This is a genomic window from Streptomyces sp. NPDC058008 (genome assembly GCF_042886395.1).
Lineage (GTDB): Bacteria > Actinomycetota > Actinomycetes > Streptomycetales > Streptomycetaceae > Streptomyces.
Map to the genome: position 1 here is coordinate 1 of NZ_JBHVQX010000021.1, position 57252 is coordinate 57252.

At 72.2% G+C, this 57252-nt stretch carries 46 protein-coding genes (1 of these 46 only partly in view); 16 read left to right on the forward strand and 30 right to left on the reverse strand.

Annotation, left to right across the window (positions count from 1 at the left end; all coding sequences use genetic code 11):
• Positions 1 to 472 precede the first annotated feature (472 nt).
• The gene (locus tag ACFVS9_RS21675) at positions 473 to 1480 is read right to left on the reverse strand and encodes a stage II sporulation protein M (RefSeq protein WP_383118336.1); all 1008 of its coding nucleotides are present in this window, start codon (positions 1478 to 1480) and stop codon (positions 473 to 475) included.
• A gap of 118 nt (positions 1481 to 1598) precedes the next feature.
• On the opposite strand from ACFVS9_RS21675, the gene ACFVS9_RS21680 reads away from it, so the two are divergent.
• Positions 1599 to 2561 carry an RDD family protein gene (locus tag ACFVS9_RS21680; protein ID WP_389934593.1) on the forward strand — a complete coding sequence of 321 codons (963 nt, stop codon included), beginning with the start codon at positions 1599 to 1601 and terminating at the stop codon, positions 2559 to 2561.
• Between the two features lie 102 nt (positions 2562 to 2663).
• On the opposite strand, the gene ACFVS9_RS21685 is transcribed toward ACFVS9_RS21680, so the two are convergent.
• The 9 genes from ACFVS9_RS21685 to ACFVS9_RS21725 form a co-directional block, all read right to left on the reverse strand.
• Positions 2664 to 3299: a hypothetical protein gene (locus ACFVS9_RS21685; RefSeq protein WP_389934597.1), complete on the reverse strand. Its 636-nt coding sequence runs from the start codon at positions 3297 to 3299 to the stop codon at positions 2664 to 2666.
• A 125-nt stretch (positions 3300 to 3424) separates the two neighbouring features.
• Entirely contained in the window at positions 3425 to 4882 is a 1458-nt protein-coding gene (gene ahcY, locus ACFVS9_RS21690; RefSeq protein ID WP_383118333.1) for an adenosylhomocysteinase, read from the reverse strand.
• 261 nt (positions 4883 to 5143) lie between these two features.
• Positions 5144 to 6133 (reverse strand): cation diffusion facilitator family transporter, encoded by a 990-nt coding sequence (locus ACFVS9_RS21695; RefSeq protein ID WP_383118332.1) that lies wholly within the window; start codon positions 6131 to 6133, stop codon positions 5144 to 5146.
• Between the two features lie 87 nt (positions 6134 to 6220).
• Positions 6221 to 7444: a mannose-6-phosphate isomerase, class I gene (gene manA / locus ACFVS9_RS21700; protein ID WP_389934601.1), complete on the reverse strand. Its 1224-nt coding sequence runs from the start codon at positions 7442 to 7444 to the stop codon at positions 6221 to 6223.
• 58 nt (positions 7445 to 7502) lie between these two features.
• Complete coding sequence (locus ACFVS9_RS21705) at positions 7503 to 8639, reverse strand: SIS domain-containing protein (RefSeq protein ID WP_389934604.1); 1137 nt, start codon at positions 8637 to 8639, stop codon at positions 7503 to 7505.
• A 40-nt stretch (positions 8640 to 8679) separates the two neighbouring features.
• Complete coding sequence (locus tag ACFVS9_RS21710) at positions 8680 to 8862, reverse strand: Trm112 family protein (protein ID WP_383118329.1); 183 nt, start codon at positions 8860 to 8862, stop codon at positions 8680 to 8682.
• A gap of 426 nt (positions 8863 to 9288) precedes the next feature.
• Positions 9289 to 10656, reverse strand: a complete 1368-nt coding sequence (locus ACFVS9_RS21715; RefSeq protein ID WP_383118328.1) for a phosphomannomutase/phosphoglucomutase — start codon at positions 10654 to 10656, stop codon at positions 9289 to 9291.
• A gap of 61 nt (positions 10657 to 10717) precedes the next feature.
• Positions 10718 to 12334, reverse strand: a complete 1617-nt coding sequence (locus ACFVS9_RS21720; protein ID WP_389934609.1) for an L-lactate permease — start codon at positions 12332 to 12334, stop codon at positions 10718 to 10720.
• Between the two features lie 507 nt (positions 12335 to 12841).
• Positions 12842 to 13213: a DUF3499 domain-containing protein gene (locus ACFVS9_RS21725; protein ID WP_053929176.1), complete on the reverse strand. Its 372-nt coding sequence runs from the start codon at positions 13211 to 13213 to the stop codon at positions 12842 to 12844.
• 322 nt (positions 13214 to 13535) lie between these two features.
• Here ACFVS9_RS21725 and ACFVS9_RS21730 point away from each other — a divergent pair, with 322 nt between their 5' ends.
• Positions 13536 to 13964 (forward strand): metallopeptidase family protein, encoded by a 429-nt coding sequence (locus tag ACFVS9_RS21730; RefSeq protein ID WP_383118326.1) that lies wholly within the window; start codon positions 13536 to 13538, stop codon positions 13962 to 13964.
• Between the two features lie 21 nt (positions 13965 to 13985).
• Here ACFVS9_RS21730 and ACFVS9_RS21735 read toward each other — a convergent pair whose 3' ends face one another.
• The 3 genes from ACFVS9_RS21735 to ACFVS9_RS21745 form a co-directional block, all read right to left on the reverse strand.
• Positions 13986 to 15527 carry a DUF5719 family protein gene (locus ACFVS9_RS21735; RefSeq protein ID WP_389934612.1) on the reverse strand — a complete coding sequence of 514 codons (1542 nt, stop codon included), beginning with the start codon at positions 15525 to 15527 and terminating at the stop codon, positions 13986 to 13988.
• A complete protein-coding gene (locus ACFVS9_RS21740; protein ID WP_389934615.1) occupies positions 15524 to 19441 on the reverse strand; it encodes a glycosyltransferase in 3918 nt (1305 codons plus the stop codon). The genes ACFVS9_RS21735 and ACFVS9_RS21740 overlap by 4 nt, the downstream gene beginning before the upstream one ends.
• Positions 19442 to 19715: 274 nt before the next feature.
• A complete protein-coding gene (locus ACFVS9_RS21745) occupies positions 19716 to 19979 on the reverse strand; it encodes a WhiB family transcriptional regulator (protein WP_031093859.1) in 264 nt (87 codons plus the stop codon).
• A gap of 656 nt (positions 19980 to 20635) precedes the next feature.
• Here ACFVS9_RS21745 and ACFVS9_RS21750 point away from each other — a divergent pair.
• The 3 genes from ACFVS9_RS21750 (at position 20636) to ACFVS9_RS21760 (ending at position 23512) form a co-directional block, all read left to right on the forward strand.
• A complete protein-coding gene (locus ACFVS9_RS21750) occupies positions 20636 to 21127 on the forward strand; it encodes a cysteine dioxygenase (protein WP_383118629.1) in 492 nt (163 codons plus the stop codon).
• Positions 21128 to 21230: 103 nt separating this feature from the next.
• Positions 21231 to 22187, forward strand: a complete 957-nt coding sequence (gene cofD / locus ACFVS9_RS21755; RefSeq protein WP_383118630.1) for a 2-phospho-L-lactate transferase — start codon at positions 21231 to 21233, stop codon at positions 22185 to 22187.
• A complete protein-coding gene (locus ACFVS9_RS21760; RefSeq protein ID WP_389934618.1) occupies positions 22184 to 23512 on the forward strand; it encodes a coenzyme F420-0:L-glutamate ligase in 1329 nt (442 codons plus the stop codon). The genes cofD and ACFVS9_RS21760 overlap by 4 nt, the downstream gene beginning before the upstream one ends.
• Before the next feature lie 48 nt (positions 23513 to 23560).
• Here the strand turns inward: ACFVS9_RS21760 and ACFVS9_RS21765 are convergent, their stop codons facing one another.
• The 3 genes from ACFVS9_RS21765 to ACFVS9_RS21775 form a co-directional block, all read right to left on the reverse strand.
• Positions 23561 to 24559 carry a DNA-3-methyladenine glycosylase family protein gene (locus ACFVS9_RS21765; RefSeq protein ID WP_383118632.1) on the reverse strand — a complete coding sequence of 333 codons (999 nt, stop codon included), beginning with the start codon at positions 24557 to 24559 and terminating at the stop codon, positions 23561 to 23563.
• Between the two features lie 76 nt (positions 24560 to 24635).
• Positions 24636 to 25727: a sugar phosphate nucleotidyltransferase gene (locus ACFVS9_RS21770; protein ID WP_389934622.1), complete on the reverse strand. Its 1092-nt coding sequence runs from the start codon at positions 25725 to 25727 to the stop codon at positions 24636 to 24638.
• Between the two features lie 78 nt (positions 25728 to 25805).
• A complete protein-coding gene (locus tag ACFVS9_RS21775; RefSeq protein WP_389934625.1) occupies positions 25806 to 27371 on the reverse strand; it encodes a peptidoglycan recognition protein in 1566 nt (521 codons plus the stop codon).
• Positions 27372 to 27510: 139 nt separating this feature from the next.
• Between ACFVS9_RS21775 and ACFVS9_RS21780 the strand changes: the two genes are divergently transcribed.
• The 4 genes from ACFVS9_RS21780 to ACFVS9_RS21795 all read left to right on the forward strand — a co-directional run bounded on the left by ACFVS9_RS21780 (position 27511) and on the right by ACFVS9_RS21795 (position 33479).
• Positions 27511 to 28263, forward strand: coding sequence for a TIGR03089 family protein (locus tag ACFVS9_RS21780; RefSeq protein ID WP_389934628.1), 753 nt, complete (start codon positions 27511 to 27513; stop codon positions 28261 to 28263).
• Between the two features lie 186 nt (positions 28264 to 28449).
• Complete coding sequence (locus ACFVS9_RS21785; RefSeq protein WP_383118636.1) at positions 28450 to 29823, forward strand: LCP family protein; 1374 nt, start codon at positions 28450 to 28452, stop codon at positions 29821 to 29823.
• A gap of 223 nt (positions 29824 to 30046) precedes the next feature.
• Positions 30047 to 31744: an LCP family protein gene (locus ACFVS9_RS21790; RefSeq protein WP_389934631.1), complete on the forward strand. Its 1698-nt coding sequence runs from the start codon at positions 30047 to 30049 to the stop codon at positions 31742 to 31744.
• A gap of 58 nt (positions 31745 to 31802) precedes the next feature.
• On the forward strand, positions 31803 to 33479 hold the full coding sequence (locus ACFVS9_RS21795; protein WP_389934634.1) for an LCP family protein: 1677 nt from the start codon (positions 31803 to 31805) through the stop codon (positions 33477 to 33479).
• A gap of 65 nt (positions 33480 to 33544) precedes the next feature.
• Here ACFVS9_RS21795 and ACFVS9_RS21800 read toward each other — a convergent pair whose 3' ends face one another.
• The gene (locus tag ACFVS9_RS21800; RefSeq protein WP_389934636.1) at positions 33545 to 34567 is read right to left on the reverse strand and encodes a glycosyltransferase family 2 protein; all 1023 of its coding nucleotides are present in this window, start codon (positions 34565 to 34567) and stop codon (positions 33545 to 33547) included.
• A gap of 333 nt (positions 34568 to 34900) precedes the next feature.
• On the opposite strand from ACFVS9_RS21800, the gene ACFVS9_RS21805 reads away from it, so the two are divergent.
• On the forward strand, positions 34901 to 36265 hold the full coding sequence (locus tag ACFVS9_RS21805; protein ID WP_389934754.1) for an LCP family protein: 1365 nt from the start codon (positions 34901 to 34903) through the stop codon (positions 36263 to 36265).
• A gap of 280 nt (positions 36266 to 36545) precedes the next feature.
• Here the strand turns inward: ACFVS9_RS21805 and ACFVS9_RS21810 are convergent, their stop codons facing one another.
• Positions 36546 to 37094 carry an acyl-CoA thioesterase gene (locus ACFVS9_RS21810; protein ID WP_383119034.1) on the reverse strand — a complete coding sequence of 183 codons (549 nt, stop codon included), beginning with the start codon at positions 37092 to 37094 and terminating at the stop codon, positions 36546 to 36548.
• A 119-nt stretch (positions 37095 to 37213) separates the two neighbouring features.
• Here ACFVS9_RS21810 and ACFVS9_RS21815 point away from each other — a divergent pair, with 119 nt between their 5' ends.
• Together ACFVS9_RS21815 and ACFVS9_RS21820 are read left to right on the forward strand one after the other, a co-directional pair.
• Entirely contained in the window at positions 37214 to 38497 is a 1284-nt protein-coding gene (locus ACFVS9_RS21815; RefSeq protein ID WP_383119035.1) for an LCP family protein, read from the forward strand.
• A gap of 761 nt (positions 38498 to 39258) precedes the next feature.
• On the forward strand, positions 39259 to 39618 hold the full coding sequence (locus ACFVS9_RS21820) for an SH3 domain-containing protein (RefSeq protein ID WP_383119036.1): 360 nt from the start codon (positions 39259 to 39261) through the stop codon (positions 39616 to 39618).
• Between the two features lie 114 nt (positions 39619 to 39732).
• Here the strand turns inward: ACFVS9_RS21820 and ACFVS9_RS21825 are convergent, their stop codons facing one another.
• Complete coding sequence (locus ACFVS9_RS21825; RefSeq protein WP_389934757.1) at positions 39733 to 40890, reverse strand: acyl-CoA dehydrogenase family protein; 1158 nt, start codon at positions 40888 to 40890, stop codon at positions 39733 to 39735.
• A gap of 184 nt (positions 40891 to 41074) precedes the next feature.
• On the opposite strand from ACFVS9_RS21825, the gene ACFVS9_RS21830 reads away from it, so the two are divergent.
• Positions 41075 to 42418 carry a UDP-glucose dehydrogenase family protein gene (locus ACFVS9_RS21830; RefSeq protein ID WP_383119041.1) on the forward strand — a complete coding sequence of 448 codons (1344 nt, stop codon included), beginning with the start codon at positions 41075 to 41077 and terminating at the stop codon, positions 42416 to 42418.
• 157 nt (positions 42419 to 42575) lie between these two features.
• On the opposite strand, the gene ACFVS9_RS21835 is transcribed toward ACFVS9_RS21830, so the two are convergent.
• From ACFVS9_RS21835 to ACFVS9_RS21845, 3 genes are read right to left on the reverse strand one after another with little or no spacing between them, the layout of a single operon-like run.
• Positions 42576 to 43778 (reverse strand): dipeptidase, encoded by a 1203-nt coding sequence (locus tag ACFVS9_RS21835; RefSeq protein WP_389934640.1) that lies wholly within the window; start codon positions 43776 to 43778, stop codon positions 42576 to 42578.
• The gene (gene purE / locus ACFVS9_RS21840) at positions 43775 to 44320 is read right to left on the reverse strand and encodes a 5-(carboxyamino)imidazole ribonucleotide mutase (RefSeq protein WP_383116086.1); all 546 of its coding nucleotides are present in this window, start codon (positions 44318 to 44320) and stop codon (positions 43775 to 43777) included. The genes ACFVS9_RS21835 and purE overlap by 4 nt, the downstream gene beginning before the upstream one ends.
• Positions 44317 to 45468, reverse strand: coding sequence for a 5-(carboxyamino)imidazole ribonucleotide synthase (locus ACFVS9_RS21845; protein ID WP_383116087.1), 1152 nt, complete (start codon positions 45466 to 45468; stop codon positions 44317 to 44319). Before ACFVS9_RS21845 ends, purE begins: the two co-directional genes overlap by 4 nt.
• Before the next feature lie 174 nt (positions 45469 to 45642).
• Here ACFVS9_RS21845 and ACFVS9_RS21850 point away from each other — a divergent pair, with 174 nt between their 5' ends.
• Positions 45643 to 46167 carry a GtrA family protein gene (locus ACFVS9_RS21850; RefSeq protein WP_383116088.1) on the forward strand — a complete coding sequence of 175 codons (525 nt, stop codon included), beginning with the start codon at positions 45643 to 45645 and terminating at the stop codon, positions 46165 to 46167.
• Between the two features lie 36 nt (positions 46168 to 46203).
• On the opposite strand, the gene ACFVS9_RS21855 is transcribed toward ACFVS9_RS21850, so the two are convergent.
• On the reverse strand, positions 46204 to 47472 hold the full coding sequence (locus tag ACFVS9_RS21855) for an ATP-binding protein (RefSeq protein ID WP_383116089.1): 1269 nt from the start codon (positions 47470 to 47472) through the stop codon (positions 46204 to 46206).
• Positions 47473 to 47486: 14 nt separating this feature from the next.
• The gene (locus ACFVS9_RS21860; protein WP_031098784.1) at positions 47487 to 48164 is read right to left on the reverse strand and encodes a response regulator transcription factor; all 678 of its coding nucleotides are present in this window, start codon (positions 48162 to 48164) and stop codon (positions 47487 to 47489) included.
• Between the two features lie 492 nt (positions 48165 to 48656).
• Between ACFVS9_RS21860 and ACFVS9_RS21865 the strand changes: the two genes are divergently transcribed.
• Positions 48657 to 50147 carry an oligopeptide:H+ symporter gene (locus ACFVS9_RS21865; protein WP_383116090.1) on the forward strand — a complete coding sequence of 497 codons (1491 nt, stop codon included), beginning with the start codon at positions 48657 to 48659 and terminating at the stop codon, positions 50145 to 50147.
• 99 nt (positions 50148 to 50246) lie between these two features.
• Here ACFVS9_RS21865 and ACFVS9_RS21870 read toward each other — a convergent pair whose 3' ends face one another.
• Positions 50247 to 50738 carry an ATP-binding protein gene (locus ACFVS9_RS21870; protein WP_383116091.1) on the reverse strand — a complete coding sequence of 164 codons (492 nt, stop codon included), beginning with the start codon at positions 50736 to 50738 and terminating at the stop codon, positions 50247 to 50249.
• A 202-nt stretch (positions 50739 to 50940) separates the two neighbouring features.
• Positions 50941 to 51309 carry an STAS domain-containing protein gene (locus ACFVS9_RS21875; RefSeq protein ID WP_383116092.1) on the reverse strand — a complete coding sequence of 123 codons (369 nt, stop codon included), beginning with the start codon at positions 51307 to 51309 and terminating at the stop codon, positions 50941 to 50943.
• Between the two features lie 291 nt (positions 51310 to 51600).
• Between ACFVS9_RS21875 and ACFVS9_RS21880 the strand changes: the two genes are divergently transcribed.
• A complete protein-coding gene (locus ACFVS9_RS21880; protein WP_383116093.1) occupies positions 51601 to 52581 on the forward strand; it encodes an RNA polymerase sigma factor SigF in 981 nt (326 codons plus the stop codon).
• A gap of 92 nt (positions 52582 to 52673) precedes the next feature.
• Here ACFVS9_RS21880 and hutI read toward each other — a convergent pair whose 3' ends face one another.
• From hutI to hutU, 4 genes are all read right to left on the reverse strand, one after another.
• Positions 52674 to 53855, reverse strand: a complete 1182-nt coding sequence (gene hutI / locus ACFVS9_RS21885; RefSeq protein WP_389934646.1) for an imidazolonepropionase — start codon at positions 53853 to 53855, stop codon at positions 52674 to 52676.
• 295 nt (positions 53856 to 54150) lie between these two features.
• The gene (locus ACFVS9_RS21890) at positions 54151 to 55521 is read right to left on the reverse strand and encodes a formimidoylglutamate deiminase (RefSeq protein WP_389934649.1); all 1371 of its coding nucleotides are present in this window, start codon (positions 55519 to 55521) and stop codon (positions 54151 to 54153) included.
• Positions 55512 to 56774: an allantoate amidohydrolase gene (locus tag ACFVS9_RS21895; RefSeq protein ID WP_389934651.1), complete on the reverse strand. Its 1263-nt coding sequence runs from the start codon at positions 56772 to 56774 to the stop codon at positions 55512 to 55514. The genes ACFVS9_RS21890 and ACFVS9_RS21895 overlap by 10 nt, the downstream gene beginning before the upstream one ends.
• Before the next feature lie 62 nt (positions 56775 to 56836).
• Positions 56837 to 57252 carry the final stretch of a urocanate hydratase gene (hutU, locus tag ACFVS9_RS21900; protein ID WP_383116097.1) on the reverse strand. The gene runs 1249 nt beyond the window's last position, so the window shows 416 of its 1665 coding nt (coding positions 1250-1665); its start codon lies beyond the right edge, outside the window; its stop codon occupies positions 56837 to 56839.

Sequence of the window (57252 nt, forward strand, 5' to 3'; positions counted from 1 at the left end):
TCACCGGGGCCCTCCGGGCGCTTCCCTTCGTTCTTGCGTTTCCGACTCTATCAGACTCTTTCGTGTCCGATTCCCGGCCGAAGCGGGTTCGTGCTTGTTTCGCTTTCCAGTTCTTCGCTTTCGCGTTTCCCTTTCCGGCGAGTCCGACTTTACCAGACTCTTTTCCGTTCCGTTTCCGGTCCGAATTCGATTCCAGCGGCCTGCGGAGTGGCCTTTGCCTTTCGGCTGACTCGACTTTATCAGAAGCAATTCGGCCGAAGCGAATCCGGCTGTCTGCTTGAAAGAGAAGAATCGATCGGCTCTGCGAAGACGATGTCCTCTGCACGAGCGAGATGAACTTTAGACGTTCATGCCCGGGCTGTCCAGCCCGTTGCAACCGTTAAAATCTACCTCCCCACGCGAACCGTGTCAACAGTTTTTTGTGGGCGACCAGGAGACTAGCAGGTCAGCGGCCGTGCATGCACATCGGCTCTCAGGCTGCGGTGGGAAGCTCCGCGCTGCGTTCCCCGGCATCGACGTCCCCCGTGTCCCCGGCACGGGCGGCCCGGCCTCCGAGGATGTAGACGTAGGCGAGAAAGGCCAGCTCAGCCGCGACACCGATGGTGATGCGGGCCCAGGTGGGAAGGCCCGACGGGGTGACGAAGCCTTCGATGACGCCTGACACGAACAGGACCAGCGCCAGACCGATGGCCATGCCCAGGGCGGCCCGGCCCTGCTGGGCCAGGGCCGCGCGCCGGGTGCGGGGGCCCGGGTCGATGACCGTCCAGCCGAGGCGGAGGCCCGTGCCCGCCGCGACGAAGACCGCGGTCAGTTCGAGCAGACCGTGCGGGAGGACGAGTCCCAGGAAGGTGTCCAGCCGGCCGACGGAGGACATCAGCCCGATCCCGACGGCGAGGTTGAGGACGTTGACGAAGAGGATCCAGACGACCGGCAGGCAGAGGAAGGCTCCCAGCACCAGGCACATGGCCGCCGCCTGGGCGTTGTTCGTCCAGACCTGGGCGGCGAACGACGCTGCCGGGTGGCTGGAGTAGTACGTCTCGTACTCGCCGCCGGGCCGGGTCAGCGCGCGCAGGTCCTCCGGAGCGGCGATGGACGCCTGCACCTCGGGGTGCGTGCCGATCCACCAGCCGATGACGGCCGCCAGCAGTACGGAGAGCACCGCCGTGGGTATCCACCAGTGGCGCGAGCGGTAGACGGCCGCGGGAAAGCCGGCGGTCAGGAAGCGTGCGGCGTCGCGCCACGACGCGCGCCTCGTCCCGGTCACCGTGGAACGCGCCCGGGCCACGAGCTGGGTGAGGCGAGCGGTCAGCACGGGGTCGGGGGCGGTGGACCGGATCAACGACAGGTGGGTGGCCGTGCGCTGGTAGAGGGCGACGAGTTCGTCCGCCTCCTCACCTGTCAGGCCGCGCCCCCGGCGCAGAAGATGGTCCAGGCGGTCCCACTCGGTGCGGTGGGCGGTGACGAAGACGTCGAGATCCATGGTCGGCTGCTGCTCCAGGCATGGTGCGTACGGGTCCGTACAACGGCGGTGCGCTGCGGGTCAGCTTGGCAGACTGGGATACCGACGGGCAGAGAAGGGCGGCGAGGGGTGGGTGGCGATGGATGAGCTCGTGACCGGAGACGCGGTCGTACTGGGGTTGCGGCCCGCGAGGCTGCCGAGCCGGGCGTTGGCGATCGCCATCGACCTCGCGGTGCTCCTGGCAGTGTTCGTCCTGCTGTCGGTCGGTCTGGCCGTGGCGACCGTGACGCTCGACGACGCGGCGGCGGCCGCTGTCGCCGTCGCCACGTTCCTTCTCGTGCTGGTGGGCGGGCCCGTGTCGGTCGAGACCCTCAGCCAGGGCCGTTCGCTCGGGAAGCTCGCCTGCGGACTTCGTGTGGTGCGGGACGACGGCGGCCCGATCCGGTTCCGGCACGCGCTCGTGCGGGGAGCGATGGGGGTGGTCGAGATCATGGGGACGTTCGGAGTGGTGGGCTGTATCGCCTCGCTGGTGTCCGCCCGTGGCCGTCGGCTGGGTGACGTGTTCGCGGGAACGCTCGTCGTGCGCGAGCGGGTACCGGCCGGCCGGGGCGTCGCCGTGCCGCCTCCCCCGCCCTGGCTCGTGGGGCGCTTCGCGCAGCTGGACCTCTCGGGCGTACCCGACGGCCTCTGGCTGGCCGTACGGCAGTACCTGACGCGGATGAACCAGCTCGACGCGACGGTGCGCGGGTCCCTGGCCGAACGGCTCTCCGAGGACCTCGTCGCGCGGACGGGCGTTCCTGTTCCGCCGGGGGTGCCCGCGGCCGCTTACCTGGCGGCGGTGGTGAACGAGCGGCAGGCGCGGGACGTCCGGCGGATGTCCGCCCCGGCGGCCGGACGCGGGGACCGGGTACCGGAGCCCTCCGCCCCGGCCGTACCCGTGCCCCGGGAGCCCGCCGGTGACCGCCCCGTGGGCGGCCCACCGTCGGGGGACGGTGCCGGTACGACGGCCCCACCCGTCCTGTACGAGAAGTCCGGGGCGGGCGGAGCGAGGAAGGACGGGGACGGGGCGCGGGCCTCGACCGGGTTCGCCCCGCCCGCCTGAGCGCCCCGCCGCCTCAGGGCCGCCGCCCGCCCCGGCGCACTCGCCCGGGCTCCGGCGCGGGTGCCCGGAGTTCCGGCCCCGCCCGGGTACCCGACTCCGCCTTCAGGCCGCCCCGCCGGCCGGGCCCGGCATGGCCGAGGGCGGGGATTCGAGGTGTTCCAGCTCCATGCCCGGCGCGGCCAGCACCACGTCACCGGCGAGGTGGACGGTGTGCTGATCACCGGTGTCCAGTGCGTTGACCTGGTACTCGTCCACGATCAGGGGCCCGTTGTCAGTGGCGTGCGCTTCACTGTTCAGCAGAGACCAGGACTGGTCCACGGTGAGGGGGGCGAGAACCGGGTCCGTGAAGGTGACCAGACGGACACGGGTCGCGGGGGAATCGGGGGTGAGGCGCAGGAGCCGGGCCGTGGCGATGAGGAAAGCGGGGGATGCGCCGGAGAAGGTGTGGGCGCGGACATTGCCTTCGGTGGCATGGGTGCCGGTGGGATCCGTCCGTACCCAGGTGACCCCGTCGAGGGCGGCGCCGCGGATCTGCCAGCTCGCGGCGTGCAGTTCGAGACGGATGGGACGGCCGAGTTCGTCCAGGGCCAGATCGACGGAACCCAGGTGGGCGCCCGAGGGGGCCGTGGTCTGGGAGACGTAGCGCCAGCCTGACGGGCCGGGCGCGCAGTGGAAGTGTTCTTCGCCGAGGGGGGAGTGGTCGTGGACATCGTGGAGCGAATAACGGCCGCGGGGCATGGGGTCCTTCGGGTTCCTCGGGCTGTGCGGGTGCGGTAACGGGGCAGGCCCCCGGCACGGGGGTGCGGGGGCCTGCGCTCGGACCTGCTGCTGAGAGCCGCGCCGGCCGGTGGCCGACGGGCCGCTCAGTAGCGGTAGAGGTCCGACTTGTACGGGCCCTCGACCGGGACGCCGATGTAGTCGGCCTGCTCCTGACGCAGGGTCGTCAGCTTCACACCCAGCGCGTCGAGGTGGAGGCGGGCGACCTTCTCGTCCAGGTGCTTCGGCAGCACGTAGACGTCGGTCGGGTACGCCTCGGGCTTGGTGAACAGCTCGATCTGGGCCAGGGTCTGGTCCGCGAACGAGTTGGACATGACGAACGACGGGTGACCGGTGGCGTTGCCGAGGTTCAGCAGGCGGCCCTCGGACAGCACGATGAGGACCTTGCCGTCCGCGAACGTCCAGGTGTGGACCTGCGGCTTGACCTCGTCCTTGACGACGCCGTCGATCTTGGCCAGGCCGGCCATGTCGATCTCGTTGTCGAAGTGGCCGATGTTGCCGACGATGGCCTGGTGCTTCATCCGGGCCATGTCGGAGGCCATGATGATGTCCTTGTTGCCCGTCGTCGTGACGAAGATGTCCGCGGTCTCCACCACGTCGTCCAGCGTCGCGACCTGGTAGCCGTCCATCGCGGCCTGCAGGGCGCAGATGGGGTCGATCTCCGTGATGATCACCCGGGCGCCCTGGCCGCGGAGGGACTCGGCGCAGCCCTTGCCCACGTCGCCGTAGCCGCAGACGACGGCGGTCTTGCCGCCGATCAGGACGTCGGTGGCGCGGTTGATGCCGTCGATCAGCGAGTGGCGGCAACCGTACTTGTTGTCGAACTTCGACTTGGTGACGGCGTCGTTGACGTTGATCGCCGGGAAGAGGAGGGTGCCGTCGCGGTGCATCTCGTACAGCCGGTGCACACCGGTCGTGGTCTCCTCGGTCACACCGCGGATCTCGGACGCCAGCTGGGTCCACTTCTGCGGGGACTCTCCGAGCGTGCGGTTCAGCAGGGTGAGGATGTGGGCGTACTCCTCGCTGTCCGCGGTCGACGGGTCCGGTGCCTCGCCGGCCTTCTCGAACTCGACGCCCTTGTGGACGAGGAGGGTGGCGTCACCACCGTCGTCGAGGATCATGTTCGGACCGCCGGTGGGCGTGTTCGGCCAGGTCAGGGCCTGCTCCGTGCACCACCAGTACTCCTCCAGGCTTTCGCCCTTCCAGGCGAAGACCGGGACGCCGGCGGGGGCGTCCGGGGTGCCGTTCGGGCCGACCGCGATGGCGGCCGCGGCGTGGTCCTGGGTGGAGAAGATGTTGCAGGAGGCCCAGCGGACGTCGGCGCCCAGGGCGACGAGGGTCTCGATGAGCACGGCGGTCTGCACGGTCATGTGCAGCGAGCCGGTGATCCGGGCGCCGGCCAGCGGCTGCGTGGCGGCGTACTCCTTGCGGATCGACATCAGGCCGGGCATCTCGTGCTCGGCGAGGGTGATCTCCTTGCGCCCGAAGGGGGCGAGGGAGAGGTCGGCGACCTTGAAGTCCTGGCGATTGGCGGCCGTCGTCATAACGGGCTGCTCCTCGTGGTGGGTCGAGGGTGGGATGGCTGGCTCTGCGGCGGCCACGGGCACACGAATGCCCGGGCGATCCGCAGTGCAGTCCGTCGGAGGCCCTCTCTCCCTCGGCCGGCCCGCGCGGCGGACCGATCGACCGCCATCAGCAGCGACGTCTGGTACTGCCCCGAATCTACACCGAACGGCCCAGCGAGCCCCAGCCCGCCCGGGCGGCGGGGTGGTTCGCTGGGCCGTTCGGGGCTGATCCTCGGCGGGTCAGTGGCCGGATCCGGACGGGTCGTCGTCGGGGGACGCGGCGTCGGTCTTGCCCGGGTTGGTGCCGGCCGCGGCGGCCGCCTCGTTGTAGAGGTCGGGCTCGAGGTAGATGACCCGGGCGATCGGGACGGCTTCGCGGATCCGGTTCTCGGCGGCGTTGATCGCCTCCGCGACCTCGGCGGCGGACTCCTCGGCCCGTACCGCGATCTTGGCGGCCACCAGCAGTTCCTCGGGGCCGAGGTGGAGCGTGCGCATGTGGATGATGCGGGTGACGGTGTCGCCGTCGACCACCGAGGCGCGGATCTTCTCGACGTCCTCGATGCCGGCCGCCTCGCCGAGCAGCAGCGACTTCGTCTCCGCGGCGAGGACGATCGCGATCACGATCAGCAGGATGCCGATGCAGAGGGTGCCGATGCCGTCCCACACCCCGTTCCCGGTGCCCACCGCGAGGCCGACGCCTCCGAGGGCCAGGACCAGGCCGACGAGCGCGCCGAAGTCCTCCAGGAGCACGACGGGGAGCTCGGGGGCCTTGGCGCGCCGGATGAACTGCGTCCAGGACAGCTTGCCGCGGGTCTGGTTGGACTCCGCGATGGCCGTACGGAAGGAGAAGCCCTCGGCGATGATCGCGAAGACCAGCACCCCGACCGGCCAGTACCAGGCCTCCAGCTCGTGCGGGTGCTTGATCTTCTCGTAGCCCTCGTAGATCGCGAACATGCCGCCGACCGAGAACAGCACGATGGACACGAGGAAGGCGTAGATGTACCGCTCGCGCCCGTAGCCGAAGGGGTGCTGGGGGGTCGCCTCCCGCTGGGCCTTCTTGCCGCCGAGCAGCAGGAGCCCCTGGTTGCCCGAGTCCGCCAGTGAGTGGACGCTCTCCGCCAGCATCGATGACGAACCGCTGAAGAGGAACGCCACGAATTTGGCCACTGCGATCGCGAGGTTGGCGGCGAGAGCCGCCACGATCGCCTTGGTTCCGCCTGACGCGCTCATGGGTGCCTGGTGTCCCTTCATCGGTGCCGCGGCACTCGCGCCGCGTTACGGCGGGACATTGTTGCAGCCGTCGGTGCGGCCCGTACGTCAGACCACCACGGTCGCCCGGAAGACCGTTCCCGTACCGGTGACTTGGACCGTTTCGTCCGCGGGTACGAACACCGATTCGCCGGGCGCGAGGGCGATCTCCCCTGCCCGGGGCGCGCCCGCGGTGCAGAGCAGGATCTGCGGGGTGCCCGCCGTCAGGTCGACGGGGGCTCCGCCGGGCGGCAGGACGTAGCGCGACAGACGGAACTCGTCGACCGGCGTCTCGTACAGCTCCTCGCCGCCGGGCGAGGCCTCCGGGCGCAGGATCGCGGGCTCGCCGGCCTCGAACCGGACGATGCGCAGCAGTTCGGGGACGTCGATGTGCTTGGGGGTCAGGCCGCAGCGCAGCACGTTGTCGGAGTTGGCCATGATCTCGACCCCCAGGCCGCCGAGATAGGCGTGCGGGACACCGGCGCCGAGGAACATGGCCTCGCCGGGCTGGAGTTGTACGTGGTTCAGCAGCATGGCCGCGATGACACCGGCGTCGCCGGGGTAGTGGCGGGCGATCTGGGCGTACGGGGCGTGCGCGCCGCCGAGCCGTTCCGCGGCCTCGGCCGCCTCGGCGACGGTGTGCTCCATCTCCTGCGGATCCGCGCCGAGGATCGCCGTGAGGACCTCCCGCAGGGCGCCTTCCTCGGGGCGGGCGCGGAGCAGGTCCACGTACGGCTTGAGGGAGTCGACGCCGAGGGCGGCCATCAGGTCGGCGGCCTCGGCGGGCCTGCGGAAGCCGCACAGTCCGTCGAACGGCGTGAGCGCGCAGATCAGTTCGGGTTTGTGGTTGGCGTCCTTGTAGGTGCGGTGCGGCGCGTCGACGGGAACGCCGCGGCGCTCCTCGTCGGCGTAGCCCCGCTGTGCCTGTGCGAGGTCGGGGTGGACCTGGAGGGACAGCGGTGCGCCGGCCGCGAGGAGTTTCAGGAGGAAGGGGAGGCGGGGGCCGAAGGCGTGGACGGCCGCGGAGCCGAGTTCGCGCTCGGGGTCGGCGGCGATGACCTCCGTGAGGGAGAGCTCACCGGTCCGGGAGCCCGTGCCGGATCCCGCTGCGTCCGTCTCGGTGTGCGCGGCGCCCGGTGCGGCGGGGCGGGTGAGGCGCGAAGGGGCTCCCGGGTGGGCTCCCATCCACATCTCGGCCTGCGGTTCGCCGGTGGGGGTCGTGCCGAGCAGCTCGGGGATGGCCGTGGTGGACCCCCAGGCGTAGGGGCGCACGGTGTTGGAGAGCCGGTCCATGGAGATGTGTCCTCGTGTCGTGCGCGGGGGCGTGGGGGTCCGGGGGATGCGCGGGCGGTCAGGCCCGGTTGTCGGATGCCAGGGAGGCGTAGACGGCGGCGAAGTCGGTGACCGCGAGGAGTTCGGCGAGGGTTTCGAGCTCGCTGCCCTCCTCCGGTTCGAGTTCGCTGATGGCCGTGTCGTGGCTCAGGGCCAGTTCGCGGGCGGCGGGGCCCGCGGTCAGGCCGCCCGCCGGACGGTCGCGGAGCAGGACGACCCGGGCGCGCATGGCCTCCGGCTCGTCCACCCGGTCCCGGAAGAAGTCGTCGGGGTCGCCCCCGGCCGCGAACGCTCCGGCGAGCAGCCCGCCGTGGGAGGGCAGGGCCTGCGGCAGCTCGGCCACGAGGGCGGGGCGGCCGGCGAGCTCGGCCAGGACGGCGGCGAAGCGGCGGCCCACGGGGCCGGCGGCCTCTCCTTCCGTCCAGACGAGGGGCAGGCTGTCGGCGAGTTCCGAGGCGAGGGTCTTGGCCGGGTTGCTGTACGTGGCGATGGCCGGTCCGCAGCGCTCGGCGGTGCGGTCGAGGCGGTCGGCGACCTTCTGCAGCGTCTCGGGGGTCGCGTCGATCAGGCCCACCCGGTCGAGGAGGGCGAGCAGCGGGGTGAGCAGGGCCCAGAGCGTGCCGGGGCCCGCCGCCGAGGTCTCGGCGTCGTACTCGCCGTGCGGGGCGGCCGCCATGGGCACGACGAGTCCGTGGATCCCGTCGACGGCCTCGCGCAGCGGGGACCGGACGGGTGCGACGGCGACGACCGTGCAGCCGCGGCGGTACGCCTGCTCGGCGAGCCGTGCGAGGCCCGGTTCCGAACCGTCGGCCGTGGCGATGAGCAGCAGGTCCACGGATCCTGCCCACCCGGGCAGCGCCCAGCGCAGCGCTCCGGCCGCCGCGGCGACCCCGGTGGGACGGATCGCGGTGACGGGCGCGGAGGCACCCGCGAGGGCGCCGATCAGGTCGGCGACACCGGACGCCGCGGTACCGGGGCCCGCGACGAGGACGGCGCGCGGCCGTCCTTCGGGGGCCAGCGCGCCGACGCCGGCCTCGGCCGCGTGCCGGGCGGCGGTGCGGACGCGGGCTCCGGCCTCGGCGGCACCGCGCAGCAGACCTCGCCGGTCCGCTCGGGCCAGGGCTTCCGGTGCGTCGAGCAACGACTCGTCGAGCATGGTGGTGGGCCTCCGATCACCGTGCTGATCAGGGTGCGGGTTACGCGGGGCGGCGGGCCTCGTCGACGAGGAGCACCGGAATGCCGTCCCGGACCGGGTAGGCGAGACCGCAGTCCGCTCCGGTGCAGACCAGCTCGGGGCTTTCGTCCGCCGACCTGTCGTCGAGCCCGGCGTGGCAGGCCGGGCAGGCGAGGATCTCCAGGAGGCCGGCTTCGAGCGGCATGGGGTGGGTCCCTTCAGGCATGCGGTGCGGATCCGGTCCGGACCCGGTTCGGGTCCGCGGAGCGCGGGGCGTGGTCAGCCTACCGCCGTGCCAGGGGGGTCGCGGTCCGGCGGGGCCCCGCCGGACAGGGCATCCGTCAGCGGCGCGCGTACGCGGACCGCACGGGCGTCGCGGGTGCTCGTCGGCGGCCTCCCGGCGAGGCGCGGCACCCCTGGCGCCGGCCGGCGAGGCGCGGGCCCGTGGTGCCCGCGTCCACGCGGCGTGTGCCCGTGGTGCGCTCCCACACGGCGCGTACCCGTGGATCCGGCGGGCACACCCGGGGCGACGGGCCGCGGGCGCTCACGCTGCCCGTACCCGTACCCGTGGCCGCGCCCGGGGGCCGGTTCCTGTCGCTGTGTGTCCCCGCACCCACCCGGCACGCCCGGGTCACGCGCGGACGCGTGCGAGGACCTCGTCGCGGACCGCGGCCATGGTCCTCTCGTCCCGTGCCTCCACGTTCAGGCGCAGCAGCGGTTCGGTGTTGGAGGCGCGGAGGTTGAACCACCAGTCGGGCCCGGTCACCGTGAGGCCGTCGAGCTCGTCGAAGCGCACGTCGTCGCGTCCCTCGTACGCCGCCCTGATCGCGGCGAGGCTGGCCGCCTGGTCGGCCACGGTGGAGTTGATCTCGCCGGATCCCGCGTAGCGGTCGTACCGGTCCAGGAGTCCGGAGAGCGGGCCCTCCTGACCGCCGAGCGCGGCCAGGACGTGGAGGGCGGCGAGCATCCCCGTGTCGGCGTTCCAGAAGTCGCGGAAGTAGTAGTGCGCCGAGTGCTCGCCGCCGAAGATCGCGCCGTGCTCGGCCATCTCGGCCTTGATGAAGGAGTGCCCGACACGGGTGCGGACGGGGGTTCCGCCGTTCTCACGGACGACCTCGGGCACGGACCAGGAGGTGATCAGGTTGTGGATGACGGTGCCGGAGCCGCCGTTGCGGGCCAGTTCGCGGGCGGCGACCAGGGCCGTGACGGCGGACGGGGACACGCCCTCGCCGCGCTCGTCGACCACGAAGCAGCGGTCCGCGTCGCCGTCGAATGCGAGCCCGAGGTCGGCGCCCTCGGCGAGGACGCGGGCCTGGAGGTCGACGATGTTCTTCGGGTCGAGGGGGTTGGCCTCGTGGTTGGGGAAGGTCCCGTCGAGCTCGAAGTACAGGGGTACGAGGTCGAGGGGCAGCCCCGCGAAGACGGTGGGGACGGTGTGGCCGCCCATGCCGTTGCCCGCGTCCACGACGACCTTGAGCGGCCGGATCCCGGAGAGGCCGACGAGGCCCAGCAGGTGCGCGGCGTAGTCGGCGAGGGTGTCGCGCTCGGTGACCGTGCCCGGGGCGGTGGCGGTCGCGGCGGGCAGGCCGTGCTCGGACCACCGCTCGACCAGGGTGCGGATCTCGGTGAGGCCGGTGTCCTGGCCCACCGGTGCGGCCCCGGCGCGGCACAGCTTGATGCCGTTGTACCGCGCCGGGTTGTGCGAGGCCGTGAACATCGCGCCGGGCAGGTCCAGCGCCCCGGACGCGTAGTACAGCTGGTCCGTCGAGCAGAGCCCGATGAGGGTCACGTCCGCGCCGCGCGCCGTCGCGCCGCGGGCGAAGGCGGCGGCCAGGCCGGGCGAGGAGGGCCGCATGTCGTGGCCGATCACGATCGCGTCCGCGTCGGTGACCTGGACGAAGGCCGCGCCGAACAGTTCGGCGAGCGGCTCGTCCCACTGGTCGGGCACGACTCCGCGCACGTCGTACGCCTTCACGAGCTGCGACAGGTCAGCAACCACGGCCGGTCCTCCTGGGATCTTTACGGACCGCCCAAACTACCCGGCTCCCCCGGGCCCGCGGTCAGGGGAGCATCCAGCCCAGCAGCGCCGTGCTCTGCGCCATCACGACCAGGCACATCACCAGGAGCAGGCCGAGGCTCCAGGGCAGGACCTTGCGCAGCAGATCGCCCTCCCGTCCCGCGAGGCCGACGGCGGCGCAGGCGATCGTCAGGTTCTGGGGCGAGATCATCTTGCCGAGCACTCCCCCGGAGCTGTTGGCGGCGGCGAGGAGTTCGGGCGAGAGCCCGGACTCCCGTGCCGCGGACACCTGGAGGGCACCGAAGAGGGCGTTGGCGGAGGTGTCGGAGCCGGAGACGGCGACGCCGAACCAGCCCAGCACCGGGGAGAGGAAGGCGAGTCCGGCACCCGCCGCCGCGACGGACTGGCCGATGGTGGCGGCCTGCCCCGAGAGGTTCATGACGTAGGCGAGGGCGAGCACGGACGTCACGGTCAGGATCGCGTAGCGCAGTTCGTGCACGGTGGCGGCCCACTCCCGCGCCGCGGTACCCGCCCGTACGCCGATCACGGCCGCGGTGACCAGACCGGCGAGCAGGACGAGGGTGCCTCCCGTGCCGAGGAGGGGGAGCGAGAACGTGTTGGCCCCGACCGGTCGGCCGTCCGGTCCGGCGACGTCGAGGAAGGGCCAGTCGAAGACCCGCGTCGCCTCGGCCAGCAGCCGCTTGACGGGCGGTATCTGGGCGATCGAGAAGACCGCGACGATCAGGGCGTAGGGGGCGTAGGCGCGCAACACCTCGCGGCGCGGGTCCCGGGTGTCCAGGTCCTCGCTGCGCACGCCCGTCAGCACGGCCGCGCGTACGGGTTCGTCGGCGGGCCTGCGGGCGGCGGGAACGGCGATCAGGGCGCCCGCGCCGACCAGCGCCGCCGCGATGTCGGCGAGCTGGGCGGAGACGAAGTTGGACGCGGCGAACTGTGCGACGGCGAACGCGACTCCGCAGACGAGCGCGGGCATCCAGGTCTCCCGGAGCCCTCGCCTGCCGTCCACCAGGAAGACCAGGATCAGGGGGACGACGAGCGCCAGCAACGGCGTCTGGCGGCCGACGACGGTGGCGACGTCGTCCAGCGGCAGGCCGGTGACCTGCGCGAGCGTCACCACGGGGGTGCCCATGGCACCGAAGGCGACGGGCGCGGTGTTGGCGACCAGGGAGACGACGGCGGCCTTCACCGGGTCGAAACCGAGCGCGACGAGCATGACCGAGCAGATCGCGACGGGAGCGCCGAAGCCGGCCAGCGCCTCCAGGAGCGCGCCGAAGCAGAAGGCGATGACGAGCGCCTGGATGCGGGGGTCGTCGGAGACCCGGCCGAAGGAGCGCCGCAGGATGTCGAAGTGCTGTGTGCGGACGGTCATCCGGTACACCCAGAGGGCGTTGACGACGATCCACATGATGGGGAAGAGCCCGAACAGGACGCCCTGGGCCCCGGCGGACAGGGTCTGCCCGACGGGCATGCCGAACGCCAGCCACGCGACGAGCACCGCGACGGCGAGCCCGATGAGCCCGGCGCGGTGGGCCTTCATCCGGACGGCGCCGAGCAGCACCAGAACGGTCACCAATGGCAAGGAAGCGACAAGAGCGGACAGGGCGAGCGAATCGGCTACGGGTTCGAGTTGCTGGACAAACACACAGACCTCCCCGGATTCCGTGATGCGGAAGCGATCTCTCACGGGTGGGGGAATGGTCGTGTCCGCGACAAGGCACCGTCAATGCTCCGTACCGGAAAACTTCCGCGCGGCGCCCTCGGGCCGCGGACGCGACGCGTGGGACAGCTGATGCAGCGGGGGCACCGGCCGCGTACGCGGGACAGCGCGCCGGAGGATCTGCGGGCGGGACGCCAGAAGCCGGCGGACGGATCGTCAGGGTGCGGGCGGACGGGCGCCGGACAGCCGAGGGGGGAGGTCGGCGAGCCGGCGGGCAGGGGCCGGGCAGCCAGCAGGGGGTGGCAGAACAGCCGACGGGCGGAAGGCCGGACAGCCGACAAGCAGGGGCCGGACAGCCGACGGACGGGAGCGTCGGAGGTTCAGGGCACCAGCGGTCGAGTTTCGGCACGTCGGCCGGCGGAACGTCAGGGCAAACGTCAAGGCGTCGGCCGGCGGAACGTCAGGGCGCCGGCAGGCGGGGGCGCCGGAGGTTCAGGAGTCCGGGGAGCGCAGCACCCGCAGGTGCCCGCGGCGCGCGACCTCCACCGGGTCCGCCGCTCGTGGTCCCCTGCCGCCCTGCTGCCGGTCCTGGGGCCGGGCCGCCTCGCGCACGGCGTTGGCCAGCGCTTCGAGATCGTCACCGCTGGGGCGCGTGGGAGCGGAGGGGTCGGAGAGCCGGACGACCTCCCAGCCGCGTGGCGCGGTGAGCCGCTCGCCGTGCTCGGCGCAGAGGTCGTAGCAGTGGGGCTCGGCATAGGTGGCGAGCGGGCCGAGGACCGCGGTCGAGTCGGCATAGACGTACGTCAGTGTCGCGACGGCGGGACGGCCGCACGCGGTTCGCGAACAGCGACGTACAGGGCTCACGATGTTGGACGGTACCGCACTCTTGAGCGGGCTGCGACGACTCTCCCCCGGCTCACCCCCTCGTGTCGGCCCGTGGACCGGGTCCTACGGGGCTCCCGCACAACCGTCGCGACCTGCGGGAAAGCCGGTGCCGACCGGTGCTCGCGGGCCGCACCGGGGCCGCCGGAGGGAACCTGAGCGGTCGTCGGGCGAAGGGTCCGCGATCGGACCGGGGGCCGGAACCGCACTCGACTCTGGCCGGAATGTTCATTACGCGCCATCCGGCGGACCCGCGGGGAAGCCGTGATCGTCCCGGCCCGAGGAGGGTTACGCTGCGTCGGTGATGGACAGTCCCGTACCGCCCCTCCCGCCCGAGCCCCGCCCCCGGCGCCGCGACCGTCACGGCCGTGGCATGCGCGGACCGGTCGCACCGCCCCAGGTACCGCTGTCCGTCAGCAGGGCCGAGAGCTTCCGCGACCTCGTCCAGGACTCGGTGGAGCGGCTGGAGCGGCGCTGGCCGCAGCTGTCGGACGTCGACTTCCTCGTGCTCGACGTGCCGGGTTCGCTGGAGGACACCGTGCCGCTGGGGCGGGCGCTGTCCGCCGCCAAGGGCCGGCCCGCCCAGATCGTCGTCTACCGGCGGCCCGTCGAGATCCGCACCAAGAACCGGGACGAGCGCGCCCTGCTGGTGCACGAGGTCGTGGTGGAGCAGGTCGCGGAGCTGCTCGGCCTCGCGCCCGAGTCGGTCGACCCGCGCTACGGGCAGGACTGAGCCCGCCCGTAGCGCGCGCCCTCAGTCGTCCAGGACCGACAGGTCCTGTTCCACCGCGGGCACCTCGACCGTGCCACCGTCGTCCGGCAGCGTCTGCACGGTGAACATGTCGACCCCGCCCTCCGGGACCGTGAGGGTACGGGCGGCGTGCACCGGTCCGCCCGACTCCGTCTCCACCGTCAGGGCGTAACCGCCCTTCAGTCCGGTCGGGACCTCGGGGGTGACCTCCAGCGTCGTACCGCCCTTGACCGTGTACGTCTTGACGGTCGCCTCACCGCCCTCGCTGCCCGCCGACGCCGTGACCTTGACCTTCGCCGTTTCGCCGGGTGCGGCCAGCGAGAGCACCGAGCCCTTCGCACGGTTGTCGGCGACGCTCGCGCGCTCGCCAACCGGCCCGGTCGCCGGGATGAACGCGACCTCCTGCTTGGCGCCGGTGCCCCGCACCACGCGGAGCGCGGCGACCACCGGGGTCGTGCTGCCCTCGGCGGGCGACAGCCGGATCGAGCCGGGTTCCCCCCGGGTGACGTCCTTGAGGTCGACGCTCGCGGTCATCCGCGACTTGATGTGCAGGGTGTCGTTGCCGGCCGGCGAGAACGCCGCGTTCTTGCCGAGGAGTTGCACCTTCACATCAGCGTCGGCCTCCCCCGGTGCGAACGCCACCAGGCGTACGGAGGTGGCGTCGGCGGGGATCCCGGGAAGGATCTGCGTGCTCGCCGGGTCCGCCGACCTGGACAGCCAGTCGCTGCCCACCCCGTCCTCCGCGGCGCTCACGACGGCGCCGACGCGCCCGCTCCGGGTGGTGACGTGCACGGTCACGTTCTCGGCGGCCTCGTTGGTCAGGGTGGAGATCAGCATCGGGACGCTCGACCTCGCCGGGACCGTGATGCCCTCGCCGACATCGGACTTGAGGGCGCCCTCGGCGCCGAACAGCTCGATGTCCGCGACGGCGGCGGTGTCGTCGGGATTGGTCAGGTGGACGTAGTCCTGGCGGGACTTCCCGGTGCTCGCACCGGGGAACCAGAAGTCCGTGTCGGGGGCGGTGCAGCTGACACCGAGCAGCCCGCGGGCCCCGCCTGCGGCGGTCATGGTGGTCTGCTGCGCGGTCCAGCCGGGGGCGAACGCCCCCGTGGCGGTGCCGATCAGCGCGGGAGCGTCGGACTTGGAGGTGTCGGCGGTGGCCGCCTTGCCGGTCTCCTTGAGGGAGAGGACGGGCTTGCCGGCCGTCGCCTTCTCCTTGTCCGCCCCGTCCTTCTCCTCCTTCTCCTCGTCCTTGCCGGCCGGCTCGCCGTCGTCCGCCGGAAGGGCTTCCGCCGGCTCCAGCTCGGCGGCACCGGCCTCCCCGCCGCCGCCCTCCCCCGCCGGGGTGAAGGACGTGTACGTCGTGTCGGCCAGGTCGGAGGTGCTCGGCGCCGGGCAGAGCAGGCTGGAACGCTCGACGGGGAGCCGGACGGCCGCCTTCGCCTCCGTCACGCCCTCGTCGCCGGGCGCGTTGAGCGCGGCGAACCCGGTGACGGCGGCCAGGGCGACGACGCCCGCGATGAGGGACAGGGGGGTGGACTTCACTCGGACTCGCCTCGCGATGCGTTGCCGTTGCCGTTCGGCCACGGGCCCTGGCCCGGGGTCGTGTTCTGGTCGTGCCCGTCACGCCCGTCGTACGGGGCGGCCTCGCCCGTCCCCGTGGGGTAGGGCTGCTGCTGGGCGTAGCCGTACGGGTCGTAGGCACCCTGCTGCTGGTACGGGTCCTGCTGGTAGGGGTCGGCCTGGTAGTACTGGCCGGCGTCCTGCCCGCCCTGGTACTGGCCGTAGTCGGCGCCCTGGTACTGCTGCCGCGCGTCCCAGTCCCCGTAGTTCTGCTGCGGGACGGCCGCGTACGAACCGGTGCCGCTCTGGTCGTCCGGGACCGCGGCGTACGAACCGGTGCCGCCCTGGTCGTCCGGGACCGCAGCGTACGAACCGGTGCCGTCCTGGCCGCCGGGGACCGCCGCGTACGAACCCGTACCGTCCTGGTCCCCCGGCACGGGGCCGTACCCGTCCTGGCCCCCCGGGACGGCCGCGTACGTGCCGGTGGCGTCCTGGGATCCGGGGGCCGCCGCGTACGGGTCGGTGCTCTGCTGCGCCGGGATGTGGTCGCCCGGCGCCTGCTCCGGAGCACCGGCGGCTTCGCCGTATCCGTCCTCCGCACCCGTGGCCTCGTCGCCCGAGGCCGCCGCCTCCGCCTGGGCTGCCGCGCGCAGCCTGCGCGCCCGGCGGCCCTCGCCCTCGACCGGTTCGGCCGGGACGGCCTCGGTCTCCTCGGGCAGGTCGTCGTCGATGTCCTTGCGGCGGCCCGGCAGGGCGAGCACCACCAGGACGACACCGAGCGCCACCTGCGCCCAGACCCATGCGGTGTGGGTGAACGGCGCGTCGAACGTCAGGTCCAGGGTGCCGCCCTCGGCGGGGAGTTCGAAGCCCTGCGCCCAGCCGTCCACCGTCCTGGGCGTCAGCGCCCGGCCGTTCAGCGTGGCCTGCCAGCCCGGGTCTGCGGCGTCGGCGACGCGCAGGATCCGGCCGGAGTCGCCCTCGGGGATCGTGGTGTGCGCCTCGACGGGGAGCGATCCGACGGGTACCGGTACGGCGCCCTTGCCGGAGGGGACGATCGCGAGCCGGGAGACCTGGCGGTCCACCCGCCACAGGGCGCTCCCGTCCAGCTGGCTGAGCCGGCTCAGGCCCGGGGTCGAGTCCAGCACGCGGCTCATCTCGCGGGGCGACCCGTCCCGCACCAGGACGTAGCGGACCGCGAAGCCGCTGAGCTGGCTGCCCTGGTCCGCGCCGGAGCCCGCGACCAGGTTGGCGACGACCTTGTCCAGGTGCGTGTTGCCGCCGCCCGCCTCGGTGAGCTCGGCGTCGCCCAGCCGGGCACCCGATCCGCGTACCAGGCTGTAGGACACGGCGGCCGGTGACGTGCCCCCGAGCACCAGGGTGCGCGCCTGGTCGCGGGTGCTGCTCTCCTCCGCGACGAAGGCGGGCACCTGCACGGGATCACGGCGCTCCAGCGGACCGGCCGCACCGCCGATCATCCAGCCGACGGCGGCGACGACGGGGGCCAGTCCGGCGGCCAGGGCGATCAGCGCGGCGACCGGCTGGCGCCAGCCGAAGCTCAGCGCGGCGACCCGCACCCGGGCGCCGTCCGCGCCGAGCAGCGCGGCGGTCAGCAGCGCGACGCCGTAGACGAGGGTGGCGGGTCCCGCCCAGGTGGAGCCGTTGGAGATCCCCGCGAAGACCAGGGAGACGAGCACCACGACCCAGGCGGCACGGATGGCGAACTGCCGCTCGCCCCGCAGCAGTGCGGCCAGCGCCGCCAGCACGATGCCCAGCAGCAGGACACCGCCCGCGGCCTTCGGGCCGCCGGGGCTGATGCCGAGCAGGTCGACGGCGGACGCCGTGCCCGCGCCGATGTCGAGCCCGGCCTCCTTCAGGAAGCCGGACGGGCTGCTCAGCAGGGTCAGCGACCAGGGGGCGAGGACCAGGAGCGGAGTACCGGCGGTGGCCAGGAAGCGCAGCCCGTAGGCGGCGATGTCACCCCGGCGCAGCACGAGCACCCCGACACCGAGGACCACCGCGAGCGGCCAGACGACCGGGGTGAACGCGGTCGTGACGGTGAGCAGCAGGGTGTACGCCCAGGTGGCGCGCCAGCTGCCCCGCGCGGTGGATCCGTCGCCCCGCAGCCCGTGCGCGGCGACGGCCGCGCGGGCGATCAGCGGGAGCAGGACGGCGAGGACGGCGGTGCCGAGCCGGCCGGTGGCGAGCGCTCCGGTGGCCGCGGGCAGGAAGGCGTACGCGACGCTCGCCCAGGCCCTCAGCAGCCGGGACTCGAGCAGCGGCCGGGAGGCGAAGTACGCGGTGAGCCCGGCGAGCGGGACGGAGCAGACCAGCAGGAGGGTGAGCGCGAAGCCCGTGGAGCCGAGGAACAGCGCCGACAGGGCGGCGATCATCCCGAGGTAGGGCGGAGCGGACTGGGTGCCCCCGGTGCCGACGGTGTGCCAGCCGTCCGCGAAGCGCCCCCAGAGGTCGGAGACGTCGGCGGGCGCGGGCAGCAGTGCGCCGCCGGCGAGGGCGCCGCTGGTGAGCAGCCCCCGGCAGGCCACCAGCGAGACGACGAGGAGGAGCGCGAAGAGGACGGGGCCCGGCTTGCGGCCGACCTTCTTGAGCCGGGCGAACTGTTCGACCTCCAGGAAGTCGGCGTCGTCCCCGCCCGGTCCCGACTCGACCGCGCCGTGCCGTGAGCCGGATTCGTCCGCCGAGTTGCCGAAGTTGCCGGCGACCTGTTCGACGGTGGCGCGGACCGTGGCACCCGGCGGCGGGAAGAGCGACCGCAGCTCGGCCGCGTCCACGGCCCCTCTGCCGCGCGCGCGGCGGGCGGCGACGATCCGCCCGGGGCGCAGCAGGGTGCCGAAGAGCCCGGCGACCTCGTCGAGCGCCTGGCCGGGGGCCTTGCCGACGAGGTAGGCGAGGGTGCGCAGCAGGGTGCCGACGACGAGGCGGAGGAGGGACCACGGCAGCTGCTTGCCGCGGGCGTTGACCAGCATCGTGTAGACGGCGCCCGCCTTGTCGACGCGGTGCGGGCTCGCTACGGAGCGTCCGGCGCAGTCGATGGGGCGGCGTTCCCTGGCGGAGGCCTCGGCGTGCCGCAGGACGGCGTCGGGCGCGACGAGCACCCGGTGGCCGGCCATGTGGGCGCGCCAGCAGAGGTCCACGTCGTCGCGCATCAGCGGGAGCCTGCGGTCGAAGCCGCCGAGCTCCTCCCAGACGTCGCGGCGCACCAGCATGCCCGCCGAGGAGACGGAGAGCACGGTACGGACCTGGTCGTGCTGGCCCTGGTCCTGCTCGCGGCGGTCCAGTCCGGTCCAGCGGCGCCCGCTGTTGGCGATGGAGACGCCGACCTCGAGGAGTTGCTTGCGGTCGTACCAGCCGCGCAGCTTGGGTCCGACGATCGCGGCGTGCTGGTCGTTGTCGACGACGCGGAGCATCTCGGCGAGCGCGTCCGGCTCGGGCGCGCTGTCGTCGTGCAGCAGCCAGAGCCACTGGACGGGTTCGCCGTGCGGGAGCTCCGGCATGTCGTACGCGTCGTCGCGCCAGGTGCGGGTGACCGGGTCCCAGCCGCTCGGGCGCTTCAGGTACGGCAGGTCGTCGGGGGTGAGGACACCGGCCGAGCGGGTCGCCTCCTCGACCGCGGTGCCGAAGCTCGTACGCCGCGCGAGGTGGAGGACGCGTTCACCGCCGAGTGCCTCCGTGACCAGACGGGCGGAGTCGTCGGCGCTGCCGGTGTCGGCGGCGACGACGCTCTGCACGGGGCGCTCCTGCCCGAGCAGTCCGCCGAGCACGTGGGGCAGCCAGCGTGCGCCGTCGTGCGAGACGAGCACGGCGGTGACGACGTGCCGGGGGAACTCTGGGGCGGCGGCGGCCTCGTTCGGCGCCGCCGAGTGGCTGTGCACGGACATCGGGGTTCGGGCCCTCCGGCCGGGTCCGGAGGGGGTTCCCCCCGGGGGCTGCATCGGTGTACACGCGCGCCGCGGCGGGGCGTTGGCGCGTCTCTCGGACGGGGCCCCACACTAACGGTACGGATGTCCGCCCCGCGCCGAGCGGTTGACCGGCGGGAACGCGGACGGCCGGAGATGCCGGAGATGGCCGGACATGCCGATGGCCCGGGGGCCGCACCCGTACGACGGGTGCGGCCCCCGGGCCATCGCGCTCCCGGCGTCCGGGGACGCCGCGTCAGATGGCGGCCTTCTTCAGGCGCCGCCGCTCACGCTCGGAGAGGCCGCCCCAGATCCCGAACCGCTCGTCGTTGTTGAGGGCGTACTCGAGGCACTCGGACCGCACCTCGCAGGCGAGACAGACCTTCTTGGCCTCGCGGGTGGAGCCGCCCTTCTCAGGAAAGAAGGACTCCGGATCGGTCTGGGCGCACAGCGCGCGCTCCTGCCAGCCGAGCTCTTCGTCCGCGTCCTCGACCAGCAGTTGCTGGAACAGCTCGGTCATGTGCGCCCCTCGTCTGTCTCTTGCGTCCCCGTGATGCGGCCGTTATCGATGCGGCCGAACGACACGAGTGAAATTACAAGTGTGTAGCTTCGGGCCAGTCAAGCGAAGATCTGCTATTGGCCTCGGTATTCACTCTGCGGAACCAAGCGTATGCGGAAAGTGTTCAAATCACCAAAAACCTGACATATGCCGTCGGGGTCGCTCTCCGTCACTTCTCAACGAGTGGGACGAGCGGGGCCGCCGCGATGTTTCGATTCGATCACTGAAGCGACCAAGATCACAGTAGGGTCACGAGCCCTCGACCGTGTTTACGGGCACGACTGATGCGCCACCTTGCCGCTCGGACAGGAGCCAAAACCTTTCTTCAACCCCTTCAACCGGATGGGGTGAAACATTGCCGCCAAATGGGGCAGTGAGTTGACAGAACGCACACCGTGCCGGTCTCCTTGACTTCATGCCAGCGACCGCAGCGATGTACACGACCCACGTCCGTGGGTTCCGTACCGCTGTCCAGGCCCGCTGTTGCTGTTCCAGCTGTCACAGCTGTTGAGCCGTAGCGCTCCAGCTCTGATCCAGCCTTCTGCCTTCCCCACCGCATTCCGGTCCCCGCGACACCCCACGTACGCGCATCCACATGCCGAGGAACCACCGCACCCATGAACAGCGACAGCGACCTCTCCATCGCCGGCGACATCCTCGAGGTCCAGCACCTCCTCCGGCCGGCCCGCCCCCACCCCTCCACCGTGTCCGAGTTCGTCGGACTCGCCCGCTCCCTCGCCGCCGACCGCGACCGGTGGGCCCCGCTCGTCCGGTTCGACACGACGACCCGCTGGTACCACCGGCTGCGGACCGGCCCGGGCTACGAGGTGTGGCTGCTCAGCTGGGTCCCCGGCCAGGGCAGCGGACGCCATGACCACGGCCTGTCCTCCGGCGTACTCACCGTGCTGGAAGGCGAGTTGACCGAACACACGGAACGCGGGACGCGCACCCTGGGCGCGGGCGCACAGCGCGTCCTCGCCCCGGGGTACGTCCACGAGGTGGTCAACGACGCCCTCGCCCCGGCCGTCAGCCTGCACGTCTACTACCCGGGCCTGACCGACATGCCCATGCACGCCTCGCAGAGCGCCCCGGACGCCGTGTCCGCCTGAAGCCCCACCACCACCCCACGATCGACAGGCTCCGCCCGACAGTCCCACCCGCCGCCCACCACCACCCCACGATCGACAGGCTCCGCCTGACAGACTGGTGGGCATGCGCATTGTGGTTCTGGCCGGCGGTATCGGTGGTGCTCGTTTCCTGCGTGGCCTCAAACAGGCCGCGCCCGACGCGGACATCACGGTGATCGGCAACACCGGCGACGACATCCATCTGTTCGGGCTGAAGGTCTGCCCCGACCTCGACACCGTGATGTACACCCTCGGGGGCGGCATCAACGAGGAGCAGGGCTGGGGGCGTACCGACGAGACCTTCCACGTGAAGGACGAGCTCGCGGCGTACGGCGTGGGGCCGGAGTGGTTCGGCCTCGGTGACCGTGACTTCGCGACCCACATCGTCCGTACGCAGATGCTCGGCGCGGGCTATCCGCTGAGCGCGGTCACCGAGGCGCTCTGCGCGCGGTGGAAGCCCGGGGTCCGGCTGATCCCGATGTCCGACGACCGCGTCGAGACGCACGTGGCGGTGGACGTCGACGGCGAGAGCAAGGCCGTCCACTTCCAGGAGTACTGGGTGAAGCTGCGCGCCTCCGTGCCCGCGCAGGCGATCGTGCCGGTGGGCGCGGACCAGGCCAAGCCCGCGCCCGGCGTGCTGGAGGCCATCGCCGGGTCCGACGTCATCGTCTTCCCGCCGTCGAACCCGGTCGTCTCCGTCGGCACCATCCTCGCCGTGCCCGGTATCAGGGAGGCGATCGCCGAGGCGGGGGTCCCCGTCGTCGGGCTCTCCCCGATCGTCGGCGACGCGCCCGTGCGGGGCATGGCCGACAAGGTGCTGGCGGCCGTGGGCGTGGAGTCCACCGCCGCGGCCGTCGCCCAGCACTACGGTTCCGGGCTGCTCGACGGCTGGCTCGTCGACACCGTGGACGCCGGAGCGGTCGACGAGGTAGAGGCGGCGGGCATCCGCTGCCGCGCCGTCCCGCTGATGATGACGGACGTGGACGCCACGGCCGAGATGGCCCGCCAGGCCCTGGCGCTGGCCGAGGAGGTACGCGCATGAGCGGCGGACCGGCCGGCGGGACCCCCTCCTACCGGGTGTGGGCCCTGCCCGGGATGCCCGAGGTGCGGGCCGGCGACGACCTCGCGAAGCTGATCGCGGCCACGGAGCCGGGGCTCGCGGACGGGGACGTGCTGCTGGTCACCTCGAAGATCGTCTCCAAGGCGGAGGGCCGGATCGTCGAGGCGACGGACCGCGAGGCGGCGATCGACGCCGAGACCGTCCGGGTGGTCGCCCGGCGCGGGACCCTCAGGATCGTGGAGAACCGGCAGGGGCTCGTCATGGCCGCCGCCGGGGTCGACGCCTCGAACACCCCCGCCGGGACGGTGCTGCTGCTGCCCGAGGACCCGGACGCGTCGGCGCGGGCGATCCGGGACGGCCTGCGGGCCGCCCTCGGCGTCGAGGTGGGCGTCGTCGTCACGGACACCTTCGGCCGTCCCTGGCGCAACGGCCTCACGGACGTGGCGATCGGGGCGTCCGGGGTCAGGGTGCTGGACGACCTCCGGGGCGGCACCGACGGCTACGGCAACCCGCTGAACGCCACGGTCGTGGCCACGGCCGACGAACTGGCCTCGGCCGGTGACCTGGTGAAGGGCAAGGCCTCCGGGTTGCCGGTCGCGGTGGTGCGGGGCCTCCCCCACGTGGTGGCCGGCGCGGACGCCCCCGAGGACGGCGGCGCCCGGGCGATGGTGCGGGTGGCGGCCGACGACATGTTCCGGCTCGGTACGTCGGAGGCGGTCCGGGAGGCGCTCCATCTCCGGCGCACGGTAAGGGAGTTCACGGACGACCCGGTCGACCCCGGGGCCGTGCGGCGCGCGGTGGCGGCGGCCGTGACGGCCCCCGCCCCGCACCACACGACGCCGTGGCGGTTCGTCCTGCTGGAGTCGCCGGAGGCGCGGACCCGGCTGCTGGACGCCATGCGGGACGCGTGGATCGCGGACCTGCGCCGGGACGGGCGCGGTGAGGAGTCGGTCGCCAGGCGGGTGCGGCGGGGCGACGTCCTGCGGAACGCGCCGTACCTGGTGGTGCCGTGCCTCGTGACGGACGGCTCGCACACCTACGGGGACGAGCGCCGGGACGCCGCGGAGCGCGAGATGTTCGTGGTCGCGGCCGGTGCGGGTGTGCAGAACTTCCTGGTGGCGCTCGCGGGCGAACGGCTGGGCTCGGCGTGGGTGTCCTCGACGATGTTCTGCCGGCCGGTGGTGCGCGAGGTGCTGGACCTGCCCGGTACCTGGGACCCGATGGGCGCGGTGGCCGTGGGGCGCCCGAGGACGGCACCGCCGGCGCGGGCCGCCCGGGACGCGGGGGCGTTCATCACCGTGCGCTGACGCGGACGGCCGGAGCCCGGCGGTGACCGCCCCGCGCCGACGCGGCGGTCACAGCCGGGCGATGTCGCGCGGCGTCATCCGGGGAGCCCGGCGGGCCGGGGTGCGGCCCGAGAGCATGATCAGGCGGGTCGCGCGGTGGCGCTGCCCCTCGTACGGGGCGAGGAGTTCCAGCATCTCCTCGTCGTCGGCGTCGCGGTTCCCCGCGAGCGCGTGGCCGACGATGCCCGGCAGATGGAGGTCGCCGACCGTGACCGCGTCAGCGGCACCGTTCGAGCGCTGGAGGGTCTCCGCCGCGGTCCAGGGGCCGATGCCCGGGATCAGCTGGAGCCTGGCCATCGCCTCGGGGAGTTCCATCGCGGCCGCCTCCTCCATGCGCCGGGCCACCCGGACCGCGCGGAGGATCGTGGCGGAGCGCTTGGCGTCGACACCCGCGCGGTGCCACTCCCAGGACGGGATCAGCGACCAGGTCCTGGCGTCCGGCATGACGTACAGGCCGTACCCGCCGAACGCGTCGTCGGCGGGGCCGGGGGCGGGCGTGCCGTACGTACGGAGCAGCAGCCGCCAGGCGCGGTAGGCCTCGTCGGTGGTGACCTTCTGCTCCAGCACCGACGGGATCAGGGACTCCATGACCAGCCCGGTGCGCAGCAGGCGCAGGCCGGGCCTGCGGTGCGCGGTCAGGGCGAGCAGCCGGTGGCGGGGGCGGAAGTCGTCGGGGGTGTCGCCCGCGCCGAGCAGCGCCGGCAGCCCGTCCAGGAGCCACTGCCCGCCGGGCCCCCAGGCCGCCGCCGAGACCCCGCCGTCGTGCGTGGCGCGGACGCGCAGGGTGCCGGGGCCGGCCGGGGTGCGGGTCGCCCGCCAGAAGGATCCGTCGGGCAGGGCCCGGTAGGCGGGATCCGCCGGGCCGCGCCGCAGCGGGCCGAGGACCAGCCGGAGGTCGAGCGGCCACGGCGGGGTCCAGGTCCTGGTCAGCGGCGCGGCGGACGCGTGCGTGTGCGCCGGCTCCTGCCGGGGCACGGCGGTGGTGCGGGGTGCGAAGCGTCCAGCCACGGGTGAGGTCCTCGGTCGTCGGGGTGCCTATCGAGGGTAAGGCCGACGGAGGACGTTCACCGGTGGCGGGAGCCGTTCACTGGTCGGACGAGAAGCGGACCGAGGCGTCCGGGAGGACCGCGCCGCACCAGATCCGGATGCCGTCGCGCAGTTCGTTGTCGGCGCCGACCCGGGCGCCGTCCCCGACCACCGCGCCCGTGAGGACCGACCGGCTGCCGATCCGGGCACCGGCTCCGACCAGTGAGTCGGTGATCACCGCGCCGGGTTCGACGACGGCGCCGTCGAGCACGGTGGAGCCCGTGATCCTGGCGCCCTCGCCGATCAGCGCGCCCTCGCCGACGACCGTGCCGCCGGTGAGCTTGGCCCCGGCGGCGACGGACGCGGTGGGCAGGACGAGCCGGTCGCCGCAGCGGCCGGGGACCGCGGGGGACGGAGCCCGGCCGAGGACCAGGTCGGCCGAGCCGCGGACGAACGCCTGCGGGGTGCCCAGGTCCAGCCAGTAGGTGGAGTCGACCATGCCCTGGAGGTGCGCGCCGGAGGCCAGCAGCCCGGGGAAGGTCTCGCGCTCCACGGAGACCGGCCGGCCGGCCGGAATCGTGTCGATCACCGACCGGCGGAAGACGTACGCCCCCGCGTTGATCTGGTCGGTGACTATCTCCTCGGGTGTCTGCGGCTTCTCCAGGAAGGCCGTCACCCTGCCCGTGGCGTCCGTCGGCACGAGCCCGAAGGCGCGCGGGTCCTCCACCCTGGTCAGGTGGAGGGAGACGTCCGCCCCGGAGGTGGCGTGCGCCGCGACCAGGGCCCGGATGTCGAGGCCGGTGAGGATGTCCCCGTTGAACACGATGACGGGTTCGTCCGGGCCCGACGCCAGCCGTGACGCCACGTTGCGGATGGCCCCGCCGGTACCGAGGGGTTCGTCCTCGGTGACGTACTCGATCGAGAGGCCGAGCGACGAACCGTCACCGAAGTACGGCTCGAATACCTCCGCCAGGTAGGACGTCGCGAGCACGATGTGCTCCACCCCGGCCGCCCTGGCACGCGCGAGCTGGTGCGTGAGGAACGGCACCCCGGCCGCCGGGACCATCGGCTTCGGGGTGTGCACCGTGAGCGGACGCAGCCGGGTGCCCTTGCCACCGACCAGGAGGATCGCTTCTTTTGCCTCTGTCACAGCACCGTCTCTGCTTCCTGCTGGGGCCGGGCCTCGTTTCGGCTGGCCAGTGTATGCAGACCGTTCGGAGCCTCCCGGTCAGCGGCCCTGCAGCTTCGCGGAACTGGTCCGCGCCGTGCCGAGCTTCTTGTAGAGACGGATTCCTGGGCATTCGGTTGCGAAGCCGTCGCGGTGCCCCGAGATGACGTTCAGTTTGACCTTGGCGCCCTTCTTGTACTTGCCGCTGCCGCCGGAGACGAGGGTGACCTTGCCCTTGGGGTTGCGGCCGAACAGTCCGAGCTTCCAGGCGGTCAGCTTGGCGACCGCGGTGACCGCGGCGGCTGGCGGGTTCTTCGAGCTGTACGTCCCGAGTACCGCGATGCCCATGGTGTTCGTGTTGAAACCGAGGGTGTGCGCCCCGAGGACCGCCTTCGTCACGCCTCCGGCGCGGCCCTCGTAGATGTTGCCGCACTTGTCGACCGCGAAGTTGTACCCGATGTCGCGCCAGCCGCTGCTCTTGACGTGGTAGCGGTAGATGCTGCGCAGGACGGAGGGCGCCTGGGAGCAGGTGTAGTTGTTGCCTGTGGCGCTGTGGTGGATGAAGGCGGCCTTGACGGTCGAGGTGTACGCGAAGGTGCGCTCGCGCAGGCTCTCGTCGGCGCCCCAGCCCTTGCGCGTGACGATGCGCGGGCGCGGTCCGACGAACGGTTTGGCGGACGCGGCGACGCCCGCCTGCTCCTGTGACTCCGCCTTGCTCAGGGCCGTGATCTCGGTGGCACCCAGCGGCGCCAGGCCGGCGTTGGCCGCGGAGCTCTCGGCCGCGGCCGTGGTGAGGCCCGCGGCCCCGGGGAGCGAGCCGGGCCGGGCCGCCGTGGCGGGCGTCGCCACCGTGCCCGCCGAGGGGGCGACGGCCGAGGCCGCCGTGGACGGCGTCGCGGTACCGGTGGACGGCGTCGCGGCGGCCGAGGCAGGGGTCGCGGTGCCGGTGGCCGGGGTGGCCGTGGACGGCGTCGCGGCGGCCGAGGCAGGGGTCACGGTACCGGTGGCCGGGGTGGCCGTGGACGGGGTGGCCTCGGCGCCCGGCTGCTCCGGGTCGTCGCCCGGGTCGACGAGTTCCACCTTGAGGCCGGCGGGGAGGGGCTCGGTGTCGGCGGTGCCGCTCCGGGGGCCGGCGTCCTCGGACCGTACGCGCACCTCGACGCCGTCGGAGTCCCCGACCCAGAGGGGCGCGGTGGAACCGCGCACCGTGCCCGACTCCCGCTCCGCGCTGCCCGCGTCGGCGGCGTGGTCGGTGTTGTGGGTCTCCAGGGACTGCCAGCCGGACCACCTGGAGGTGCCGGTCGTACGGGTGCGGACCTGGACGGTGCCGTGGAGTTCGGCGTCCGCGTCGTCCCAGACCACGCCGACGAGCGAGAAGCGGTGGGCGTCGCGCCGCAGCAGTCCTTGCGCGGTGTCGGAGTGCGGGGACTCGGCGGACCGCGGGGCCGCTCCGGTGAGCGGCCGCAGGCGCAGCGACTGGGTCGACCCCGCGGGTTCGGCGGGGGCGGCCTCGGGCGCCTGCGCGGCCGGGGGCTGGGCGGGGGCGGCGGGGGCGGGCGCGGCGAGCGGGAGGGTGAGTGCCGTCGCGCAGGTGACGCCGATGGAGGTTGCAAGAAGTGCACGCATACAGAAAATACTTGTCAGATTCCGGCATTTCCGGCTACTGGAGTAACGCCGACGCTAGTTGACGCACCGTCTGCCGAACCGGTGTACGACGCACCCGTCACCCCTGTCGGCCCGGCGTCCGGCGCGTACCCTTGCGCGGATGAACGCCAGTGACCGCACCCCCGCCGACCTGCTGCGATCCGCGCTCGCCGCGGACCCCGGCCGCCCCCTCGTCACTTTCTACGACGACGCAACCGGAGAGCGCGTCGAACTGTCCGTGGCGACCTTCGCCAATTGGGTGGCCAAGACCGCCAATCTGCTCCAGGGCGACCTGGCCGCCGAGCCGGGCGACCGGCTCGCCCTGCTGCTCCCCGCCCACTGGCAGTCGGCGGTCTGGCTGCTCGCCTGCTCGTCGGTGGGGGTCGTCGCCGAGGTGGGGGGCGACCCGGCCACCGCCGACCTGGTCGTCAGCGGGCCGGACACGCTCGACCGGGCACGCGCCTGCCGCGGTGAGCGGGTGGCGCTGGCCCTGCGCCCGCTGGGCGGCCGCTTCCCGCAGCCCCCCGAGGGGTTCGCGGACTACGCGGTCGAGGTGCCGGGCCAGGGCGACCGCTTCGCCCCGTACGCCCCGGTGGACCCGGCGGCCCCCGCGCTGACCGTGGCCGGCGACGCGCTGACGGCGGACCAGCTGGTGGCGCGGGCCCGCGAGGACGCGGCGGCACTGGGACTCACCCCGGGGGCCCGGCTGCTGACGGGGCGTACGTACGACACCTGGGAGGGGCTGTCCGCCGGGCTGTTCGCACCGCTGGCCGCCGGGGGCTCCGTGGTCCTGTGCCGGCACCTGGACCAGCTGGACGCGAACGGGCTGGCCCGACGCGTCGAGAGCGAGCGGATCACCGCCACGGCGGTATGACAAGCGCGCGGAAGTCCACTCGTCCGGCCCACACCGGGCCGAGCCCCCGGGACTGAGCACCGACGGCGGTACATGATCGGGCAGTGCGGAGCACCGTCGAGAACGCTGCCTGAATGCACAACCAAGCGTGAGGTTCAGCCGTCTACTTCTGCGACCGGCGGCCCATCGCGCCGCCGAACGTGAAGGATGGACGCAGACGTGAGCGACAGCCCCGGCACCCCGGCCGAACCGGACCGCCCGGAAGATCCGGCCGGGGGCGGGCCGGCGGAGGCGTCGCAGGACGCTTCCGGGGCGGCCCCGCGGGACAACGCCGACGAGGCGCCCGAGCCCTCCCCGACGGACGGCGCCGGAAAGGGCGCGGACGACGGCGCGGGCGGGACCTGGGACGAACGGCCGGAACCCGGGGGCGGGGGCGGCAGACGCCACTGGCTCCGCTGGACCGCTCTCGCCGCCTCGTTCCTCGTACTGGTCGCCGCCGGTGTCGGCTGGTGGCTCTACCGGAAGCTCGACGGCAACATCACGACCGACACGAGCGCCGCCGCCGAGCTCAAGGCGTACGAGAAGGAGCGCCCGCGGCCGATCGCGCGGAACGCCCAGAACATCCTGCTCATCGGTTCCGACACCCGCTCCGGCGACAACAGCGCGTACGGACGTGACGACGGCGGCAGCCAGCGCTCCGACACCACGATCCTGCTGCACCTCGCGGCCGACCGGCGGAGCGCGACGGCGGTGTCGATCCCGCGCGACCTGATGGCCGACATCCCCAGCTGCCACACCGACGGCGGCACGACCACGAAGAAGCAGTTCGCCCAGTTCAACTGGGCCTTCGAGATGGGCGGCACGGCCTGCACGATCCGTACGATCGAGCAGATGACCGGCGTCCGCGTCGACCACCACATGGTCATCGACTTCAACGGCTTCAAGGACATGGTCAACGCCGTGGACGGGGTCGAGGTCTGCCTCAAGCAGCCGGTCGACGACGCCGACGCCCACCTCAAGCTCCCCGCGGGCCGCCAGAAGCTCGACGGCGAGCAGGCCCTGGGGTACGTACGGGCCCGCAAGTCCATCGGCAACGGCAGCGACACCGAGCGCATGGACCGTCAGCAGAGGTTCCTGGGGGCCCTCGTCAACAAGATGCAGAGCAACGGGGTGCTGCTGAACCCGACCCGGCTCTACCCGGTGCTGGACGCGGCCACCAAGTCACTGACCACCGACCCGGGCCTCGACTCCCTGCGGGACCTGTACGACCTGGTGCGCGGGATGCGGAACGTGCCGACGGAGAAGGTGCAGTTCCTGACCGTGCCCCGGAAGTCCTACCACGCGGACCCGAACCGGGACGAGCTCGTGCAGCCGGACGCCGGCCGGCTGTTCACGCAGCTGCGCGAGGACGAACCCGTCACCGTGGTCCCCGCCGACAGAATCAATTCAGGGGATTCACAGGAGGATCACAGCTCCGCCGCGGATCCGTCGGGCCGAAAGCCCGGCGGCACGAGTGCGAGCCCGACACCCGCCCCCACCTATTCGGGGTCGAATGCGGCGGACGACCCGTGCGGCGCGTAAAACAATTCTCAAGCAATGGACGGCAATCGGAGCGGAATAGCCGGAATGCCCGGTTGTAAAGAACGTGGAATGTGTCACGCGCGTCCCCCGCGGCCGATTCCTCCGGATAGTGTGACGCGATCCGGCGCTCGCGGCCAACAGGCGGCGCACGGCCGGAACGAGCGACCGAGCGCCTGGCAGGTGAAGGCGCCTCGCGTGGCACCGACGGAGGATCCAGGAAACCGTGGACGCGCATAGCCGTGGGCGGGCGGACGAAATCGATCCCGCCGACCAGTGGGTGCTCAACCCGCAGACCGGCAATTACGAATTGCGACCGAACCACTCCGGAAGAGAGTCGTCCGCCTCTTCCCGCGCACCGGAAGGGCCGGGCCGCGAATCCACGTCCCCCCGCCGGGAGGTACCGGCGCAGCGCTCCCGGCCGGCCGGGAGCGGCCGCAGCCGCAAGCAGTCCGGTGCCGCGCGGGGCGGCCGCAAGCAGCCGGCGTCGCGGCGGAGGAAGGCCCTGCTGTGGACCGGCGGGGTCATGGCCTTCGTCGTCGTCGCCGGTTCGGCGGGGGCGTACGCGCTCTACCAGAAGTTCAACGGCAACCTCGACACCGTCGACGTCGGTGACGCGGGCAGCGGGAGCGTCGCCGGCGACGGGCCGCTCGACATCCTGGTCATCGGCACGGACAAGCGGACCGGCGAGGGGAACGAGGGGTACGGCGACAAGGGCAGTACGGGCCACGCCGACACCAACATCCTCTTCCACGTCTCCGAGGACCGCACCAACGCGACGGCGGTGAGCATCCCCCGGGACCTGATCACCGACATACCCGACTGCACCACCAAGCAGCCGGACGGTTCGGAGAAGGTCATACCCGGTACCGACAACGTGCGCTTCAACGTCAGCCTCGGACAGCAGGGGCGTGACCCCGGCTGCACGATGCGCACGGTCAAGGAGATAACCGGCCTGTCGGTCGACCACTTCATGATGGTCGACTTCAACGCGGTCAAGACGCTGTCCACAGCGGTCGGCGGCGTCAAGATCTGCCTCGACAAGGCGGTCGACGACGCGGACTCCCACCTCGACCTGCCGGCGGGCGAGTCCACCGTCCAGGGCGAGGACGCACTGGCCTTCGTCCGCACCCGGCACAGCTTCGGGAACAAGAGCGACCTCGACCGGATCAAGGTCCAGCAGCAGTTCATCGGCTCGATGATCCGCCAGATGAAGTCCGACGACACCCTGACCGACCCGGGCAAGCTCTTCAAGCTCGCCGACGCGGCGACCAAGGCGCTCACCGTCGACTCCGGCATCGGATCGATCAAGAAGCTGACCTCGCTCGCCCAGGAGCTCGGCAGGATCGACACGAAGAACATCACCTTCGTCACCATGCCGGTGAAGGACAACCCGGCCGAGCCGACCCCGGTCACCGTGGTCCCGGAACCCGAGAAGTCCGCACAGCTGTTCGCCATGATGCGCTCCGACACCTCGCTCACCGAGGTGAAGAAGAAGGAGCAGGCGGCCAGGAGCAAGCAGGAGGCGGTCCTCGAAGGCAGCAGGGCCGAGGCCGCCGACGTACGTGTCGACGTCCTCAACGGCGGCGACCTCTCCGGCGCGGCGGGCGCGACGGCCGACTGGCTGCGGAGCGGGCAGGGCGTCGTCCAGGCGGAGAACAAGGCGAACGCGCCGGCGAAGATCAGCAGGACGACGCTGGCGTACACGCCGGACCAGGCGGACCAGGCCCGCGCGCTCGCGGACATCATGGGCCTGCCCGCCACCGCCCTCAAGCAGGGGAAGCCCGGCGCCGGAGTCACTCAGGCGATGGTGCTGACCCTGGGAGCGGACTTCAAGGGCGTGGGCATCCCCGTGACGGGTCCGGCGAAGGCCCCGGACGACATCCAGAGGGCCGACGCCGACAAGGCGGTATGCGCGAAGTGACGACGGGTCGTCGCGCCACAGCGGGATTCAGCGAAACAAGAGAAACAGGGGGGCCCAGGTGGGACGGAGCAGCACGCGCGGGGAGGGGACGCGACCACGCGGCCGGCATGACGGGCCACCGGGCGACGGCGGAGGCGACGCGCCCGGCGGCACGGGGCGCGACGGTCACGGGCGTCGTGAGCGGTCCGCCCCTCCGGAGGGCGGGCAGGGGCCGGAGACACCCGGCCGCCGCACGCGCCGGTCGGGCAAAGGCGGTAAGCGGCGCGTGCTGCGCTGGGTGGCGTGCGTGCTCGCGCTGCTCATACTCGGCACCGGCGGCGCCGGTTACCTGTACTACAAGCACCTCAACGGGAACATCAGAAAAGAAGATCTGACGCTCGGCGACAAGGAGATGGCCGACCACAAGGCCAACGCCGCCGGACAGACGCCCCTGAACATCCTGATCATCGGATCCGACGCCCGGGACTCCAAGGCCAACCAGAAGCTGGGCGGCGCGAAGGAGACCTTCGGAGGCACGCCGCTCGCCGACGTGCAGATGCTGCTCCACCTCTCCGCGGACCGCAGCAACATCTCGGTCCTCAGCATGCCCCGCGACACCATGCTCAAGATGCCCAAGTGCACCGACCCGGACTCCGGCGACGTGTACCCGGCCAGCACGGTCGACGTCCAGACCAACGAGAGCCTGGGCCGTGGCGGCCCCGGGTGCACCGTGGCCGCCTGGTACGAGCTCACCGGCATCACCATCGACCACTTCATGATGATCGACTTCTCGGGCGTCGTCTCCATGGCCGACGCGGTCGGCGGCGTACCCGTCTGTGTCGACGCCAACGTCTACTCGCACTCCAGCGACGGCAAGGGCTCCGGGCTGAAGCTGGAGGAGGGCACCACCTCCGTCAAGGGCGAGCAGGCCCTCCAGTGGCTGCGCACGCGGTACGGGTTCGAGGACAACACCGACCTCGGCCGGACCAAGGCCCAGCACCAGTACCTCAACTCGATGGTCCGCGAGCTGCGCAAGGGGACCAAGCTCACCGACCCCGGGAAGCTGATGAACCTCGCCGAGGCGGCCACCAGCGCCCTGACGGTCGACAAGGGCCTCGACACCGTCAAGAAGCTGTACGACCTGGCCGAGGAGCTCAAGAAGGCCCCGACCGACCGCATCACCATGACGACCATGCCGAACGTCTACGGCACGGGGCAGTTCAGCGGCCGGGTGTACCCGAAGGCCGAAGAGGCCGAGCAGGTGTTCCGGATGATCCGTGAGGACATCCCGCTGGACGGCAAGGCGTCCAAGCGCAAGACGCCCGTCGTCAAGGACCAGGCCGCCCCCACCGCCGAGATCGCGGTGAGCGTCCGCAACGCGACCTCCACGGACACCCTCGGCCCGGCCCAGGGACGGGCGGGCACGGTCAAGGACCTGCTGACGGAGGCCGGCTTCGTGAAGGCGTCGGTCGATTCGCAGAACGTCGAGGCGGCCGCCAGGACCGGCATCCTCTATCCCAGCGCGGACCTGGAGGGCGACGCGCAGGCGGTCGCCAAGGCGCTCGGGATCCCGTTGTCCCAGGTGAAGAAGTCGACCGGCGTCTCGGGCATCGTCCTGTCCGTGGGGGCCGACTGGCGCGAGGACGGGGCCTACCCCGCCAAGGCCGCCGAGGAGAAGACACCGGACTCCGCGAACCCGCTCAACGGCGCGGACGAGAAGGCGTGCATGCACGTCAACCCGAACTACACCTGGTGACGTCACCCCTACGAGGAAGGGCCCCGCCGGTATCGGCGGGGCCCTTCCTCGTACGGACGCGGCGGTCAGGCCGTCCGCTCCTGTACGGCCGGACGGCGGCTGGCGATGACCCTCTTCGCCAGCGAGCGGGGGCTCGTCAGGAAGCCGTACCCCCAGGACATGTGCATGGTGGCCAGCGCCACGGGGATCTGCGCCCGTGCCTTCAGCGACAGGCCCTTCCCCGCGGGCAGCGACCCGGCGACGATCGCCGCGGCGTAACCGGCCGGCACGACGAAGGCCCACGGGGTGACGGCCGCGCCCACGACGACGCCTGCCGCGATCGCGCACACGGCGGCGGGCGGGGCGAGGTAGCGCAGGTTGATCGAGCCGGAGTGGTAGCGCGCGACGACGTGACGCCAGCGGCCGTACTCCTTGTACTGGTTGGAGAGCGCACGGATGCTGGGCCGCGGGCGGTACTGGACCTTCAGCTCGGGCGAGAACCAGATCAGGCCGCCGGCCTCGCGGATGCGGAAGTTCAGCTCCCAGTCCTGGGCGCGGATGAACTCCACGTTGTAGCCGTCGGCACGCTCCAGCGCCTCCCGCCGGAAGACCCCGAGGTACACGGTCTCGGCCGGGCCCGCCTTCCCTCCGGTGTGGAAGGCGGCGTTGCCGACGCCGATCTTCGACGTCATCGCGGCGGCGACGGCGTCCTCCCAGGCGTTCTCCCCCTCGGCGTGCATGATGCCGCCGACGTTCTGCGCGCCGGTCTCCTCCAGGAGCCGCACCGCCGTGGCGATGTAGTTCGGCGAGAGCATGCCGTGGCCGTCCACCCGTACCACGATCGGGTGACGTGAGGCCTTGATCGCCGCGTTGAGCGCGGCGGGGGTGCGGCCGGTGGGGTTGGGGACGGTGTGGACCCGGGAGTCCTCCCGGACCAGCTCGGCGGCGATCTCGTCCGTACGGTCGTTCGACGGCCCGAGGGCGATCACCACCTCCATCTCACCGGCGTACTCCTGCTCCAGGATGTGCCGGACCGAGTTCCTGAGATGGCGTTCCTCGTTGAGCACCGGCATGATCACGGAGACGGCGGGGTACTGCGCGGCAGACATGTGGTCCTCGGGGGGTCCTCGGGGGTGCCAGGGTTCCGGGGGCTTCGCACCCCAGGAGGCGGCGTGATTCGGCCGCCACGTTACCCCCAACGGGGGACAGCGGCGCGCGCCGCCGGTTCTCCTCCCGGTCTGCAGATCGTATGGGCCTACCGTGCGAAAGTCCCACTCGCTCGCGCGGAGGTGTCCCTCGTGCCCACGCCGCACCGATCGCCCCGTCCACCGCACCCCCGCACCGCGCCCACGCAGCGCAGACCCGTACGGCAGCCCACGGCCGGGGACCGCGCCGCGCGGCGGAAGAGGCCCGGCGGGAAGAAGAAGCCGCCCCGGTGGGGCATGCGGGTGGCCACCGGGCTCTCCGTGCTGGTGCTCGGCGCGGGCGGGATCGGCCACGCCGTGGTCAGCGGACTGGAGACGGGGATCGACCGGGTCGACCCGTTCAAGGACATGAAGAACCGTCCTCCGGGCGGCCACGGCATGAACTTCCTGCTCGTCGGCACCGACGGCCGCGACAAGATCACCCCGGCCGAGAAGGCGAAGTACAGACTGGGCGGCGCGCCCTGCCACTGCACCGACACCCTCATGCTCGTCCACGTCTCGGCCGACAAGCGGCGGGCCAGCGTCGTCAGCCTGCCGCGCGACAGCTACGCCGAGCTCCCGGCCCACACCGACGGCACGACGGGCAAGGAGCACTCCCCCCATCCGGTGAAGCTGAACGCCGCCTACGCCGAGGGCGGACCGCATCTCACGGTGCGCACCGTCGAGCAGATGACGGGCGTCAAGATCGACCACTACCTGGAGGTCGACTTCACCAGCTTCATGAAGACGGTCGACACCCTCGGCGGGGTGGAGATCTGCACCGCCAAGCCGCTCAAGGACTCCTACACCGGACTGGACCTGACCGCCGGCACCCACAGGCTGGACGGCGGCCAGTCCCTCCAGTACGTCCGCTCCCGGCACCTCGACGGGGCCGCCGACCTGGGCCGGATGCAGCGCCAGCAGAAGTTCATGGCCGCGCTGATCAAGCAGACGACCAGCAGCGGGGTCCTGATGAACCCGGTGAGGTTCCAGCAGGTCGCCGCGTCGATGCTCCGGTCGGTCCGGGCGGACAAGGGCTTCGGCACGGACCAGATGCTGGATCTCGGCAAGGCCATGCGCGGCTTCACCCCGGCCTCGTCCGAGTTCGCCTCGGTGCCCCTGGAGGAGGAGGGCTACCAGGTCAAGGGCCTCGGCTCCACCGTGAAGTGGGACGCCGGGAAGTCGAAGAAGATGTTCGAGTCCCTGCGCGAGGACGAGCCGCTCGCCCCGCAGGTGCCGAAGGAGCCCAAGGCGACGCTCGTCGACGTGGCCCCGGAGCAGATCCGGGTGCAGGTCTACAACGGGACGCCGAAGGACGGCCTCGGCCAGGACGTCGACGCGGCGCTGCGCGGCACCGGCTTCAACACCACCCGTGCCCCGCTGAACGGCGGCCCGCACGATCTGCAGCGCACGCTGGTCACCTACGACCCGCGCTGGGACCGGTCGGCGAAGTCCCTGGCCACCGCGCTGCCCGGAAGTGAGCTGAGGGCGGTGAAGGGACAGGGCGGGACGATGAAGGTCACGGCGGGCTCGGACTTCACCAAGGTGCAGCGCGTGAAGGCCGAGAACCCGGAACGCGGGGAATTCGGCACGGTGACGGGCGACCAGGTGGTCTGCCCGTGACGGCCCGCGCTGCGCACCGTCGGGCCGGCGGGCCGGCGAACTGACGGGCTGACCTCGCTGACGGGCTGACGGGCTGCACCGGAGACCCTACGCCCCGCTGCCCCGACGCCCCGCTGACCCGGAGACCCGGAGACCGGGAGACCGGGAGACCCGGAGCCCCCGGAGCCCCCGGAGCCCCCGGAGACCCGGAGACCCGGAAGGGGTGCCGGTCACGGATACTCCGCGACCGGCACCCCTTCCCCCACGGCTCCCGCCGCCGGCTTCCCGTACGGCTCCGACCTCAGTCGTCGATGCCCTCGGCGACGCGCCGCTCGCGCAGCTCCTTGATCGCGCGCCGCCTGGCGAGGCGGTGGGTGCGGCGGATCTGCGCCTCCTGGTAGCGCCGCTTGTCGCGCTCCGTCTCCGGGGCCACCTGCGGTACGCGGCGCGGCTTGCCGTCCTCGTCGACCGCCGCGAACACCAGATAGGCGCTGCCGACCTGCTGGGCCGGGGTCGACTCGTTCCACCGCTCCGCCATGACGCGGACGCCGACCTCCATGGAGGAGCGGCCGGTCCAGTTCACCTGGGCGCGGACGTGAACGAGGTCACCGACGCGGACCGGCTCCAGGAAGACCATCTCGTCCATCGAGGCCGTCACGGCCGGGCCTTCGGAGTGCCGGCCCGCGACCGCTCCTGCCGCGTCGTCGACCAGCTTCATGATCACGCCGCCGTGCACCGTGCCCAGGAGGTTGGTGTCGCTGCCGGTCATGATGTGGCTGAGGGTGGTCCGGGACGCCGAGGTCGGCTTGACCGGGATATCGCCCTCCGGGGACCGGGACTGATCTGTCATACCGTCCACCTTATGCGGGGGCTTGCCCCCGGTTGCATTGCATCAGCTTCGCAACAGCCGTGACCCGATCTCCGGTACACCCTGTAAAGGGCACAGGTCGAGACGGCACACTGTTCGGCATGAGCGATTGGCCCGAAGGACGCAACGGCGGACCCGACCAGCGCTACGGGCAGGGCAGCGGGAGCCCGCGGCCCGAGAGCGCCCGTGCCATGCCGCACGTCCGGCGGCGCCCCACGCCGCCCCAGTCCCCGCCCCGCATCCCGCCGCAGCAGGGCCAGGGCTACGGCGAGGCCCCCGGCTACGACAGCGGTTACAACACGGGCCAGGTCTACGGCGGCGGTCAGCACGGCGGTGGCGGCCAGGGCGGCGGAGGCCGCGGCGGCTACGGCGGTGACGGCGGCTACGTCCAGCCGCGCCCCGCTCCCGACTGGGGCCGGCGCATCAAGGTCGGTGTGCTGACCCTGGTCGTGGTGGTGCTCGCCGTCTCCGTCGGTACGTACTTCTGGGCCGACGGCAAGCTGAAGCGCGAGGTCGACCTCTCCAAGGTCATCGACCGCCCCTCCGCGGGCGACGGCACGAACTACCTGGTCGTGGGCTCCGACAGCCGCGAGGGCATGACGGCCGAGGACAAGAAGAAGCTGCACACCGGCTCCGCCGAGGGCAAGCGGACCGACTCGATGATGATCCTGCACGACGGCTCCAACGGCCCGACGCTGATCTCCCTGCCCCGCGACTCCAACGTCGAGATCCCCTCCTTCGTCGGCTCCGAGTCGGGCAAGAAGTTCGAGGGCACGGGCCGCATGACGAAGCTGAACGCCGCCTACGCGGAGGACGGCCCGGAGCTGCTGGTCCGTACCGTCGAGTTCAACACCGGGCTGCGCATCGACCACTACGTCGAGATCGGCTTCGGCGGATTCGCCAGCATCGTGGACGCCATCGGCGGCGTGGAGATGGACATCCCCAAGGCCTTCAAGGACAAGAAGTCCGGCGCCGACTTCCAGGCCGGCACGCAGACGCTGAACGGCGAACAGTCCCTCGCCTTCGTCCGCACCCGTTACGCGTTCGCGGGAAGCGACCTGGACCGCACGAAGAACCAGCAGAAGTTCCTCGCGGCCCTGGCCTCCCAGACGGCGACCCCGTCGACGATCCTCAACCCGTTCAAGCTGTACCCGACGATGGGCGCGGGCCTGGACACGCTGATCGTGGACAAGGACATGTCCCTCTGGTCGCTCGGCAACATGTTCTTCGCGATGAAGGGCGTCACGGGCGGCGACGGCACCTCGATGAACATCCCGCTCACGGGCCAGAGCGTGAACGGCAACCTGGTCTGGGACAAGGACAAGGTCAAGCAGCTCATGGAGCAGCTGAAGAACGACGAGAAGGTCACGGTCAAGGGCAGCTGACCGACCCCGTTCCGCGAGAGGCCCCCTCACCCCTGGTCGGGTGAGGGGGTCTCCTCCTGTTTCTCGACTCCCCTGCGGACACGTCGGCGTAGGGGGTCCTGCAGACCGTCCTCCGCCGGCCCCCGGAGCGTGCGGGAGGCGCAGGAGACGTCCGCGAGAAGTGGCCGTCCTCAGGCGCCCCGGCAGCGGTCCGCGGTCCGCTGCCGGTCGCGTCCTGCGAGGGCGTGCGGGACGGTGGGGAGCGTTCCGGTAAGCGCTTCCAGGGGCATCAGGGCGGAATCGGCCCTTCAGCGCCGGCGCCGCCCGGACCTGCGGAAGCAGCCCCGCGGGGCTGCGTGCCGAGACCCGGAGCCACGTTCCCGCACCCACCCCTCACGCGGGGCCCGGCGCCCCACCGGCCCCGTACGCAGGCGTTCCCCGCCTCGGGCCGTGGCGGGCCCGCCCGCCCCCTCCGCTCGCGGGGCTCCGGCGGAATTCCGGCGTCCGGCCGGTCACCGGCCCTCGACGGCACCGGCCGGAACGCCGGGCGCGACGCGGGAGGAGCCGACCGATCCGGCCAGACCGCGCGCATGAGGCCGCCGGTCGCCGCAGATCACGGCCGTCCACTCCGGAAGGTTGCGCGGTTTTCCGTCGTGGTTCAGCTCCCGGAAACCCGCTGTCTGAAATGCACCTGTCACGTATGTCACTCCAGCCCCTAGCGTCACGTCGTGTTCAGCACGGAAGGCCGCAACCACGCGGCCGATCACCGAACGGGGAACGCAATGAGACGCAAGATGTGGACCGCCCTCGCCCTGCCCCTCCTGGCCGCCTCGGCCACCCTCGTCTCCGCTCCGACCGCGGGCGCCGCGGCCGCCGGAGCCGACGCGTGTACGCACCCGGCGTGGGCCAACAACGACTCCGGCTCCGGTTACGTCTCCGGCAGCTCCGCGCCGCTGCGCACCGGCCCGAACGCCGGCTGCCCCACCACGGCCACGGTCTACAGCGCGAAGCTCTACTACCACTGCTACGTGGTGAACGCGGAGGGCAACACCTGGACCCACGCGCGCATCGACGGTACCCAGATCAACGGCTGGATCTACGACGGCAACCTGAGCAACGGCGGCGCCGTCAAGCCCTGCTGACCCGCTCCTGACGGGCGGTGCCACCGTGCGGGGACGCCCGCACGGTGATGCCTTCCGACACGACTGTGGCCCCCGGCGCGCCGGGGGCCACAGTCGTGTCGGGGGCCGAGGCCGTTACGGCAGGTTGCGGGCCATGACGATCCGCTGGACCTGGTTGGTGCCCTCGTAGATCTGCGTGATCTTGGCGTCGCGCATCATGCGCTCGACCGGGTAGTCCCGCGTGTAGCCGTAGCCGCCGAGGAGCTGGACCGCGTCCGTGGTGACCTCCATCGCGACGTCGGAGGCGAAGCACTTGGCCGCGGCGCCGAAGAAGGTCAGGTCGCCGTCGAGGCGCTCGGACTTGGCCGCGGCCGAGTAGGTGAGCTGACGGGCGGCCTCCAGCTTCATGGCCATGTCGGCGAGCATGAACTGGATGCCCTGGAAGTCGCCGATCGGCTTGCCGAACTGCTTGCGCTCCTGGACGTAGCCCTTGGCGTAGTCGAGGGCGCCCTGGGCGATGCCGAGGGCCTGGGCGGCGATCGTGATGCGGGTGTGGTCCAGGGTCTTCATCGCCGTGGCGAAGCCCGTGCCCTCCTCGCCGATCATGCGGTCGGCCGGGATGCGGACGCTGTCGAGGTAGACCTCGCGCGTCGGGGAGCCCTTGATGCCGAGCTTCTTCTCCGGGGCGCCGAAGGAGACCCCTTCGTCGGACTTCTCCACGACGAACGCCGAGATGCCCTTGGAGCGCTTCGTCGGGTCGGTGACGGCCATGACCGTGTAGTACTCGGACTCGCCCGCGTTGGTGATCCAGCGCTTCACCCCGTCGAGGACCCAGAAGTCGCCGTCGCGGACGGCCTTGGTCTTCATGCCCGCCGCGTCGGAGCCCGCGTCCGGCTCGGACAGGGCGTACGAGAACATCGCGTCGCCCTTGGCGAGCGGGCCCAGGTACTTCTTCTTGAGGTCCTCGGAGCCGGAGAGGATGACCGGGAGGGAGCCCAGCTTGTTCACGGCCGGGATGAGGGAGGAGGACGCGCAGACGCGGGCCACCTCCTCGATCACGATGACCGTGGCCAGCGCGTCGGCGCCCGCGCCGCCGTACTCCTCGGGGACGTGGACCGCGTGCAGGTCCGAGGCGACGAGCGCGTCCAGCGCCTCCCTCGGGAAGCGCGCCTCCTCGTCCACCGCGGCGGCGTGCGGAGCGATCTTCGCCTCGGCGAGCGAACGGATCGTCTCGCGGAGCATCTCGTGCTCCTCGGCCGGACGGTACAGGTCGAAATCGGTCGAACCCGCCAAGACGCTCACTCCCCAAGGATGCTAACTACCGTTAAGTAACCCAATTTTAGTGTCCCCGCCGAGCAGAGGCATACGGGCGGGGCACGTGAGCTTGCCGACAGCCCGGAGATGGTCGGAAAACAGCGTTCCGCGTGCCCGGTTATGCTCGGCTCCGCACGTCTGTCCGCATCGTTCAGGAGCACCCATGGCCCTCAGGATCACCGTGATCGGCACCGGCTACCTCGGCGCCACCCATGCCGCGGCCATGGCGGAGCTGGGCTTCGAAGTCCTCGGGCTCGACGTCGTGCCGGAGAAGATCGAGATGCTCTCGGCGGGCCGGGTACCGATGTACGAACCAGGGCTCGAGGAGATCCTCCAGAAGCACGTGGAGGGCATCGAGGGGTCCACCGGGCGACTGCGGTTCACCACCTCCTGGGAGGAGATCGGGGCGTTCGGCGATGTGCACTTCGTCTGCGTGAACACTCCCCAGAAGCACGGCGAGTACGCCTGCGACATGAGCTACGTGGACAGCGCCTTCGAGTCGCTCGCACCCCGGCTGACCCGGCCCGCCCTGGTCGTCGGCAAGTCCACGGTGCCGGTGGGCTCCGCCGCCCGGCTGTCGGCGCGGCTGGCCGAGCTGGCGCCGGCGGGTACGGACGCCGAGCTGGCCTGGAACCCCGAGTTCCTGCGGGAGGGCTTCGCGGTGAAGGACACGCTGCACCCGGACCGGATCGTCGTCGGGGTCGAGAGCGAGCGGGCCGAGAAACTGCTGCGCGAGGTGTACGCCGTACCGGTCGCCGAGGGCTCGCCCTTCGTCGTGACCGACTTCCCGACCGCCGAGCTGGTCAAGACCTCCGCCAACTCCTTCCTCGCGACCAAGATCTCGTTCATCAACGCCATGGCCGAGGTCTGCGAGGCCGCCGACGGTGACGTGGTGAAGCTCGCCGAGGCCATAGGCCATGACGAGCGCATCGGGAAGAAGTTCCTGCGGGCCGGTATCGGCTTCGGCGGGGGCTGCCTGCCCAAGGACATCAGGGCCTTCATGGCGCGCGCCGGTGAACTGGGCGCCGACCAGGCGCTGACCTTCCTGCGGGAGGTCGACTCCATCAACATGCGCCGCCGCGGCCACATGGTGGAGCTGGCCCGCGAGGCCGTGGGCGGCGGGTCCTTCCTGGGCACGCGCGTGGCGGTGCTGGGCGCCACCTTCAAGCCTGACTCCGACGACGTACGCGACTCACCGGCCCTGAACGTCGCCGGGCAGATCCACCTCCAGGGCGGCCAGGTGACGGTCTTCGACCCCAAGGGCATGGACAACGCCCGGCGGCTCTTCCCGACCCTCGGTTACGCGGACACCGCGCTGGAGGCGGTGCGGGGCGCGGACGTGGTGCTGCACCTGACCGAGTGGCGCGAATTCCGCGAGCTGGACGCGGTGGCGCTGGGCGAGGCCGCGGGGCGGCGGATCATCCTGGACGGCCGCAACGCGCTGGACCCGGCGGTGTGGCGCGACGCCGGCTGGACGTACCGGGCGATGGGCCGCCCGAAGGCCTGAACGGCGTACCGGCGGGCGCCCGGCCGCACGGCTGAGGCACCGCACCGCCTGAGCCGGGCGGCGCGGGCGGCCCCGGGCGGACGAACGGCGTACGCCGCGCACGTGTGGAGGCGGTGACCCCCGGGGGTCACCGCCTCCACGCGTGCGCCGTGCGGGATCAGCCCGCCGGGCCGTCCAGCACGCCGATCGTCGCGTGGGACGGGCCGACCCGGGCGCTCAGGTCACGCGACACCGCTTCGGCGTCGCGCAGCACCCGTACGGCGTTCCGCCACGTCAGCTTGGCCAGGTCGGTCTCCGACCAGCCGCGGGTGAGCAGTTCCGCGACGAGGAGCGGGTAGCCCGACACGTCCTCCAGCCCCAGCGGGAGGAAGGCCGTGCCGTCGTAGTCGCCGCCGACGCCGATGTGGTCGATCCCGGCGACCGCGCGCATGTGGTCGAGGTGGTCGGCGATCGTCGCCACGGTGGCCATCGGACGCGGGTTGAGCGCCTCGAAGTCCGCGTGGATCCGCATGGCGGCCGGTGTGGTGTCCAGGTGGTGCAGGCCGTGCTCCCGCATGTTGCGGTCGGCGGCGAGCGTCCACTCGACGGCCTCGGGCAGGACGAACTTCGGCACGAAGGTCGCCATGGCCACGCCGCCGTTGGCCGCGAGCGTCCGCAGCACGTCGTCGGGGACGTTGCGCGGGTGGTCGCAGACCGCCCGGGCGGAGGAGTGCGAGAAGATCACCGGTGCCACGGAGGTCGCGAGCGCGTCGCGCATCGTGGTGGCCGCCACGTGGGAGAGGTCGACCAGCATCCCCACACGGTTCATCTCGCGCACGACCTCGCGGCCGAACTCCGACAGGCCGCCGACGCGCGGGGAGTCGGTCGCCGAGTCCGCCCAGTCGGTGTTGTCGTTGTGGGTGAGCGTCATGTAGCGGACGCCCAGGGTGTGCAGGGCCCGCAGGGTGGCCAGGGAGTTGTTGATGGAGTGGCCGCCCTCGGCCCCCATCAGGGAGGCGATACGCCCCTCGGCGCGGGCCTGCTCCATGTCGTCCGCGGTCAGGGCGCGGCGCAGGTCGCCCGGGTACCGGGCGAGCATCTCGCCGACCACGTCGATCTGCTCCAGCGTGGCGCTCACCGCGTCGTCGCCGGCCAGATGGGGTGGGACGTACACCGACCAGAACTGCGCGCCGACGCCGCCGGCCCGGAGCCGCGGGATGTCGGTGTGCAGGGTGCCGGTCTGGTCCCGGGAGATGTCGCGGGCGTCGAGGTCGTAGCCGACCTGCTCGCGCAGGGCCCAGGGGAGGTCGTTGTGGCCGTCGACGACGGGGTGGTCGGCGAGGAGGCGACGAGCCCGGGCGAGGTTGTCAGGAGTGGTCACCGGGCCTGCTTCCCGAAGCCGAAGGAGTCCGCTCCCTGGGTCTTGGCGCGCAGCCGCTTGCCCTTCTCCGTCGCCTGTTCCCTGAGCTCCTGCTGGAAGTCCTTCATGCGTGCCAGCAGCTCGGGGTCGTGGGCGGCGAGGATGCGGGCGGCGAGCAGACCCGCGTTACGGGCGCCGCCGACCGAGACGGTGGCGACCGGGACCCCGGCCGGCATCTGGACGATGGAGAGCAGGCTGTCCATGCCGTCGAGGTACTTCAGCGGGACGGGGACGCCGATCACGGGCAGCGGGGTGACGGAGGCGAGCATGCCCGGCAGGTGGGCCGCGCCCCCCGCCCCCGCGATGACCGCCTTCAGACCCCGGTCGGCCGCCGACTCGCCGTACGCGATCATCTCGTGCGGCATGCGGTGGGCGGAGACGACGTCGACCTCGTAGGGGACCCCGAACTCGCCGAGGGCCTGGGCGGCCGCTTCCATCACGGGCCAGTCGGAGTCCGAGCCCATGACGATGCCGACGACGGGGGCGGAGCCTGGTGCGGTCATTCGGTGATCGTTCCTCGCAGGTAGTCGGCCGCGTGCCGGGCGCGCTCCCGCACGTCCGCCAGATCGTCGCCGTAGGTGTTGACGTGGCCCACCTTGCGGCCGGGCTTCACGTCCTTGCCGTACATGTGGATCTTGAGCTGCGGGTCGCGGGCCATGCAGTGCAGGTACGCCTGGTACATGTCCGGGTAGTCGCCGCCGAGGACGTTGGACATGACCGTCCAGGTGGCGCGCGGCCGGGGGTCGCCGAGCGGGAGGTCGAGGACGGCCCGCACGTGGTTGGCGAACTGCGAGGTGATCGCGCCGTCCTGGGTCCAGTGCCCGGAGTTGTGCGGGCGCATCGCGAGCTCGTTGACGAGGATGCCGGGCTTCCCGTCGGGGCCGCGCGTCTCGAAGAGTTCGACCGCGAGGTGGCCCACCACGCCGAGCTCGGCGGCGATCCGCAGCGCGAGCTGCTGGGCCTCGCCGGCGAGGGCCTCGTCCAGGCCGGGCGCCGGGGCGATGACGGTGTCGCAGACCCCGTCGACCTGGATGGACTCGACGACGGGGTAGGCGACCGCCTGGCCGTGGGGCGAGCGCACGATGTTGGCCGCCAGCTCGCGGACGAAGTCGACCTTCTCCTCGGCGAGGACGGGGACGCCGGCCCGGAAGGGCTCCGCGGCGTCCGCCTCGGAGCGGACCACCCAGACGCCCTTGCCGTCGTAGCCGCCGCGGACCGTCTTGAGGATGACGGGGAAGCCGCCCACCTCGTCCGCGAAGGCGGCGGCGTCCGCCGCGTCCTCGACGATGCGGTGACGGGGGCAGGGTGCTCCGATCCCGGTGAGCCGGGCGCGCATCACGCCCTTGTCCTGGGCGTGCACCAGGGCGGCGGGGCCGGGGCGTACGGGGATGCCGTCCGCCTCCAGGGCCCGCAGGTGCTCGGTCGGCACGTGCTCGTGGTCGAAGGTGATCACGTCGCAGCCGCGTGCGAAGGCGCGGAGCGTCTCCAGGTCGCGGTAGTCGCCCACCACGACCTCGCCCACCACCTGGGCGGCCGAATCCTGGGGGGTGTCACTGAGGAGCTTGAACTTCAGGCCGAGGGGGATGCCGGCCTCGTGGGTCATACGGGCGAGCTGGCCGCCGCCGACCATGCCGACTACAGGAAACGTCACGCCTCCAGGGTATCGGGCCCGGCGGGAGGACCCCCCACCCTCTCCCGCCGGTCCCCCGCCGCCCGGGTGAGCACGCCCCGCCGCGCACCGCGCCGGGCCCGGGAGCGTCACACGGGCGGGCTGGTTAGCATGGCCGGGTTGACGAAACCGACCGGACGGGGCTGAGCGATCACCATGAGCGAACGGGGCGCACTGCGGACCCGGCTTGATCTGCTGGCACGGGAGATCGCCAAGTTCGGCGCGGTCGGCGCCCTCGGGCTGGTCGTCAACATCGCCGTCTCCAACCTGATCTGGCGCACCACGGACATTCCGGTGGTGCGGGCCGGGCTGATGGGGACGGTCGTCGCCATCCTCTTCAACTACGTGGGCTTCCGTTACTGGACCTACCGGGACCGCGACAAGACCGGCCGGACCCGCGAGCTGATGCTGTTCCTGCTGTTCAGCGCGGTCGGCGCGGTGATCGAGACGGGCGTGCTCTACCTCGCCACGTACGGCTTCGGGTGGAACAGCCCGGTCCAGAGCAACGTCTTCAAGGTCCTGGGCATCGGGATCGCGACCCTGTTCCGCTTCTGGTCGTACCGCACCTGGGTGTTCCGGGCGCTGCCTGCCAAGGAGGCCGTGCTCAGCGCGGAACGATTTCTGGAACAGCGACGATCCTCCGACGACGTAGCACCGGCCCCGGGACCCGTGGCCCGCTGACCCGTACACCCGGGTCACCGGGCGGCACGGCCACGCTCAGCGCACCGGGCGGACGGATTCCTTGCGGCTCGGCACGACGCGGCTGAGGAAGAGGGCGAAGACCGGCGGCTGCTGCTGGAGCAGTTCGAGCCTGCCGCCGTCGGCCTCGGCGAGGTCCCGGGCCACGGCGAGGCCGATCCCGGTGGAGTTCCGGCCGCTGATGGTGCGCTCGAAGATCCGCGCGCCGAGGTCGGCGGGGACGCCGGGGCCCTCGTCCGTGACCTCGATGACGACCTGGTTGCCGGTGACCCGGGTCCGCAGGGCGACCGTGCCGCCCCCGTGCATCAGCGAGTTCTCGATCAGCGCGGCGAGCACCTGGGCGACGGCGCCGGGGGTGCCCACGGCCTCCAGGCCGTGCTTGCCGGAGCAGACGACGGCACGGCCCGCGCTGCGGTAGGCGGGGCGCCACTCCTCGATCTGCTGCTTGATGATCTCGTCGAGGTCGAAGACGACGGCGGAGCCGGTGCGCGGGTCGCGGGCGTTGGTCAGGAGCCGCTGGACCACGTCCGTGAGGCGCTCGACCTGGGTGAGCGCGATGTTGGCCTCCTCCTTCACCGTGTCCGGGTCGTCGGTGACGGAGATCTCCTCGATGCGCATGGAGAGCGCCGTCAGGGGCGTACGCAGCTGGTGCGAGGCGTCGGCGGCCAGGCGCCGCTCGGCGGTCAGCATCCGGGCGATGCGCTCGGCGGAGGAGTCCAGGACGTCGGCGACCCGGTCCAGCTCCGTCACGCCGTACCGCTTGTGCCGGGGGCGCGGGTCGCCCGAGCCGAGGCGTTCGGCGGTCTCGGCGAGGTCGGTGAGCGGGGAGGTCAGCCGGTCGGCCTGGCGCACGGCGAGGAGCACGGCGGAGATGATGGCGAGCAGCGCCACGGCGCCGATGATCAGCAGGGTCCGGCCGACCTCCTGGGTCACGGCCGAGCGGGACTGCTCGACGGTGACCTTCTCGCCCTGCTCCCCCGTCTCCGTGCTGCGGATGGCGTTGTCCTCCGTGGGACGCTCGCCGACCTCGATGGCGGACCGCCCGGGGATCTCCACGCGGGCGTAGCGGCTGGGGTCCACCTGTTCGGCGAGGACCTGCGGGGTGATCCGCTCGGCGCCCAGCAGCCGGCTCTCGACCACGCTGATCAGCCGGAAGGCCTCGGCGTCGACGCTCTCCTGGGCGCTGTTGCTGATGGTGCGGGTCTCGACGATGACGAGGGAGACGCCGAAGACGGCGATCACGACGAGCACCACGGCGAGCGTGGAGTTGATCAGTCGGCGGCGCATGAGTGTTCTGTACGTCAGCTCTTCTCGAACCGGAAGCCGACGCCCCGGACGGTGGCGATGTAACGCGGATTGGCGGCGTCGTCGCCGAGCTTCTTGCGGAGCCAGGAGATGTGCATGTCGAGGGTCTTGGTGGAGGACCACCAGGTGGTGTCCCAGACCTCACGCATCAGCTGGTCGCGGGTGACGACCCGTCCGGCGTCCCGCACGAGGACCCGCAGGAGGTCGAACTCCTTGGCGGTGAGCTGGAGTTCCTCGTCCCCCATCCAGGCGCGGTGCGACTCGACGTCGATCCTGACGCCGTGTGTGGCGGGCTGCGGGGCGGGCTCGGTGGCGCCGCGGCGCAACAGGGCGCGGACCCGGGCGAGGAGCTCGGCGAGACGGAAGGGCTTGGTGACGTAGTCGTCGGCCCCGGCGTCCAGACCGACCACGGTGTCGACCTCGTCGGCCCGGGCGGTCAGCACCAGGATCGGTACGGCGTGGCCGTCGGCACGCAGCCGCCTGGCGACCTCCAGGCCGTCCATCCCGGGCAGTCCCAGATCGAGGACGACCAGGTCGACGCCCCCCTGGAGGCCGGCGTCGAGTGCGGTCGGACCGTCCTCGCGGACCTCGACCTCGTATCCCTCCCGGCGCAGGGCGCGGGCCAGTGGCTCCGAGATGGATGCGTCGTCCTCGGCGAGCAGTACACGGGTCATGCAGTGATGGTAGTCCGCGCGGGCCTCCTGGGGTGAAGCGCTGGTCAAGCCCTGCGGGTCAGGGCCACGAATCGGTCATCCTCCTTCGAATATGGGACCGTGGTTCCACGCGGACCTGTGATCCATGTCTCAAGTCCTTTCATATCGGCGCGTGTCATGTCGTATGGTTGCTCGACGCCTGTTGCACCGCAGAACGACCTTTGGGCAGCTTTCAGCGCCAAGGGTCACTTTTGTGTACGGGCCGGTTCCCGCCGGCCCTCGACCAGTGAATGACCTGTGGGCCGGGCCCGGAGCGCGAGGACGCGCACCGGGCGTGGATCCCGGAGCGGTCTGTCCCACGATCCCGTCCCCGAACTCCCCCACGGAGCGGCCGGCCGGATCGGATCCCCTCGAGGCGTCGGGGGTGGGGCGTCCCCGCGCCGGTGCCGGCTACCCCCCACCGGGCGCGTACCGCTCACGAGGCGAACGCGTCCCGACCAGCAAGGATCGACCATGGCGTCAAGCCTGACGAAGGACTCGGCCGGCACCGCCGGTTCCGGGAAGACCTTCTTCGGCCACCCCCGCGGCCTGGCCACTCTCTTCATGACGGAGATGTGGGAGCGCTTCAGCTACTACGGCATGCGCGCCCTCCTCCCGCTCTACCTGATCGCTCCCAACGGGCTTCACATGAACCCCGCCACGGCCACCGCGATCTACTCGGTCTACCTGTCGCTGGTGTACCTGCTCGCCATGCCCGGCGGCTGGTTCGGCGACCGCGTCTGGGGCCCCCGCAAGACCGTCGCCATCGCGGGCGGCGTCATCATGCTCGGCCACCTGACGCTGGCGCTGCCCTCCCAGGGCACGTTCTTCGCCGGACTCGGCCTCGTGGCCATCGGCTCCGGTCTGCTGAAGTCCAACATCTCCACGATGGTCGGCCACCTCTACGACGGCCCGGACGACCCGCGCCGTGACGGTGGCTTCACGATCTTCTACATGGGCATCAACATGGGTGCCTTCGCGGCGCCGCTGATCATCGGCACCGTCGGCGAGAACGTCAACTGGCACCTGGGCTTCGCCCTGGCCGCGCTCGGCATGGGACTCGGCGTCGCCCAGTTCCTGCTCGGCACCCGCCACCTGAACGAGCGCAGCCTCGTCGTGCCGAAGCCGCTCTCCGCGGACGAGCGCGCGTCCACGCTCCGCAAGTCGATGATCTGGCTGGGCATCGCGGCCGTCTTCTACATCGGCGCGGTGGCCACCGGCGTCTACACGCTGAACTGGCTGCTGGTCCCGATCACGGTCGCCGGTCTGGTCATCCCCGTGATGGTCCTGACGCGCATCAAGCGCGACAAGGAGCTCAGCCGGACCGAGCAGGCGAAGATGTCCGGCTACATCTGGTTCTTCGTGGCCGCCGCCATCTTCTGGATGATCTACGATCAGGGCGGTTCGACCCTGGCGATCTTCGCCGACTCCTCGGCGGAGAACTCGGTCCTCGGCTGGAACTTCCCGGTCTCCTGGTACCAGTCGGTCAACCCCGTCCTGATCATGGCGCTGGCCCCGGTCTTCGCCGCCTTCTGGCTGGCGCTGAACCGGCGGGGCAAGGAGCCGAGCACGATCGTGAAGTTCAGCTCCGGTCTGGTGCTGGTCGGCGCGTCGTTCTTCCTCTTCCTGGCGCCGCTGACCATCGCGGGCGACGGCCACAAGGCCGCCGCGATGTGGCTGGTCGCGATCTACTTCGTGCAGACCGTCGCCGAGCTGACGCTGTCCCCGGTCGGCCTCTCGGTCACCACGAAGATGGCCCCGGCCAAGTACGCCAGCCAGATGATGGGTGTCTGGTTCCTGGCCGTGACCGCCGGCGACTGCACCACGGGTCTGCTGTCCATCGCGGGTGTCGAGCTCAACGGCACCGGGGTGGTGGCGCTCCAGGCCGCGCTCGCGGTCCTGGCGGGTGTCGCGATCTTCGTCTACCGCGGCAAGGTCAAGACGCTCATGGGCGACGTCCGCTGACCCGGACCCCGCCCCCATGACTCAGGGCCCCGCACCGTTCGTTCGGTGCGGGGCCCTGAGTCGTACGTACGGAAGGCCGGGCCGGAGGCGCGGGGCGGGCTACGCCGGCGCCGCGAGCTCCGCCCAGACCGTCTTGCCCGGCTGGTCCGGTGTGCGCGACACGCCCCAGTCGAGGCAGAGCCGCTGCACGATGAACATGCCGTGGCCGCCGGGCCGCCCCGCGCGGTGCGGGGTACGGGGCGCGGGCTGGCCCGCGCCGCCGTCGACGACCTCGATCCGGAGCATCTTGGGCGAGCAGGCGATGCGGAGCTCCTCGGGGCCCTCCGCGTGCAGGCAGGCGTTCGTGACGAGCTCGGAGACGACCAGCAGGACGTCCTCGGCCGCCGCCCGCCGGTCGGCACCCGACGCGGGGAGCCAGCCCCAGTCGTAGAGCGCCTGGCGGGCGAAGTCGCGGGCCATCGGCACGATGCCGCTGGCCTGTCTCAGCGAGAGCGTGCGCCACTGCCGGTCAGCGGGCACGGCAGAGGCGGGGCCCGTGCCGTCCGGCTCGCGGCCGAGGCCGCCCGGCGGATGCTGCCGGGTGGTGCTCATCAGCGCTTCACCTCACCGATTCACCGTGTGTTGCCATCGAACAGATACTGATCAGATACAGAGCGTGCGGGCTTCATGACCCCGACGGGATCTCTCCTGCCCGGCTGAATGGTGACAACACCCACTTCGGCTACGCCGTGAGCGTGACGCGCGCGACGGTCGGGGCTCCCGGGGCCGGGAATACGCATGGGAAGCGCCGCTGTCAGGTGCTCAGGGCGTCTTCGAGCGAGGCGTGGACGGTGAAGACCGCCTCCGCCCCCGTGATCTCGAAGACACGGGCGACCACGGGCTGCATTCCGGCCAGGTGGACCCCTCCCCCTGCCGCCTCCGCCTTCAGGCGCGCCCCGAGGAGCACGTTGAGCCCGGTGGAGTCGCAGAAGTCGAGCCGCGAGCAGTCGACCACCAGGCGCGTACGCCCTTGTTCGACCGCGCTCTCCAGCGGCTCGCGCAGCAGATCGGCGGTGTGGTGATCGAGCTCACCCACCGGTGTCACGACTTCACTGCGGCCCTCGGTCCGGACCTCGACCTGTAGCCGACCCCGGTTCGCGCTGCCGACCGTCCCGCGGTCCATGCCGTCCCTCTTCGCCGTCCGTCACTACCCGCGCCCCTGTGTACGCGGCTTCATCGTGGCTGCCCCCGACGTGCGTAAAACATTACGCGTTTCCCTCGCCACACGGTAGTCGAAGAACTCCACAAAGCGGACATACAGGCGTATTTGGCGTTTGTAACTCACGGCTGGAACCGGGTATGGGTAGAAGGGACATCTGCACCAGGAAACCCGATCGGCTTCGGAGGCGCCGCTTCACCGCAGGAACACGTATGGGCATCGGCAGCCATATGCCGAGAACGATGGAGGAGAACCATGTCACCCCGGCTCGACGTATCGCGTACCCACATCGCGACGTCGGCATGTCCTCAGGGACCGACCGATTCCGACTCCGCTGCCGCGAGCGCCGTACCCGGCCCGCGTACCAGCACCGGCACCACCCGCACCATCACCGACGACCACCTTCCGGACGAGGTGTTCGAGGGCCTCGACGATCTCCCCGAGATCCCGCCCTACGCCGAGATCGGCGCGCTGGACGCCAGGGCGCTGTCCAAGACGCTCTTCGCACGGCTCGAAGCCCTCGAGGAGGGCACCCACGAGTACGCGTACGTCCGCAACACCCTCGTCGAACTCAACCTGGCCCTGGTCAAGTTCGCGGCCGCCCGGTTCCGCTCCCGCAGCGAGCCCATGGAGGACATCGTCCAGGTCGGCACCATCGGCCTGATCAAGGCGATCGACCGCTTCGAGCTCAGCCGGGGCGTCGAATTCCCGACGTTCGCGATGCCGACCATCGTCGGCGAGATCAAGCGCTTCTTCCGTGACACCAGCTGGTCCGTGCGCGTCCCGCGCCGGCTCCAGGAGCTGCGGCTGGACCTGGCCAAGGCGGGCGACGAGCTGTCCCAGAAGCTGGACCGCGCGCCCACCGTCGCCGAACTCGCCGACCGCCTCGGCCTCAGCAGGGACGAGGTCGTCGAGGGCATGGCCGCGAGCAACGCGTACACCGCGAGCTCGCTGGACGCCAAGCCCGACGACCACGGCGACGGCAACGAGGGCGCCCTCGCGGACCGCCTCGGCTACGAGGACAACGGCCTCGAAGGCATCGAGTACGTCGAGTCCCTCAAGCCGCTCATCGCCTCGCTCCCGCTGCGCGACCGCACGATCCTCTCCATGCGGTTCGTCTCGAACATGACGCAGTCGGAGATCGGCGAGGAGCTCGGCATCTCGCAGATGCACGTGTCCCGGCTGCTCTCCCGGACCCTGGTCAAGCTCAGGAAGGGCCTGACCCTGGACGAGTGACCCGGCGCCACCGGCACCCCCGGTACAGCTGTGCGGAAGGACCTGCCCCGGACGACGGGGCGGGTCCTTCCGCTTTCCCGCGCGGCCCGGTCTCAGACGACGCGTTCCCCGGCCCGCCACACCGCTGCGGTCAGGGGGACCCCCGGCCGGTAGGCGAGGTGGACGTGGCTCGGCGCGTCGAGGACCACCAGGTCGGCGCGGGCGCCGGGGGTGATGCGGCCGATGTCGGTGCGGCGCAGGGCGGCGGCGCCGCCGGCGGTGGCGGACCAGACCGCTTCGTCGGGGGTCATGCCCATGTCCCGTACGGCGAGGGCGACGCAGAACGGCATGGAGGAGGTGAACGACGAGCCCGGGTTGCAGTCCGTGGACAGCGCGACGGTGGCACCCGCGCCCAGGATGCGCCGGGCGTCGGGCCAGGCGGCCCGGGTGGAGAACTCGGCGCCGGGGAGCAGGGTGGCGACGGTGCGGCCCTGGCCGAGCGCGTCGAGGTCGGCGTCGTCGAGGTGGGTGCAGTGGTCGGCGGACGCCGCGTCCAGCTCGACGGCGAGCCGGACGCCGGGGCCGTGGCCCAGCTGGTTGGCGTGCACCCGGGGGTGCAGGCCCCTGGCCAGGCCCGCCGTGAGGACCGTGCGCGCCTGGTCCTCGTCGAAGGCGCCCCGCTCGCAGAAGACGTCGATCCAGCGGGCGTACGGGGCGCAGGCGTCCAGCATCGGGCCGGTGACGAGGTCCACGTAACCGGAGGGGTCGTCGGCGTAGTCGGGGGACACGATGTGGGCGCCGAGGAAGGTGACCTCGTCGGTGTGGCGGGCGGCGACGCGCAGGGACCGCGCCTCGTCCTCGACGGTGAGGCCGTATCCGGACTTGGTCTCGAAGGTGGTCGTGCCCTGCCGGAGCGCCTCGGCCAGATAGCGCGAGACGTTCGCGGAGAGCTCCTCGTCGGAGGCGGCGCGGGTCGCGGCGACGGTCGTGCGGATGCCGCCCGCGGAGTAGGGCCGCCCGGACATGCGGGCGTTGAACTCGGCGGTCCGGTCGCCCGCGAAGACGAGGTGGGAGTGGGAGTCGACGAAGCCGGGGATCACCGCCCGGCCGGCCGCGTCGACGGCGTTGTCGGTGGCGGGTGCTCTGCTGGTCTCACCGGTCCACACGACGCGGTCGCCGTCGATGACGACGGCCGCGTCCCGGATCAGGCCCAGGGGGGTCCCGTCGCCGAGGGAGGGGTCGTTGGTGACCAGGTTCGCGATGTGGGTGATGGCGGTCGTGGCGGTCGTCGTCATCCGGGCACAGCTTTCGTCGGGTTCGCCCGGCTGGGCTGCCGGGGGGTGTCTGCCGGGGGCCTCGTTCCGGCCCGGGCGGTCGATGCGGCCCGGGCCGTTCCTTGCTCGGCGCGGGGCGGGCGGAGGTGTTCGGGGCGTGGTGCGCAGGGTCTTCGGGGCGGGACCCGGCGGGGTGTTCACGGCACCCCTCGGGCCTGCGGTGGCCGGCCGCGCGGGGCTTCCGGGCCGGGGTCCGTGGGCCCCGGTGCGTGGTCCGACCGACCGTAGGCCCTCCGGTGCGTGGCCCGGCCGGTGCTCAGCCGTGCAGGGCCGCGATGGCCGAGGCGAGCGCTCCGGGCACGTCGTCGATCCGCGTGTGCCGGCCGTCCCGCACGATGTGCCGGCCCGCCACCACGGTGTGCCGCACATCGGCGGCGGTGGCGGCGAACACGGCTGCTTCGGCCGCCAGCCTCGGGACCGGCCCCGCCGTCCTGACGGAGTCCAGCGCGACGGTGGCGAGGTCGGCGGGCGCACCCGGTTCGAGCGTCCCGGCGTCCGGCCGGCCGAGCGCGGCGTGCCCGTCGGCGGAGGCGGCCCTGAGCAGGGCGGCCGCCGTCCAGTGACCGCGTACATGGGTGCGCAGGCGTTCGTTCAGCTCCATGGCCCGGGCCTCCTCGAAGAGGTCGATCACGGCATGGCTGTCGCTGCCGAGCGAGAGGGGGGAACCCGCCCTGCGGAGCGCGTCGGCGGGGCCGATGCCGTCGGCGAGGTCGCGTTCGGTGGTGGGGCACATGCAGGTGCCCGTCCGGGAGGTGCCCAGCAGTTCGATGTCCTCGGCCGTCAGGTGCGTGTTGTGGATGCCGGTGGTGCGCGGGCCGAGGACCCCGTGGTCGGCCAGGAGCCGGGTGGGCGTGCGGCCGTGGGCGGAGAGGCAGGCGTCGTTCTCCGCGGTCTGCTCGGAGAGGTGGACGTGCAGCGGGACCGCCCGCGCCTGGGCCCACCCGGCGACGGTGGCCAGCTGCGCCGCGGGCACGGCGCGCACGGAGTGGATCGCGGCACCGATCACCACCAGCTCGCCGTCGCCCTTGAGGAGGGAGGCGCGCTCGGCCCAGGCGTCGGCGGTGGTGTCGGAGAAGCGGAGCTGGTGCCGGCCGGGCCCCTGCCCGAACCCGGCGGCGAGGTAGGCGGTGTCGAGCAGGGTGATCCGGATGCCGGCCTCGGCCGCCGCGGCGATGAGCGCCTCGCCCATGGCGTTCGGGTCGTCGTAGGGCGTGCCGTCGGGGGCGTGGTGCAGGTAGTGGAACTCGCCCACGGCGGTGATCCCGGCCAGCGCCATCTCGGCGTACGTGGCCCGGGCCAGGGCGTAGTAGGTGTCGGGGGTGAGACGGGCGGCCGTCCGGTACATCGTCTCGCGCCAGGTCCAGAAGGTGCCGGACCCGACCTGGACGGTGGAGCGCAGGGCGCGGTGGAAGGCGTGCGAATGGGTGTTGGCGAGTCCCGGGACCGTCAGTCCGTGCAGCGCGGTGGCGCCGGGCGGCGGGGTGCCGACGCCCGTCCGCACCCCGGCGACGCGCCCGTCGGCCACGTCGAGGAGGACGCCCGGCTCGACGTGGGTGCCGAGCCAGGCGTGGGACATCCAGTACACCGCGGTGACCGGTGCGCCCGTCGGTTGCGTCGTCAGCTGCACGCGAGACCTTCCAGTACGTCGGCGAGTGCCCTCACCCCGGCCACGCAGTCGTCCTCCGCCGCGTGCTCGGAGGGCGAGTGCGAGATCCCGGTGGGGTTCCGTACGAACAGCATGGCGGTCGGCACGGAAGCGGACAAAATACCCGCGTCGTGTCCGGCCCCGGTTCCCAGCACGGGCACCCCGCGTCCGGCCCCGTCCCGTTCCCCGAGGGTCCGGCGGATCTCGTCACGCAGGGCGTGCTGGAACTCGACGACCGGGGTGAACGACTCCCGTACGACGTCGAGATCGATCCCGGCCCGCTCGGCGTGCTCCCGCGCGGCGCGTTCGACACCGGTGACGACCGCGTCGAGGGTGGCCTGGTCGACGGCGCGCGAGTCGAGCCAGCCCCGCACGAGGGAGGGGATGGCGTTGACCCCGTTCGGTTCGACGGCGATCTTGCCGAAGGTCGCGAGGCCTCCCGCGAGCTCCGCCTCGCGCCGTGCCGCGAGGACGGTCTCCGCGTACGTGAGCATCGGGTCGCGCCGGTCGGCGAGCCGGGTGGTGCCCGCGTGGTTGGCCTCGCCCCGGAAGTCGAACCGCCAGCGGCCGTGCGGCCAGATGGCGGAGGCGACGCCGACCGGGTCGCCGCTCAGGTCGAGGGCACGCCCCTGCTCCACGTGGAGCTCGACGAACGCGCCGATCCCGGCGAGGCGTCCGGGGTCGGGCCCGATGGCGTCGGGGTCGTATCCGGCGGCCTCCATGGCGCGGGGCAGCGGGACGCCGTCGCCGTCGCGGAGCCGGTGCGCGTCCTCCGCGGTCAGCGCTCCGGAGGCGAGCCGGGAGCCGACGCAGGCGAGCCCGAACCTGGCCCCTTCCTCGTCACCGAAGTTGACGACGGCGAAGGGCTTGGTGAACTCCGCTCCCCTGCGGCGGAGTTCGTCCAGGGCGGCGAAGGAGGACACCACGCCGAGCGGGCCGTCGAAGGCGCCGCCGTCCGGTACGGAGTCGAGGTGGGACCCGGTGACCACCGCGTCCCCGGCCAGCGGATCGCCGTGCCAGGCCCACTGGTTGCCGTTGCGGTCGGTCTCGTGGACGAGCCCGCGGGACTCGGCCTGGGCGCGGAACCAGGCCCGGCACTCCAGATCGGCCCCGGTCCAGGCGTACCGGCGGTAGCCGCCGCTCCCGGCGTCGCGCCCGAGGGAGGCGAGGCCGCGCCACATCGCGTCGAACGACTCGGCCCCACCGGACCGGTCAGCCGCACCGGCCCCGGACATCCCGCCCGGTCCCGGCACCTCGCCCCGCCCCCGCGCGCGCCCGTCACCGTCCGCCGGCCGGGTCACCTGTCGTCGCCCTCCGCCATCGGGATCCGCACGTCCTTGTCGGCGGCCACCGACTCCGCGATGTCGTACCCGGCGTCCACATGCCGGATGACGCCCATCCCGGGGTCGTTCGTGAGCACGCGGCGGATCTTCTCGCCCGCGAGCTCCGTGCCGTCGGCGACCGTGACCTGGCCCGCGTGGATCGAACGCCCCATGCCGACGCCGCCCCCGTGGTGCAGGGAGACCCAGGAGGCGCCCGAGGCGACGTTGACCATGGCGTTGAGCAGCGGCCAGTCCGCGATGGCGTCGGACCCGTCGAGCATGGCCTCCGTCTCGCGGTAGGGCGAGGCGACCGAGCCGCAGTCGAGGTGGTCGCGCCCGATGGCCAGCGGTGCGGCGAGCTCCCCGCTCGCCACCATGTCGTTGAACCGCT

What these genes read in the sequence shown, in the direction of transcription:
- ACFVS9_RS21675 (WP_383118336.1), bottom strand. Translation starts at nt 1,480, where the DNA reads ATGGATCTCGACGTCTTCGTCACCGCCCACCGCACCGAGTGGGACCGC.
- ACFVS9_RS21680 (WP_389934593.1), top strand. Translation starts at nt 1,599, where the DNA reads ATGGATGAGCTCGTGACCGGAGACGCGGTCGTACTGGGGTTGCGGCCC.
- ACFVS9_RS21685 (WP_389934597.1), bottom strand. Translation starts at nt 3,299, where the DNA reads ATGCCCCGCGGCCGTTATTCGCTCCACGATGTCCACGACCACTCCCCC.
- ahcY (WP_383118333.1), bottom strand. Translation starts at nt 4,882, where the DNA reads ATGACGACGGCCGCCAATCGCCAGGACTTCAAGGTCGCCGACCTCTCC.
- ACFVS9_RS21695 (WP_383118332.1), bottom strand. Translation starts at nt 6,133, where the DNA reads ATGAGCGCGTCAGGCGGAACCAAGGCGATCGTGGCGGCTCTCGCCGCC.
- manA (WP_389934601.1), bottom strand. Translation starts at nt 7,444, where the DNA reads ATGGACCGGCTCTCCAACACCGTGCGCCCCTACGCCTGGGGGTCCACC.
- ACFVS9_RS21705 (WP_389934604.1), bottom strand. Translation starts at nt 8,639, where the DNA reads ATGCTCGACGAGTCGTTGCTCGACGCACCGGAAGCCCTGGCCCGAGCG.
- ACFVS9_RS21710 (WP_383118329.1), bottom strand. Translation starts at nt 8,862, where the DNA reads ATGCCGCTCGAAGCCGGCCTCCTGGAGATCCTCGCCTGCCCGGCCTGC.
- ACFVS9_RS21730 (WP_383118326.1), top strand. Translation starts at nt 13,536, where the DNA reads ATGGACAGTCCCGTACCGCCCCTCCCGCCCGAGCCCCGCCCCCGGCGC.
- ACFVS9_RS21740 (WP_389934615.1), bottom strand. Translation starts at nt 19,441, where the DNA reads ATGTCCGTGCACAGCCACTCGGCGGCGCCGAACGAGGCCGCCGCCGCC.
- ACFVS9_RS21745 (WP_031093859.1), bottom strand. Translation starts at nt 19,979, where the DNA reads ATGACCGAGCTGTTCCAGCAACTGCTGGTCGAGGACGCGGACGAAGAG.
- ACFVS9_RS21750 (WP_383118629.1), top strand. Translation starts at nt 20,636, where the DNA reads ATGAACAGCGACAGCGACCTCTCCATCGCCGGCGACATCCTCGAGGTC.
- cofD (WP_383118630.1), top strand. Translation starts at nt 21,231, where the DNA reads ATGCGCATTGTGGTTCTGGCCGGCGGTATCGGTGGTGCTCGTTTCCTG.
- ACFVS9_RS21760 (WP_389934618.1), top strand. Translation starts at nt 22,184, where the DNA reads ATGAGCGGCGGACCGGCCGGCGGGACCCCCTCCTACCGGGTGTGGGCC.
- ACFVS9_RS21775 (WP_389934625.1), bottom strand. Translation starts at nt 27,371, where the DNA reads ATGCGTGCACTTCTTGCAACCTCCATCGGCGTCACCTGCGCGACGGCA.
- ACFVS9_RS21780 (WP_389934628.1), top strand. Translation starts at nt 27,511, where the DNA reads ATGAACGCCAGTGACCGCACCCCCGCCGACCTGCTGCGATCCGCGCTC.
- ACFVS9_RS21785 (WP_383118636.1), top strand. Translation starts at nt 28,450, where the DNA reads ATGGACGCAGACGTGAGCGACAGCCCCGGCACCCCGGCCGAACCGGAC.
- ACFVS9_RS21800 (WP_389934636.1), bottom strand. Translation starts at nt 34,567, where the DNA reads ATGTCTGCCGCGCAGTACCCCGCCGTCTCCGTGATCATGCCGGTGCTC.
- ACFVS9_RS21805 (WP_389934754.1), top strand. Translation starts at nt 34,901, where the DNA reads ATGCGGGTGGCCACCGGGCTCTCCGTGCTGGTGCTCGGCGCGGGCGGG.
- ACFVS9_RS21810 (WP_383119034.1), bottom strand. Translation starts at nt 37,094, where the DNA reads ATGACAGATCAGTCCCGGTCCCCGGAGGGCGATATCCCGGTCAAGCCG.
- ACFVS9_RS21815 (WP_383119035.1), top strand. Translation starts at nt 37,214, where the DNA reads ATGAGCGATTGGCCCGAAGGACGCAACGGCGGACCCGACCAGCGCTAC.
- ACFVS9_RS21820 (WP_383119036.1), top strand. Translation starts at nt 39,259, where the DNA reads ATGAGACGCAAGATGTGGACCGCCCTCGCCCTGCCCCTCCTGGCCGCC.
- ACFVS9_RS21830 (WP_383119041.1), top strand. Translation starts at nt 41,075, where the DNA reads ATGGCCCTCAGGATCACCGTGATCGGCACCGGCTACCTCGGCGCCACC.
- purE (WP_383116086.1), bottom strand. Translation starts at nt 44,320, where the DNA reads ATGACCGCACCAGGCTCCGCCCCCGTCGTCGGCATCGTCATGGGCTCG.
- ACFVS9_RS21850 (WP_383116088.1), top strand. Translation starts at nt 45,643, where the DNA reads ATGAGCGAACGGGGCGCACTGCGGACCCGGCTTGATCTGCTGGCACGG.
- ACFVS9_RS21855 (WP_383116089.1), bottom strand. Translation starts at nt 47,472, where the DNA reads ATGCGCCGCCGACTGATCAACTCCACGCTCGCCGTGGTGCTCGTCGTG.
- ACFVS9_RS21860 (WP_031098784.1), bottom strand. Translation starts at nt 48,164, where the DNA reads ATGACCCGTGTACTGCTCGCCGAGGACGACGCATCCATCTCGGAGCCA.
- ACFVS9_RS21865 (WP_383116090.1), top strand. Translation starts at nt 48,657, where the DNA reads ATGGCGTCAAGCCTGACGAAGGACTCGGCCGGCACCGCCGGTTCCGGG.
- ACFVS9_RS21870 (WP_383116091.1), bottom strand. Translation starts at nt 50,738, where the DNA reads ATGAGCACCACCCGGCAGCATCCGCCGGGCGGCCTCGGCCGCGAGCCG.
- ACFVS9_RS21875 (WP_383116092.1), bottom strand. Translation starts at nt 51,309, where the DNA reads ATGGACCGCGGGACGGTCGGCAGCGCGAACCGGGGTCGGCTACAGGTC.
- ACFVS9_RS21880 (WP_383116093.1), top strand. Translation starts at nt 51,601, where the DNA reads ATGTCACCCCGGCTCGACGTATCGCGTACCCACATCGCGACGTCGGCA.
- hutI (WP_389934646.1), bottom strand. Translation starts at nt 53,855, where the DNA reads ATGACGACGACCGCCACGACCGCCATCACCCACATCGCGAACCTGGTC.
- ACFVS9_RS21895 (WP_389934651.1), bottom strand. Translation starts at nt 56,774, where the DNA reads ATGTCCGGGGCCGGTGCGGCTGACCGGTCCGGTGGGGCCGAGTCGTTC.